46 protein-coding genes, 1 tRNA gene and 6 pseudogenes (2 of these 53 running past the window's edge) are annotated in these 57671 nt (G+C 62.0%); 28 read left to right on the plus strand and 25 right to left on the minus strand.

The features are described 5' to 3' along the window. Positions 1 to 293: the 3' end of a PHB depolymerase family esterase gene (locus tag ACF66B_RS19065; protein WP_111430706.1), read on the plus strand. It extends 883 nt beyond the left edge of the window; 293 of the gene's 1176 nt are visible here — the last part of the coding sequence; its start codon lies off the left edge, out of view; its stop codon occupies positions 291 to 293. Between the two features lie 60 nt (positions 294 to 353). On the opposite strand, the gene ACF66B_RS19070 is transcribed toward ACF66B_RS19065, so the two are convergent. Beyond that, on the minus strand, positions 354 to 836 hold the full coding sequence (locus ACF66B_RS19070; RefSeq protein ID WP_111430707.1) for an SRPBCC family protein: 483 nt from the start codon (positions 834 to 836) through the stop codon (positions 354 to 356). A 154-nt stretch (positions 837 to 990) separates the two neighbouring features. Here ACF66B_RS19070 and ACF66B_RS19075 point away from each other — a divergent pair, with 154 nt between their 5' ends. The 7 genes from ACF66B_RS19075 (at position 991) to ACF66B_RS19105 (ending at position 9169) form a co-directional block, all read left to right on the plus strand. After that, on the plus strand, positions 991 to 1404 hold the full coding sequence (locus ACF66B_RS19075; RefSeq protein ID WP_162683335.1) for a hypothetical protein: 414 nt from the start codon (positions 991 to 993) through the stop codon (positions 1402 to 1404). A gap of 610 nt (positions 1405 to 2014) precedes the next feature. Then, positions 2015 to 2779, plus strand: a complete 765-nt coding sequence (gene fabI, locus ACF66B_RS19080; RefSeq protein ID WP_111430708.1) for an enoyl-ACP reductase FabI — start codon at positions 2015 to 2017, stop codon at positions 2777 to 2779. A gap of 11 nt (positions 2780 to 2790) precedes the next feature. Continuing rightward, positions 2791 to 5211 carry a DUF3141 domain-containing protein gene (locus ACF66B_RS19085; protein ID WP_111430709.1) on the plus strand — a complete coding sequence of 807 codons (2421 nt, stop codon included), beginning with the start codon at positions 2791 to 2793 and terminating at the stop codon, positions 5209 to 5211. After that, positions 5208 to 6617, plus strand: coding sequence for a bifunctional enoyl-CoA hydratase/phosphate acetyltransferase (locus ACF66B_RS19090; RefSeq protein WP_111430710.1), 1410 nt, complete (start codon positions 5208 to 5210; stop codon positions 6615 to 6617). Before ACF66B_RS19085 ends, ACF66B_RS19090 begins: the two co-directional genes overlap by 4 nt. Next, on the plus strand, positions 6614 to 7807 hold the full coding sequence (locus tag ACF66B_RS19095; protein WP_111430711.1) for an acetate/propionate family kinase: 1194 nt from the start codon (positions 6614 to 6616) through the stop codon (positions 7805 to 7807). The genes ACF66B_RS19090 and ACF66B_RS19095 overlap by 4 nt, the downstream gene beginning before the upstream one ends. A 22-nt stretch (positions 7808 to 7829) precedes the next feature. After that, complete coding sequence (locus ACF66B_RS19100; protein ID WP_111430712.1) at positions 7830 to 8483, plus strand: 3-oxoacid CoA-transferase subunit A; 654 nt, start codon at positions 7830 to 7832, stop codon at positions 8481 to 8483. A 32-nt stretch (positions 8484 to 8515) separates the two neighbouring features. After that, positions 8516 to 9169 (plus strand): 3-oxoacid CoA-transferase subunit B, encoded by a 654-nt coding sequence (locus tag ACF66B_RS19105; protein WP_111430735.1) that lies wholly within the window; start codon positions 8516 to 8518, stop codon positions 9167 to 9169. 43 nt (positions 9170 to 9212) lie between these two features. On the opposite strand, the gene ACF66B_RS19110 is transcribed toward ACF66B_RS19105, so the two are convergent. Beyond that, entirely contained in the window at positions 9213 to 9578 is a 366-nt protein-coding gene (locus ACF66B_RS19110; RefSeq protein ID WP_111430713.1) for a hypothetical protein, read from the minus strand. Next, positions 9575 to 9796 carry a rod-binding protein gene (locus ACF66B_RS19115; protein ID WP_392665062.1) on the minus strand — a complete coding sequence of 74 codons (222 nt, stop codon included), beginning with the start codon at positions 9794 to 9796 and terminating at the stop codon, positions 9575 to 9577. Before ACF66B_RS19115 ends, ACF66B_RS19110 begins: the two co-directional genes overlap by 4 nt. 205 nt (positions 9797 to 10001) lie before the next feature. On the opposite strand from ACF66B_RS19115, the gene ACF66B_RS19120 reads away from it, so the two are divergent. Beyond that, on the plus strand, positions 10002 to 11813 hold the full coding sequence (locus tag ACF66B_RS19120) for a flagellar hook-length control protein FliK (RefSeq protein WP_111430715.1): 1812 nt from the start codon (positions 10002 to 10004) through the stop codon (positions 11811 to 11813). A 28-nt stretch (positions 11814 to 11841) separates the two neighbouring features. Continuing rightward, on the plus strand, positions 11842 to 12561 hold the full coding sequence (locus ACF66B_RS19125) for a flagellar hook capping FlgD N-terminal domain-containing protein (RefSeq protein ID WP_162683336.1): 720 nt from the start codon (positions 11842 to 11844) through the stop codon (positions 12559 to 12561). A 9-nt stretch (positions 12562 to 12570) separates the two neighbouring features. Here ACF66B_RS19125 and ACF66B_RS19130 read toward each other — a convergent pair whose 3' ends face one another. Together ACF66B_RS19130 and ACF66B_RS19135 are read right to left on the minus strand one after the other, a co-directional pair. Continuing rightward, positions 12571 to 13239, minus strand: coding sequence for a DnaJ domain-containing protein (locus ACF66B_RS19130; RefSeq protein WP_111430717.1), 669 nt, complete (start codon positions 13237 to 13239; stop codon positions 12571 to 12573). After that, positions 13236 to 13961: a VWA domain-containing protein gene (locus ACF66B_RS19135; protein WP_392665065.1), complete on the minus strand. Its 726-nt coding sequence runs from the start codon at positions 13959 to 13961 to the stop codon at positions 13236 to 13238. Before ACF66B_RS19135 ends, ACF66B_RS19130 begins: the two co-directional genes overlap by 4 nt. A gap of 156 nt (positions 13962 to 14117) precedes the next feature. On the opposite strand from ACF66B_RS19135, the gene ACF66B_RS19140 reads away from it, so the two are divergent. From ACF66B_RS19140 to ACF66B_RS19165, 6 genes are all read left to right on the plus strand, one after another. Next, positions 14118 to 14192 (plus strand) — tRNA-Asn (locus ACF66B_RS19140). Between the two features lie 104 nt (positions 14193 to 14296). After that, positions 14297 to 16468 (plus strand): site-specific integrase, encoded by a 2172-nt coding sequence (locus tag ACF66B_RS19145; RefSeq protein ID WP_111430718.1) that lies wholly within the window; start codon positions 14297 to 14299, stop codon positions 16466 to 16468. 587 nt (positions 16469 to 17055) lie between these two features. Next, positions 17056 to 18281, plus strand: a protein-coding gene (locus tag ACF66B_RS19150) for an IS3 family transposase (RefSeq protein ID WP_111432149.1) whose coding sequence is annotated in 2 segments (ribosomal slippage) — positions 17056 to 17398 and positions 17398 to 18281 — 1227 coding nt in all. Because the reading frame shifts where the segments join, the coding sequence is not laid out codon by codon here. Between the two features lie 52 nt (positions 18282 to 18333). Further along, positions 18334 to 20271 (plus strand): ATP-binding protein, encoded by a 1938-nt coding sequence (locus ACF66B_RS19155; protein WP_392665068.1) that lies wholly within the window; start codon positions 18334 to 18336, stop codon positions 20269 to 20271. Between the two features lie 27 nt (positions 20272 to 20298). Beyond that, positions 20299 to 21183 (plus strand): DUF2971 domain-containing protein, encoded by an 885-nt coding sequence (locus ACF66B_RS19160; RefSeq protein ID WP_392665070.1) that lies wholly within the window; start codon positions 20299 to 20301, stop codon positions 21181 to 21183. 40 nt (positions 21184 to 21223) lie between these two features. Further along, positions 21224 to 22575, plus strand: a protein-coding gene (locus ACF66B_RS19165) for an IS3 family transposase (protein ID WP_392665073.1) whose coding sequence is annotated in 2 segments (ribosomal slippage) — positions 21224 to 21560 and positions 21560 to 22575 — 1353 coding nt in all. Because the reading frame shifts where the segments join, the coding sequence is not laid out codon by codon here. A gap of 75 nt (positions 22576 to 22650) precedes the next feature. Here the strand turns inward: ACF66B_RS19165 and ACF66B_RS19170 are convergent. Next, positions 22651 to 23052: pseudogene (locus ACF66B_RS19170) on the minus strand (transposase); the annotation flags it as partial. A 395-nt stretch (positions 23053 to 23447) separates the two neighbouring features. On the opposite strand from ACF66B_RS19170, the pseudogene ACF66B_RS19175 reads away from it, so the two are divergent. After that, a pseudogene (locus ACF66B_RS19175) lies at positions 23448 to 23723 on the plus strand (transposase); the annotation flags it as partial. A 281-nt stretch (positions 23724 to 24004) separates the two neighbouring features. Here ACF66B_RS19175 and ACF66B_RS19180 read toward each other — a convergent pair. Next, positions 24005 to 25051, minus strand: coding sequence for an IS110 family transposase (locus ACF66B_RS19180; protein ID WP_111432071.1), 1047 nt, complete (start codon positions 25049 to 25051; stop codon positions 24005 to 24007). Between ACF66B_RS19180 and ACF66B_RS19185 the strand changes: the two genes are divergently transcribed. Further along, the gene (locus ACF66B_RS19185) at positions 24980 to 26206 is read left to right on the plus strand and encodes a transposase (protein WP_392665110.1); all 1227 of its coding nucleotides are present in this window, start codon (positions 24980 to 24982) and stop codon (positions 26204 to 26206) included. The genes ACF66B_RS19180 and ACF66B_RS19185 overlap by 72 nt on opposite strands. 292 nt (positions 26207 to 26498) lie before the next feature. On the opposite strand, the gene ACF66B_RS19190 is transcribed toward ACF66B_RS19185, so the two are convergent. Then, complete coding sequence (locus ACF66B_RS19190) at positions 26499 to 27419, minus strand: LysR substrate-binding domain-containing protein (RefSeq protein WP_111432069.1); 921 nt, start codon at positions 27417 to 27419, stop codon at positions 26499 to 26501. Between the two features lie 106 nt (positions 27420 to 27525). Between ACF66B_RS19190 and leuC the strand changes: the two genes are divergently transcribed. The 5 genes and pseudogenes from leuC to ACF66B_RS19215 form a co-directional block, all read left to right on the plus strand. Continuing rightward, a complete protein-coding gene (gene leuC, locus ACF66B_RS19195; protein ID WP_111432068.1) occupies positions 27526 to 28956 on the plus strand; it encodes a 3-isopropylmalate dehydratase large subunit in 1431 nt (476 codons plus the stop codon). Between the two features lies 1 nt (position 28957). Then, entirely contained in the window at positions 28958 to 29575 is a 618-nt protein-coding gene (gene leuD / locus ACF66B_RS19200; RefSeq protein WP_111432067.1) for a 3-isopropylmalate dehydratase small subunit, read from the plus strand. Next, positions 29572 to 30465 (plus strand): alpha/beta fold hydrolase, encoded by an 894-nt coding sequence (locus ACF66B_RS19205; RefSeq protein WP_111432066.1) that lies wholly within the window; start codon positions 29572 to 29574, stop codon positions 30463 to 30465. The genes leuD and ACF66B_RS19205 overlap by 4 nt, the downstream gene beginning before the upstream one ends. Before the next feature lie 157 nt (positions 30466 to 30622). Continuing rightward, positions 30623 to 32176, plus strand: a complete 1554-nt coding sequence (locus ACF66B_RS19210) for a DASS family sodium-coupled anion symporter (RefSeq protein WP_111432065.1) — start codon at positions 30623 to 30625, stop codon at positions 32174 to 32176. Between the two features lie 160 nt (positions 32177 to 32336). After that, positions 32337 to 32975: pseudogene (locus tag ACF66B_RS19215) on the plus strand (tryptophan--tRNA ligase); the annotation flags it as partial. 149 nt (positions 32976 to 33124) lie between these two features. Here the strand turns inward: ACF66B_RS19215 and ACF66B_RS19220 are convergent. The 6 genes from ACF66B_RS19220 to ACF66B_RS19245 form a co-directional block, all read right to left on the minus strand. After that, positions 33125 to 33661, minus strand: coding sequence for a hypothetical protein (locus ACF66B_RS19220; protein WP_111432064.1), 537 nt, complete (start codon positions 33659 to 33661; stop codon positions 33125 to 33127). Continuing rightward, positions 33658 to 34068: a hypothetical protein gene (locus ACF66B_RS19225; RefSeq protein ID WP_111432063.1), complete on the minus strand. Its 411-nt coding sequence runs from the start codon at positions 34066 to 34068 to the stop codon at positions 33658 to 33660. The genes ACF66B_RS19220 and ACF66B_RS19225 overlap by 4 nt, the downstream gene beginning before the upstream one ends. A gap of 229 nt (positions 34069 to 34297) precedes the next feature. Continuing rightward, entirely contained in the window at positions 34298 to 34708 is a 411-nt protein-coding gene (locus ACF66B_RS19230) for a hypothetical protein (protein ID WP_162683470.1), read from the minus strand. A gap of 206 nt (positions 34709 to 34914) precedes the next feature. After that, entirely contained in the window at positions 34915 to 35253 is a 339-nt protein-coding gene (locus ACF66B_RS19235; RefSeq protein WP_162683469.1) for a hypothetical protein, read from the minus strand. 150 nt (positions 35254 to 35403) lie between these two features. Beyond that, positions 35404 to 35682 (minus strand): hypothetical protein, encoded by a 279-nt coding sequence (locus ACF66B_RS19240; RefSeq protein ID WP_111432061.1) that lies wholly within the window; start codon positions 35680 to 35682, stop codon positions 35404 to 35406. 463 nt (positions 35683 to 36145) lie between these two features. Then, positions 36146 to 36382 carry a response regulator transcription factor gene (locus tag ACF66B_RS19245; RefSeq protein ID WP_392665079.1) on the minus strand — a complete coding sequence of 79 codons (237 nt, stop codon included), beginning with the start codon at positions 36380 to 36382 and terminating at the stop codon, positions 36146 to 36148. A 202-nt stretch (positions 36383 to 36584) separates the two neighbouring features. Here ACF66B_RS19245 and ACF66B_RS19250 point away from each other — a divergent pair. Next, positions 36585 to 37936, plus strand: a protein-coding gene (locus tag ACF66B_RS19250; RefSeq protein ID WP_392665082.1) for an IS3 family transposase whose coding sequence is annotated in 2 segments (ribosomal slippage) — positions 36585 to 36921 and positions 36921 to 37936 — 1353 coding nt in all. Because the reading frame shifts where the segments join, the coding sequence is not laid out codon by codon here. Here the strand turns inward: ACF66B_RS19250 and ACF66B_RS19255 are convergent. From ACF66B_RS19255 to ACF66B_RS19285, 7 genes and pseudogenes are all read right to left on the minus strand, one after another. Then, positions 37881 to 39494 carry a hypothetical protein gene (locus ACF66B_RS19255; protein ID WP_392665084.1) on the minus strand — a complete coding sequence of 538 codons (1614 nt, stop codon included), beginning with the start codon at positions 39492 to 39494 and terminating at the stop codon, positions 37881 to 37883. The two genes, ACF66B_RS19250 and ACF66B_RS19255, sit on opposite strands and share 56 nt — an antisense overlap. Next, entirely contained in the window at positions 39488 to 41419 is a 1932-nt protein-coding gene (locus tag ACF66B_RS19260; RefSeq protein ID WP_162683465.1) for a site-specific integrase, read from the minus strand. Before ACF66B_RS19260 ends, ACF66B_RS19255 begins: the two co-directional genes overlap by 7 nt. Positions 41420 to 41422: 3 nt before the next feature. Next, positions 41423 to 42187, minus strand: a complete 765-nt coding sequence (locus ACF66B_RS19265) for a hypothetical protein (RefSeq protein ID WP_111432049.1) — start codon at positions 42185 to 42187, stop codon at positions 41423 to 41425. Positions 42188 to 42276: 89 nt separating this feature from the next. Beyond that, on the minus strand, positions 42277 to 44571 hold the full coding sequence (locus ACF66B_RS19270; RefSeq protein WP_111432048.1) for a hypothetical protein: 2295 nt from the start codon (positions 44569 to 44571) through the stop codon (positions 42277 to 42279). Between the two features lie 198 nt (positions 44572 to 44769). Further along, on the minus strand, positions 44770 to 46710 hold the full coding sequence (locus ACF66B_RS19275; protein WP_111432047.1) for a hypothetical protein: 1941 nt from the start codon (positions 46708 to 46710) through the stop codon (positions 44770 to 44772). 376 nt (positions 46711 to 47086) lie between these two features. Then, positions 47087 to 47966, minus strand: a pseudogene (locus tag ACF66B_RS19280) (IS5 family transposase). Positions 47967 to 48696: 730 nt separating this feature from the next. Further along, on the minus strand, positions 48697 to 49050 hold the full coding sequence (locus ACF66B_RS19285) for a hypothetical protein (protein ID WP_162683464.1): 354 nt from the start codon (positions 49048 to 49050) through the stop codon (positions 48697 to 48699). Positions 49051 to 49328: 278 nt separating this feature from the next. Here ACF66B_RS19285 and ACF66B_RS19290 point away from each other — a divergent pair, with 278 nt between their 5' ends. Next, complete coding sequence (locus tag ACF66B_RS19290; RefSeq protein WP_162683463.1) at positions 49329 to 49607, plus strand: hypothetical protein; 279 nt, start codon at positions 49329 to 49331, stop codon at positions 49605 to 49607. A gap of 13 nt (positions 49608 to 49620) precedes the next feature. Here the strand turns inward: ACF66B_RS19290 and ACF66B_RS19295 are convergent. After that, positions 49621 to 49785: pseudogene (locus ACF66B_RS19295) on the minus strand (thermonuclease family protein); the annotation flags it as partial. Positions 49786 to 50104: 319 nt separating this feature from the next. Here ACF66B_RS19295 and ACF66B_RS19300 point away from each other — a divergent pair. Continuing rightward, positions 50105 to 51574 carry an NCS1 family transporter gene (locus ACF66B_RS19300; protein ID WP_111432046.1) on the plus strand — a complete coding sequence of 490 codons (1470 nt, stop codon included), beginning with the start codon at positions 50105 to 50107 and terminating at the stop codon, positions 51572 to 51574. A 144-nt stretch (positions 51575 to 51718) separates the two neighbouring features. Continuing rightward, positions 51719 to 51890, plus strand: a pseudogene (locus ACF66B_RS19305) (IS256 family transposase); the annotation flags it as partial. 1291 nt (positions 51891 to 53181) lie between these two features. On the opposite strand, the gene ACF66B_RS19310 reads toward ACF66B_RS19305, so the two are convergent. From ACF66B_RS19310 to ACF66B_RS19320, 3 genes are all read right to left on the minus strand, one after another. Then, a complete protein-coding gene (locus tag ACF66B_RS19310) occupies positions 53182 to 55083 on the minus strand; it encodes a TRAP transporter fused permease subunit (protein WP_111432045.1) in 1902 nt (633 codons plus the stop codon). A 76-nt stretch (positions 55084 to 55159) separates the two neighbouring features. Beyond that, the gene (locus tag ACF66B_RS19315; RefSeq protein WP_111432044.1) at positions 55160 to 56155 is read right to left on the minus strand and encodes a TAXI family TRAP transporter solute-binding subunit; all 996 of its coding nucleotides are present in this window, start codon (positions 56153 to 56155) and stop codon (positions 55160 to 55162) included. Between the two features lie 210 nt (positions 56156 to 56365). Then, a complete protein-coding gene (locus tag ACF66B_RS19320) occupies positions 56366 to 57298 on the minus strand; it encodes a dihydrodipicolinate synthase family protein (protein WP_111432043.1) in 933 nt (310 codons plus the stop codon). A 181-nt stretch (positions 57299 to 57479) separates the two neighbouring features. On the opposite strand from ACF66B_RS19320, the gene ACF66B_RS19325 reads away from it, so the two are divergent. Beyond that, positions 57480 to 57671, plus strand: partial view of a LacI family DNA-binding transcriptional regulator gene (locus tag ACF66B_RS19325; RefSeq protein WP_111432042.1) — the 5' portion only. The gene runs 831 nt beyond the window's last position; only the first 192 of its 1023 coding nucleotides appear in the window; its start codon is at positions 57480 to 57482; its stop codon lies beyond the right edge, outside the window.

Genomic DNA, 57671 nt, shown 5'->3' on the forward strand with positions numbered 1-57671 from the left:
GGATGGTTCACCCGGCCAATGCGGAGCGCATCGTGCGCGCGGCGCGGGCGCGGCTTCCTCAGGGGGAGATCCGAGAGGAAGAGGGGTATGCCCCGGGCGGGCGGGCCTTTCGGCGGTTGCTCATCGAGGGGGGCGGCGGTGTTCCCGAGGTCGAAAGCTGGATGATTGACGGGGCTGGACATGCCTGGTCCGGCGGGAGGCCGGGCGGCAGCTTCACCGACCCCGAAGGACCGGATGCATCGAAGGAGATGATGCGGTTCTTTCTCCGCGAGCCGGTATCCCGCGCGGCGTGAGTCACGTGTGACAGGGTCTGTGCGGCCTCTTGCGGCAGGTTCGCGCCGCAGGCAGCGCCTTCAGGCAATTTCCTTTGCAAGAGCTTCGAGCTGATCGGCGCATTGACCCCATCCGCTGTGGAAGCCCATGGCTTCATGGCGGGCGCGGTCTTCGGCACTCCAGTGCCTCACGCGTGCGGTATAGCGTGTGCCCTCCCCTTCATCATCGAGAGTGAGGACAAGGGTCATGAAAGGCTTCTCGCTTGGCCGCCATCCTGCCCTGTAGGCATCCGTCGATACGAGGCGGCGTTCTGGCTCGAGATCAAGGATCACGCCCTCGTTCGGGAATTCCTCGCCGTCCGGGCTGCGCATCGTAACGTTGAAGGCGCCGCCGGGCCGGAGATCGATTTCGGCTGCGGGTGTCGTCCAGGGCAGCGGCGTGAACCAGCGGCAGAGCAACTCCGGCTGGGTCCAGGCGCGCCATATCGCCGGGCGGGGCGCGGCAAGCAGCCGGTCGAGCACAAGTTCATGTTCGGCAGCGGTGTCGAGGTGTGGGCTGTCCATGTCTGGCTGTCTTTCTGGTCTTGGGCCGGCGTTCGCTCCGGTGTTCGGGTCTAAGGACAGGAGTTCCGGAGCGGCATGCCTGTCCGGTTGGGGCGGTCTCACCCGATATTAGACCAAACCCGCTTCAGATTGAATCGCAGTCTGCAATTGGATCGTGGCCGAATTCAAGGATCCGGACCGACTCCTGGGTCCGGGCCGGTTCCGCGCGAACCGCATTCGCTCTGCCTCGATGACCGACGCCTGTGACCAGTTTGTCAATGATATCTCCCGAAGGCCGGGGGTCATACCGCACCCTGACATTCAATCCCAGGCTGAGAAGGCATCGGAATTGCTGGAGTATCATCGGATGCCTTCTGATTACATCAAACAGGCGATGAGGGCCCTTGATTGCGAAATCCGGGTTTACGAGCTGCATGCGGATCCGGGAGCTTTGCCGGGAAATTGGTTCGCTGAATCGTTTCGGCCTCATCCGTTCATCGGCGAGAAGCACCCTTGCGAACAATGTCATGTGATCTCAAAACGGGTATTTACTGCAAGCTCAGACCTGGATGGCTTGCTGTGCCGGTGAGCGGGGAATTGGGCGCGTCTTGTTTCCCGTGCGCTGGCGTTGCGCGGTGAGCTGCGGCTGGCGGTCCACACTGCGAACTCCGGGGCGGTTGCTTGCCAGAGAAGCTCTGGTTTCGCGGGGCTGCCAGAGGCGCCGTTCGATGCGGAAGGCCGTCCGTTCGGAAAAATTCGGATCGGGCTGACGGGCAAACGTGCCGGGGCATTTTCCCGTTGCCGCACGCTGCACCGCGTTATGCCGTAACTTTTCGGTAATATTACAGAAATATCGAGGGGATAGGCGCGGCGCTCGCCGGCGCGACCTTGTCTAGCCCGGCCGAAGGGCGGGGTGTGACGCCGATGGTCACGGTTTCGTCTTCCGGGCCTGATAGGACAGGATGAGGCGAGGCATGAGCGCAGCAAGATCCCCGCATAGGCCTTATGGCTCGGGTGCGTTTCTTTTTGCGATGCAGGGAAGAATGCTGCAAAAGCAAACCATTCAGCTGCGATCTAAAGTTTCCATGATTGCCGAAAACTATTTCCATATCTGGCCTTCCCCCCTCCTCAAAAGTCGTTAAAGTTGCTGCAATGCAACATAGATCCGAAGTGTTTGCGCTGCAGAATCGGAGACCTGAATGTTTTCACTGGCGGGCCAGAAGGCTCTCATTGTGGGTATCGCGAACGATCAGTCCATTGCCTACGGCTGTGCGCGCGCAATGCGACAGATGGGGGCGGATATCGCAGTCACCTATCTCAACGAAAAGGCGGAACGGTTCGTGAGGCCGATTGCCGAAGAACTCGAGGCAGAGATCTTCATGCCGCTCGATGTCAGCAGGCCTGGCGAGCTGGAAGCTCTCTATGCCGAGATCGGCTCGAAATGGGGTCGGCTCGACACACTGCTCCATTCCATTGCCTTCTGCCCGAAGGAGGATCTTCACGGCCGGGTCGTTGATTGTTCGTCCGAGGGGTTCGGCCTCGCGATGGACATCTCGGTGCATTCCTTCCTGCGCATGATACGGCTCGCCGAGCCGCTGATGCACGAGGGTGGCACCTGCATGACCGTCTCCTTCTACGGCTCGGAGAAGGTGGTCGAGCATTACAACGTGATGGGGCCGGTCAAGGCCGCGCTCGAATCCGTCGTGCGTTATGCCGCGGCCGAAATGGGCCCGAAGGGCATCTCGGTTCACGCGCTGTCACCGGGGCCCCTCAAGACCCGGGCAGCTTCGGGGATCGCCGAGTTCGACGATCTCCTGAACGCGGCCGCGGCGCGTGCGCCCACCCACATGCTGGCGACCATCGATGACGTGGGTGCCTATGCGGCATTTCTCGCCAGCAGAGAGGCATTCAACGTGACGGGTGGAGTTCATCCCATCGACGGCGGCTACAGCATCGTAGGCTGAAGGATATCGACATGAGAAACTCGCTTCCGCGCTACCAGAAGGCTCAGGACTTCACCCGCTCCGCATTCGGCCAGATCTCCAGCTCCCCCGGCGAAAGGCTGGAAAAGTTCGCCACGGAATACAAGGACCTGAATTCCGCCGGCGAACTCATGATGCGATCCATATCGAAGCATACCTCGAGCATCGCCCGTACCCATTCCGAGCGCACCCAGGCAACACTGGAGAGCCTTGCGGAATGTGCGCGGAAGATGACGGATGCCGAGCGCGCGGGGGGTGACCTCCTGAACGACTGGATGGCCTACCTCCGCGATCGTGGCCAGCGGATGCTGCTGGCGACTGATGTGCTGCGCGAGCGCGGCGACATCTTTCTTGAACACGAGGCGGCGGGATGCCCGCCGGTCCTTGTCTACGACTGCGAGGTGGTGATCGACGGGGCGGATGTCACGCCGCCCTGCAACTATCAGCTGCTCCGCATCGTTCCGCCCGAAGGCGTTTCCGTCACCGAGACGAAGCGGCCCTACATCATTGTTGATCCGCGTGCCGGCCATGGCTCCGGCATCGGTGGCTTCAAGCCCGACAGTCAGGTCGGTGTGGCATTGCGCGCGGGTCATCCGGTCTATTTCGTGAGCTTCAAGCGGGCGCCCGAGCCGGGTCAGCGGCTTGCGGATGTGACCCATGCCGAAGCCGAATTTGTACGCGCGGTGACGCGACGCCATCCCGACAGCCCGCGCCCCGTGATCATCGGCAACTGCCAGGGCGGCTGGGCGGTGTTGGTGCTGGCCGCAACCCACCCGGAGATCACCGGTCCCATCGTGCTGAGCGGTGCGCCGGTCGCGACCTGGTCGGGCGAGGTCGGCACCAACCCGATGCGCTACAACGGCGGCGTGCTCGGCGGCACCTGGCAGCCGATGTTCTGGTCCGACATGGGGGCAGGGGTGTTCGACGGCGCCCATCTCGTCTCGAATTTCGAGATGCTCAACCCGAGCCGGAACTATTTCCGCAAATACTACGACATGTTCGCAACGGTCGACACCGGCCGGAAACGCTTTCTCGAGTTCGAGAAGTGGTGGGGCGGATATTTCCTGCTCAACGAGGCGGAGATCCACTGGATCGTCGAGCAGCTCTTCGTCGGCAACAAGCTTACCCGCAACGAGGCTTATCTCGAGACCGGGCGGCCGATCGATCTCAAGAAGGTCCGCGCGCCCGTGATCGTCTTCGCGAGCCATGGCGACAACATCACGCCGCCGCAGCAGGCGCTCAACTGGATTGTCGACACCTATGCAAGCGTCGAGGAGATCCGGATCCGCGGCCAGCGCATCATCTACGTGCTGCACGATCAGATCGGCCATCTCGGGATCTTCGTTTCCTCGCAGATTGCCAGGAAGGAGCACACGGAGGTTGCCTCGACCCTGAAGACCATCGAGGCGCTGGCGCCGGGCCTCTACGAGATGCGGATCGAGACCGTCGAGGGCGGCAAGGGAACCGATTTCCATTATACCGTCAGCTTCGTCGAGCGGAAGTTCGAGGACATCAACGCGATCGATGACGGTCGGGCCGACGAGGACGCCTTCGGCGCGGTGGCGCGGCACTCCGAGATGCAGGCCGAGCTCTACGATACATTCGTGCGGCCGGTGGTGCAGTCCGTCGTCACGGAACCGATGGCGGAGCTCTCGCGCGAACTGCACCCGTTGCGGCTTCAGCGCACCCTCATGTCGAGCCGCAATCCCGTGATGAACGTGGTTCAGGGTCTCGCGCAGGCAACCGCCGAAGCGCGTGCGCCGGCGGAACCCGACAATCCGTTCGTGCAGGCCGAGCTGGTGGGGGCTGATCTCTTCACGCAGGCGATGGACATGTATCGCGACATCCGCGATGCGACATACGAGATGATGTTCTACTCGATCTGGAACACGCCCTGGGCGCGTTACTACGGCAAACGCAAGGCGTTGCGGCGGACCCTGCGATCGGAGGAGTCGCTCAAGTTCCTGCCGGAAGTGCAGTCGGCGCTTGCGCATATCTCGAGCGGCGGCTTCGCGGAGGCGGTGATCCGCATGCTGATCCTGCTGACGGAATCGCGCGGCAATGTGCGCCGGGACCGGCTCGAACGCTCGGCCAAGGTTCTGACAAAGGACGAGCCCTTCGCGTCGCTCAGCATGGAGGAGCGCGCGCGCATCATCCACGAGCAGACACTCATCGTGACCTTCGAACCGGAAGCCGCTCTCGAGACACTGCCGAACCTTCTGCCGGATGTCGCATCGCGCGAGCTTGCGGTTCGGGTCGTGCAATTCGTGCCGGGGCCGATCGACGAAATGGCGCCGCACACCTTCGAGGTGCTTCAGCGGTTCCATGAGGTTCTGGGCATCCCACTGGCGCGAGAGGATGTGACGGAGGATCCGCTCGGGGCTGACACTGAAATAGGGACGGCAGCGCAATGATCCGCGAGAACAAGACGTACGACGAGCTTCGGGTTGGCGACAGCGTGGACCTTCATCGGGTCTGCACGCTCGACGATCTCTATGTGTTTGCGAATGCCTCGGGCAATCACAATCCGATGCATCTGCCGGGCATGGATGACGATGGCAGCCATCGCACCGAGCCCGTGGCGCCGAGCCTTTGGGTCGGCTCGCTGATCTCGGCCGTGCTCGGCAACGTCCTTCCGGGGGCGGGAACGCTCTATCGCTCGCAGACCTTCGACTTTGTCGGGCGCGCCCATGCCGGTGAGGATCTGGTCGCAAAGGTGACGCTGAAAGAGAAGCGGCCGGACGGAACGGTGGTTTTTGCGACCGAGGTGAAGCGCGCCGAAGACGGCATGCCCATCGTGACGGGCGAGGCGATCGTGGTCGCGCCGGTGCAGAAGGTGGTCTTCGACGATCATGAGTTGCCGGGGCTGGTCGTGCAGCGCCACCGGCATTTCGATGCGCTGATCCGCAGGGCCGGGCCCCTGCCGCCGATGCCGACAGCGGTCGTCTGCCCGGAAGAGCCGAATTCCCTCGGGGGTGCGGTTCTGGCGGCGAAGCGAACGCTCATCACGCCGATTCTGATCGGCAAGCGCGCAAAGATCCTTGCCGCCGCCGCTGAAATCGGCGCGGACATTTCCGGCTACGAGTTGATCGACGTCGACGAGGATGCGAAAGCGGCGCATGCCGGTGTCGATCTCGTCATCGCGGGCCGGGCCAAGGCGCTGATGAAGGGGCATCTTCATACCGATCACCTCCTGCATGCCGCGCTCCGCAAGCCGGACGGGCTTAGGGCAGGGCGGCGCTTCACGCATGTCTTCGTCGTCGATGTGCCCGGGCTTGCGCATCCGCTGCTCGTGACGGACGCGGCGATCAACATTGCGCCCGACCTGCCCACCAAGGTCGATATCGTGCAGAACGCCATCGACCTCGCGATCTCTCTTGGCATTGCCGTTCCGAAGGTCGGCGTGCTGTCAGCCGTCGAGACGGTCAATCCGGCAATCGCCTCGTCTGTCGATGCGGCACTGCTCTCGAAGATGGCGGATCGCGGCCAGATTCACGGAGGGCTTGTCGAGGGGCCGCTTGCCATGGACAATGCGGTCGATCTCGGGGCCGCCCGCACGAAGGGCATCAAGTCCGAGGTCGCGGGACGTGCGGAGGTTCTGGTCGTGCCTGATCTGGATGCGGGCAACATGCTTGCCAAGCAGCTCACGTATATCGCCAAGGCCGAAGCTGCCGGCGTGGTTCTGGGTGCGTCGGTGCCGATCATCCTGACCTCGCGCGCCGATGACGACATGGCGCGGCTGGCGTCCTGCGCGGTGGCGGCGATCCATCAGGCGCGGCTCTCGGGAGTGGAAATCCCGCAGGAGATTGCCGCCGAATGACCACGCCGATCGTTCTGACCCTCAACGCCGGATCTTCCTCGCTGAAGTTCGGTGTCTACGATATTAGCGAAGCCCCGAGCCAGCTCGCCGTCGGTCTGGTCGAGCGTATCGGTGGCCAGCCGCAGCTCAAGGCGGATCTCGGCGGGCTCGATGGCAAGGTCCGACAGGAATTGGCGCCGGAGGAGGCCCGGGACCACAAGAGCGCGCTCGGCACGGCCCTCGCCCTGCTCCGCAAGCGGTTCCCGCACCTGCATGCGGCGGCGGTCGGGCATCGCGTCGTTCATGGCGGCCCGAAGTATACGCTTCCGGTTCACGTGACGCCGCAGGTGCTTGACGAACTGCGGGCGTTCTCACCCTTCGCGCCGATTCACCAGCCGCACAACATTTCCGGCATAGAAGCGGCGCTCGAGGCTTTCCCGGACGCCTTGCAGGTCGCCTGTTTCGACACGGCCTTCCACCGGCATCAGCCGAAGGTGAACGACGAGTTCGCCCTGCCACGGGAGTATTACGACAAGGGCGTGCGCCGGTACGGCTTTCATGGGCTGAGCTACGAATATGTCGCCGGCGAGCTGAAGCGCTTCGCACCACTGCTCTACGAGGGCCGTGTTGTCATCGCCCATCTCGGCAATGGCGCGTCGATGTGCGGGATGCTCGGCGGCCGCTCCGTGGCCTCGACCATGGGCTTCACTGCACTTGACGGGCTGCCGATGGGGACGCGCACCGGCCAGATCGACCCGGGCGTGATCTTCTACATGGTGCAGCAGGAAGGGAAAACGATCGACGAGGTGCGCGACCTCTTCTACACCCAGTCCGGCCTGCTCGGAATTTCCGGACTTTCCAATGATATGCGCACACTGGAGGCCGCCGGTACGCCGGAGGCGAAGGAAGCGATCGACTATTTCGTCTTCCGGGCCCGGCGCGAGCTCGGCGGCCTTGCGGCCGCACTTGGCGGGCTCGATGCGCTCGTCTTCTGCGGCGGAATCGGGGAAAACTCGCGCTATATCCGGCAGCGCATCTGCGAGGGGCTCGACTGGATCGGCATCGAGCTGGACCGGGAGCGGAACGAGGGGAACGAGCGGCGGATCAACGGCTCCTTCAGCCGGACCCATGTCCTGGTCGTTCCGACGAACGAGGAGCTTGTCATTGCGCGCGCAGCGAAGGCGCTTCTCGCAGAAGAGACGCAGGCGTGAGGGAAGAAGGGGGACGGACCAGATGAAGAAGGCGATTAGCCCGGCTGCGGCCGCAGAGTTGATCCCGGAAGGCGCGACGCTGCTTATTGGCGGTTTCATGGCCGTCGGTTCGCCGATCAGGATGATCGATGCGCTGGTCGCGCGCAAAATCGGCAACCTGACGGTGGTCGCGAATGACACGGCGATGCCCGGGAAGGGCATCGGCAAGCTGATATCCGCAGGGCTCGTGCGTCGGGTCGTTGCGTCGCACATCGGCCTCAATCCGGAAACCCAGGCGAAGATGATATCGGGCGAGGTCGAGGTGGAGCTGGTGCCGCAGGGGACACTTGTCGAGCGGATCCGGGCAGGGGGTGTCGGCCTCGGCGGCATTCTGACGGCCACGGGCATCGGCACGCTGGTGGCAGAGGGCAAGCAGATCGTCGAGGTGGACGGCAGGCCCTACATTCTGGAAAAGCCGATCCGCGGCGATTTCGCGCTCGTGAATGCACAGCAGGCCGATTATCTGGGCAATCTCGAGTATTCGCTCACCGCGCATAACTTCAACCCGATCATGGCGCTTGCCGCCGATACGGTGATTGCGGAGCCGCATCACATCGTCCCGATCGGGGTCATTCCGCCCGATGGGGTCAAGACGCCGGGCGTTGTGGTGGATTACCTTCTGGAGAGGGCCGCGTGATGGCGATGATCGAAGAAATGCCGAAAGCCGTCATGAGCCCGAAGGAAGTCATCGCGCGGCGCGTGGCGCGCGAGATCCGGGAGGGTCAGCTCGTCAATCTCGGCATAGGTCTTCCGAGCATGGTGGCGAATTTCCTGCCGCCCACGGTCCATGTCTTCTTCCAGGCGGAGAACGGTGTGATCGGGCTTGGCGCGCGCCCGCCCGAGGGCATGGAAGATCCCAACCTGACCGATGCCGGTGGCGGTTTCGTCACGGCAGTGCCGGGAGCCGCATCGATCGACAGCGCGATGAGCTTCGGCCTCATCCGAGGCGGGCATCTCGACATGACGGTCCTCGGCGGGCTCCAGGTCGATGAGCGCGGCTATCTCGCCAACTGGATGGTGCCGGGCAAGATGGTGCCGGGCATGGGAGGGGCGATGGATCTCGTGGCGGGCGCGAAGAGCGTGATTGTCGCGATGGTGCACAGTGCCAAGGGCACGGCGAAGATCGTGCCGGAATGCACGCTGCCTCTGACGGCCGTGCGGCGGATCACGCTGATCGTGACCGAACTGGCGGTGATCGAGCCGACAGACGAGGGGCTTCTGTTGCGGGAGCGCGGACCGGGCGTCTCGATCGAGGAGATCCTCGCGGCCACTGGGGCGAAGCTCATCGTTCCTGAAAACGTTCCGGAGATGGAACTGATGTGAGATGCGCGCCCCGGCTGGCTGGCAGCCGGAGCGCCTATTCAGGTCAGGCGCGCGTGTCGCGTGTGGCCTTCGGCGTCGCGTTGACGTTGACCTGGCTGCCATCGGCCCTGTAGGTCATCAGCCGGTCGGCCTGCTCGTTGATGCGCTGCATGTGTGATTGGGCGGAGCGCACGCCTTCCATGCTGGCGAGGATGAGCCGGCCGTTACGCTCCGCACGGGCCTTCAGGGCCATGATGAAGGCTTCTGGAAGAGAAACACCCGATTCCAGCAGCTCGGTCATGGCAGCTTCCCGCCGCTTCACGAGCGCTTCGAGCTTGTCGAGCGGGCCCGAAAGCAGAAGCTGCCGTTCCTCGTCAAGCATCTTGAGAACCATCGAATAGCGGGTCGAGGCGAGGGCTTCGGAGATCATTTCTGCGCGGTCCTTTCCTTGAGGGACTCGAATATGTGCTCGGCAAGGCCTATGCCGCCGTTCTCTGCCAGCACACGCGCGTATTCCTGGGTGAGAAGGCCTGAGAAGGCATCTTCGCCCGCGCCGCCGCCGACTTCCTCGGACGTCTTGTTGATGCCGGTGTATTTGAGCATTTCTGAGAGAAAGACCGCTTCGAATTCGACCGCGGCCTTGCGCATTGCGTCTTCGTCTGCCGTCTGCGGCGCAAGCGGGCGCGGCGTGGCGGCCGGGCCCGTTGGCGTTACGGTGGGCAGGGCAAGCGGATCCATGAGTCGGTTCTCCGGCGCTTTCACTTAAATTGCGATCCGTTTTGCCGTGTTGCGGTAAACAAATCGTAAGGGATTTACGAAAGAACAGCGCCTGTTCCCTTGTGATGGAGTTCCGATGACCCCGACGGATCTCTCGGCCTTGGGGCGTCCGGCACGGCCGTCCGCGGCCAAGGATGCCACTTCGGTCGGCAGGAGCGGTGAAAAGGCCGCTCGCAATCCCGATGCCGCGGCATTTGTGCTGGATGATCCCGCCGCTGCGGCGCAGGTGTCTAAGGAGCCGCGCGATGGTACGCGGCCTGTCCCGACGATGACCGGAAAGGCCGGATCGGAGGCAAAGATCCGTGCCGATGCCATCGCACCCGCCTCCGAGACGGCTTCCGGGCCCGGCGGCGGCCTTCCCGCAAGCGACGTGGCCAAAGACGCCGCGATCGGAATGGTTCCGGACGGCCAGGACGAACTCCCGGCCGGAGCCGTGTCAGCTTCCGTGGCCGTCATCGCGGACGATGTGATCGCACCTTTGCAGCAGCAAGGTGCAATCGCGGACGGTGTGGTCGCACCGTTGCAGCGCGATGGCGCCGGCGAGGAGCTGGCCGACATGCCGGACGGGGAGGGCGTCACATCGGATGTCGGGGAGGTCGCGGAGCCTGTTCGAAGCAAGGCAATTGCTTCGGACGTAGGAGCGGTCAAGGACTTGGAGGGATCGGGGAAGATGTGGACAGATCTGTCCGGTCCGAGCCGCGCGTCCGAGCTGGGCCATGGTTCTTCCGCCTTGAAAAAGCCGGCCAAGACGGCCGAAGCAGATCATCGCGTGCAGATGCCTGTTGCCGAGCAAACGATTGATGTCGATGCGGTCGCGGATGTCATGGCTGCTGCGTTGAAGGACGTGGAGGTTTCCGCGACACCTGGAATGACCGTTGCCCACGATCCGGATATTTCCACCGACGCTTCGGACCATGACGCGGCGGGGGAAGATGCCGCCGCAGCAGCAGCGGCGGGGGCCACCCTGACGGCACCGGGCCTGGTTCAGGCTCCCGAGCTGAAGCCAAATGACTCCGCCGCTTCGGATGAGCCCGACCTTTCGGCGCCGGCCGTTCCGGTGGCGCGGAAGGCCGGGGGGCGCGAGGCGCCTGCGCCAATGCCGGAGCAGACCCCGAAACCCGCCGCCGATGCGATGCCGACGCTGGCCGGGCGGGCCGATCAGCCGTCGAACAATGCGGTGCCCGCGTCGTCCAAGGCAATGCCCGCATCTCCTGCCTCGATCCATGGCGAAACGGAGGGCGTTTCAATCGACCGGCGGGATGGCAGCATCCCGGACGCCATTCCTTCGGACTCGTCCGCTTCCTCGAGGCCGGTGTCACCACAGGCGCCGCAGGCGACCGATGCGCGGCCCTTCGAGGCGCTTGTGCAGGTTGATGCCTCGCGCGGGCCCGGAGCCTGGCGGCTTGATGCCGCTTCGGGGTCGGGGCAGCCGGCAGAGGCTCGCGGGGCCGTTCACACTGCAGTGCCGATGCGCTCCATGCCTGTTGCAGAGCAGATGGGTGTTGCCATCGGTTCGGCTCGGGACGGATCCGTTGAGTTGCGGCTCGACCCCCCGGAGCTTGGCCGGGTCCAGATTCACATGCACACCGCCGATGACAAGGTGCGTGCCGTCGTGATGGCGGAACGGCCGGAGACCCAGGATCTTCTGCGTCGTCATGCCGAGTTGCTCACCCGGGACCTGAGCGCGGCCGGCTTCGACAGGGTCTCCCTTGACTTCAGCGGCGGCGCGCAGACCGGCGGACGGCAGGATCGCGATGGCGCTGTCGTGGCAGCTGCGGCTACGGGCGACGAAACGGCGTCGACCTCTGCCGGACTGCCTGAGCTCGAGGCGCCCGCTGCGCCGCGCCGCAGTTCTACCGGCCTCGCAAACCTCGATATCCGCCTTTGATCCAGCCCCTCAGCAACAGGATCCCCACATGGACGTGACTTCGACCAATCCCGCGACCACCGGGACAACCCCAAAATCAACCACGAATTCGAACACCGCGAGCGCGGATTCCTCGAGCGCCAAGTCGAAGAGCGGCAGCGAGGGAACGACGGCTGGCGCACTTTCCGGAGATTTCAATACCTTCCTGCGGCTTCTGACCTCTCAGATGCAGAACCAGGATCCGCTGGAGCCGACGAGCAACACGGAGTTCGTATCGCAGCTTGCGAGCTTCTCCGCGGTCGAGCAGCAGACACGGACAAACGATACGCTGTCCAAGATGTTCGAGCAGATGACGCTCGGGCAGGGCGGTGACGTGGGAAGCTGGATCGGCAAGGAGGTTCTCGTCGCGGGCGGACAGACCCGGTATTCGGGTGATCCGGTCGAGATTGGCTTCGAGCAGGTTGAGGGCGCCGAAAAGGCGACGTTGCTGGTGCGCGATGAAAACGGGACGCTCGTTGCGCGCATCCCCGCGAGCGTGACTGAGACTTCGGTAACCTGGGACGGCAAGAACCAGAAGGGCGCGGAGTTGCCTGCCGGCCTCTACAGTTTCCAGCTGGAGAGCCTTTCGGGCAGCGATACCACGCTCGGCACCCAGGACGGGACGGTCTTCTCGAAAGTCTCCGAAGTCCGTCTGGGTGAGGAGGCCACGCAACTGGTGGTCGCCGGAGGAAAATCCCTCGATGTGGCCGAGGTCACGGCGATCCGTTAGGTCATCGTTCTAAGGGCGATGTCCGTCCCGGGCCGGATCAAGGCGTGCCTTGGCGGCATTGATGAGTGCGGCGAGCGCCGCGCTGCCTCCGGTGTCCGGGTGCACTTTGCGGATGAGCCGGTGATGCGCGGCCCTGATCTCCTCGAAGGAAGCGCCCGGGGAAAGCCCCAGCACGCGGTATGCTTCCTCCGCGCTCATCTCTCCGCTGGTTTCGGTTGACTCGTCGTCTGCCGCGCCCCCCAGTCCATGGCGTTCGAGCCAGGCATCGAGAAGTGCCTGGCTCTCGGCATCACCCTCATTCCCGATCGCTTGAGCAAGCGCGCGGAGATCCGTCGGCGAAAGCTGCGAGAGAATTTGCCCGGCCAGCGGGCCGCGGCGGATCACGCCGTCCATTCGGCCACTGTCGTGGTCGAGGCGCATCGACAACCATGCGCTTTCGACTTCAGAGAACTGCGGCGCGCGTGCGCGGCGGCGCTTGGCGGCAGGGGCGCTGCGCCAGATCGAGAGGGCGGCAAAGGCGAGCGGCAGGGCAAGCGGAAACTGGCGGGCGAGTGCGAGACCCGCGGCTACGGCAAAGACGAGCAGTGCGGCGGTGCGTTGCGGCGGCAGGCGTGTCGCCGCAAGCAGGAGGAGGGCTGCGGCCACCGCCCCCCCGCTCCAGAGAATGAGAGGTGTCATGGCCGGAGATCCGCGAGGAGTTCGCGCGCTTCCCGGGTTCCCGTTGCTTCCAGCGCGGTGCGCCCTCCTGCCGCATAGGTGCCGATCGCTTCGAGAAGCGCCCGCAGCCGGGCGGCGGCCCGCGGGTCGAAGCGCAGGAAGACACCGCCCGTGATCCGCGCGATTTCACGATAGGCGGCTTCGGCTGTCTGGTCCTGCCCTTCAAGGAACATGAATGCCCGTGTGTTCCGCAGGGCGAGCTCCCCGGCGGTCGCGCAGAGCCGGTCGATATCCTCTTCCATCGTGTCGCCGACATAGACGAGGGCTGCGAGCGGGCTGCGGCGGGCCTCTGCCGCAGCATGCTGGAGGATACGGTCGATCTGGGTGAGGCCGCCCCGGCAGCTGATGCGTCCCATGAGCGCCTCGAGCCGGTTCGGGTTCCGAACCCATCCCGAGGCACGCGCCTCGTCCCTGCCTCTGAAATAGGAGAGCTTCACGTCGAGCCCTCCTGCCTTCGCAGCAGCCTCGAAGAGGCCTGCCTGCAGATGGCAGGCCAGGTCCCAGGTGGGTTGACGGCTCATGGTGGCATCGAGCGCGAATACAAGCCGGCCGCGTGCCGTGCCCGATGGTGCGATGGTCTCCGCCTGCCGCAAGAAGGCTGCGACGTCCTTGCCGACGGGGTGCCGGGTGGGAGCAATCTGTGCCGCTCCGGTAGCGGCTGGGGAGGAGTTCCGTCGGCTCATGGGCACATCCCTTTCACGAGGAGTCTGACACTGGTCCGGGAAAAGGCAAGGCCGGCGATTTCGTCGGTTGGATGACGTTCCGGAAAGAAACTCTGAAAATCGCTCTGGACGCCCGGAAACGGCTTTGCTATAGGCTCGCTCCCGTAAGGGGCACATTCCGGCGTAGCTCAGTGGTAGAGCAGTTGACTGTTAATCAATTGGTCGTAGGTTCGAACCCTACCGCCGGAGCCAAATTCCTCTAAGCTTCTGTTTTCGAACGATTTCCGTCCCAGGAATCGGGGTTTTTCCGATTCTGGCACTTTTCCTGTCACTCCGCTTGGCACAGGCGGACGGGAATGATGCGATTGAATCGGCGAAAAAGAAACCAGACACACCTCGAATACCGCCCCACCGGTTTTCACTGGCGCCGGCGCTGGCCACGCGCGGTCCTCGAAAATTTCAGCGAACCACCCCCCTCCGGATCTTTCCTGCTCTTCCCGTTGCGCACCCATGTCCCGTGCGACGCGAAGACGATCGCCCAGAGGCTGACCCTCCTGAGCGACCTCGTCTTCCAGGCCTTGACGGAGAGGGCGATGCCGATCGCACCGCAGACCATGGACACCCTGCTCGTGGGACTCTGCCGCTTCCAGATCGAAGCGGCAGACCTCGCGCGCGAACTGGCGCCCGAGAGAACACTCGATGCCGCCCGCTACGAACAGGCCTGTGCCATGGCGTCCCTCGACACCGTCAGGACCGCGATCCTGTGCCGGAACCGCGACATCGCGCGTGCGCCTCTTCGTGAGGTCGCCACCCGCCTTGGTGTGGTCCTCGACGAAGAGGACACGGATTGGCCGCGCCTGGCGATGCGCGGCCTTCAGGTCCTGCTCGAAGCTGGCGAGGAAAACCTTCGCCGGGACCAGGGCCAGTTCCAGGGAGAGCCTCGCTATCTGGAAGCGGCGCTGTCAGGCGCTCTCCGGCCCGCGATCCAGGGACCGCGGGATATGGCGATCTCCGCTCGCCAGCGGCAGCTGATCGCGCCTCTGCCATTCCCCGACCCAAGTCGTCAGGCCGAGGTCCATGCAATTCCGGCGATGGAGAGCGCAGGAACACAGGCGTCACCGACGCCGGCAAGGGGCGCGTCCGACTTAGAACAGGACATGACCGATGCCAACTTCCCCGCGCCGGCGGCAGACGTCGAGGCTGAAAGTCTCCCCGTACCCAAGCCTCTCATCAGGCCCGGGACTCAGACGATGGAGCCCAAAATTGCCGACAAAACAGCTTGCCCTACAATCATGGCTGGATCGGAGCAGTATATCGCCCTGAGATCGCAGGGCTACAGGTCCTTCAAGGCGCAGGAACAGGCGAACGCCGATGCAGGCCAAAGCTGGGCGAAAAGCTCCGCGCATAACGTACGCTCCACAGCGCGCCTGATGAGCCGCATTCATGGAGACAGGCCTTTCGATACCCTGACAGATGCGGAGATCAAGCGGAGCTGGGAGCTCATAGTCCGACTTCCCAAAGGCTATCAGGCGGCGACCAGCAAGCTTTCGCCGCAGGAGGCCGCAGACCAAGCAGACTCCAAAGACCTGCATAATGCCACGATCACGCGCGCACGCATGGCAAAGAATGGGGACAGCCCCGGCAAGATCGAATCCCGCATTCTCCTGGAGCGCACGAAACGGATGCGCGCGGGCACGGTCTATCGGCACATGCAGGATTTTCAGCGCATCTGTGTCTTCCTGGTAAAGAAGGACCACCTTGCGTCGAATATCATGGCCGAACACATTTGGGAATCGGCCGAACTGGACCGGCGCCAGATCCTCGAAGAAGACAACGAACGCCTGACCTGGTGCGGGCATCTCGATCCGTTGTTCCGCACGCCGGTCTTCCGGTCCGATCTCAAGGATCCCGGGGATCCGCTGTTCTGGGGGCCGCTGATCGCGGTCCACATGGGGCTCCGCAGCGAGGAAATCCTTCAGCTCTATCTTGCGGACATCCAGGTGTTCGATGATGTGCCCTGCATCGTGCTGCGTCAGGGACCGGGCCAGAGCCTGAAGAGCAGGGCCTCGCGGAGGATCGTTCCGATCCACGAGAACCTCCTGGCGCTCGGCATCATGAAGCTGGTGGCCTTGCGCCAGTCCCAGGACGAGCCGCGTCTCTTCCCCTGGATCGAACGGAGCCAGGCCAAGAAAACCTATACAGAAAACTTCTCTAAGCAGTTCACCCACTATCGCCAGAAGAACGGCATCTACGATGCGAACAGGGATTTCCACAGTTTCCGCACCACCTTCAATCATCTGCTGATCGAGGCGGAATGCCCGGATACCCAGCGGCGTTACCTGATGGGGCATGTCGAGCGCGATATCGGGATCACGAACTACAATCCGGACGGGTTCTCCAAGAAGCTGCTTCTGAAACGGGTGAATGCGGTCGAAATCGATGTTTCGATGATCCGCCAACCCTTCGGCGAGGCGGATCAGACAAACGTCTGCGCCCTCTCGGGTCATCTCCTGAGAGCCGTGAAATAGATGCCTGGACTTTGGCGAGGGACCGCGAGGGGGGTGTAGGAGGCCGCGCGCGGAGCCTCTGGCGAAGCAGATATGACTGCTTCTGTAAGAAGAAAACCAATGGCCGGGAAACAGCGCGATATGGCCGAAATCTGAACGGATCCGGATCTTCTCCTCGGCCGAATGATGCTTCCGCGTGCGCCGGCGGATGTCCTTCACAACGGCTTCGGCCGTCGGCTTTGCTGTTCCGGGTTTCTGTCTCATCTCCACTCCTTGGCGGTTACGATGAGCCGGAAACCCTCCGTTATGAAATCAACTCAGATGTCCCACGAGCGCTGACGTCAGACAGGAATGAACTGTCGGCGAGCCGTGCGAGATATTTCTCGGACGGTGTCATGCCAGCCGCTTTGATTATTGCAGGCCGAAGTTGCAAAGGTAGGTCGCTAATGCCTCCTTGCTTCTGTTCCACAACACCTCCCAAACATGCAGATTTTGCATATTTTGAGTTTGGGCAGCATAATACACGCGATAGGGGAGCGCCAAAGCCCCTATTGAACTGGCCCCTGTTTCGACCGGACAGTCAGGCATAGCCATGGAGGCTTAGGCATATGCCTGGGCACGTACTTATGTCTGAATTTGAGATCATCACTGATGGAGGCCGGCGGCAGCGCCGGTCTGCAGAGGAGAAGCTCCGGATTGTTGAAGAAACACTGGATGGACGCGACAGCATATCGGCGGTCGCCCGCCGCCATGGCGTGGCCCCCAATCTCCTGTATCGTTGGCGGAAGCTGATGCTGGAGGGAGGGAGTGTCGCGGTGACCGGCGACGATGACGTGACCAGCAACAAGACCGTTCGCGAGATGGAGACGCGCATCCGGGAGCTGGAGCGGCAACTCGGGCGCAAGACGCTTGAGGCCGAGATCCTCAAGGAAGCCCTCGAAAAATCGAGGTCAAAAAAACCGACCTTGCATGCGCTGTCCTTGCCGAAGGACGGTTCACGATGAAGGCGGTGGTCGAGACGCTGGGCGTGTCCCGCTCGAACCTGCATGAACGGATGACGGGAAGCGCGAAGCCGCGGAGCGCCTACCGAAAGGCAGGCGACGCGACGCTGCTGCCCCGGATCAAACGCCTGTTGGCGGAGCGCCCGACCTATGGCTATCGCCGCATCACCGCGGTTCTGAACCGGGAGCTGCGGGCGGAGGGACTTTCCCCCACCAACCACAAGCGCATCTACAGGATCATGAAGAACAACGCCTTGCTCCTGGAGCGCAGCGGCCTCCCTCGTCCCGAGCGCACCCATGACGGCAAGGTGATCATGCTGCGCTCGAACCTCAGATGGTGTTCCGATGGACTGGAATTCATCTGTTGGAACGGTGACATCATCCGGGCCGCCTTCCTTATCGACGCCCATGACCGCGAGGTGATTGCCTGGCGCGCGCTCACTGGAGCCGGGATCAGCGGATCGGATGTGCGCGACATGCTGCTCGAGGCCGTGGAGCGCCGGTTCGGGACACATCGCGCTCCCGAGATCATCGAGGTTCTCTCCGACAACGGCAGCGCCTACACCGCGAAGGAAACCCGCATCTTCGCCCGCAAACTCGGCCTCAAGCCATGTTTCACGCCGGTGGGCAGCCCCCAGTCGAACGGCATCTCGGAGGCCTTCGTGAAGACGCTGAAGCGCGACTATGTCCGCGTCACGCCACTACCTGACGCCGCAACCGCTCTCTCGTTGATTGGAAACTGGATCGAGGATTACAACGACAACCACCCGCACTCAGGCCTGAAGTGGCGCTCGCCTCGCGAGTTCATCAGGGCCAGAACCGAAACCGCCTGACTGTCCGGTGAAACAGGGGCAAGTCCACCTATGGACAATATGGGGGAACATAGTGAGCAGCTCTGAGCTTTACTTCGATGATCGCTTCCTGGATCGGCATGCCGGGCCGATCATCACTGATACGTCCGTGGCACTCGTGGAGCTGGTAGCGAACTCTTGGGACGCTTGGGCGACGCATGTGGACATAGTCTGGCCTGAAGGCGGTGTGGATGCACCATTTAGCATTTCAGACAACGGCAAAGGAATGACTCCGGTGCAGTTCGAAATGCGCTGGAAGACGTTTGATTACAACCGACTGCGTGGTGGCGGAAAGGTTGCCGACCCACCCCCGGAGTTGACAGATCTGCCCGTTCGAGCGGTGTATGGACGCAATGGGAGGGGCCGTCACGCGGCGTTCCGGTTTGGGAAGGCTTATCGAGTTAAGACATGGTGCGAGGGACACTCCGCTGAGTATGAAGTTCGCAGGGGTGTGTCTCAGCCATTTTCGGTTAAGCTTTTACGTGAAGATACCGCTGTTGAGGATCACGGGACAACGATTACGGCAATAGAGCCAGCCAAAGTGATCATGACACCTGAGGAAGCGCGGGAGGTTATCGGCACTCGCTTTCTGGCGGACCCCAACTTTTCGGTCTGCATTAACGGGGCCAAGGTTACCTTTGACGACATCCCGGAATCTCATCGTAAGACGATAGAGATAGTTGTCGAAGGGTTCGGTGTTGCCGGGCTCACGGTCATTGATGGGCAAAAGGCAGATAGGACGACCCGCCAGCATGGTATCGCTTGGCGGGTAGGAAACCGGATTGTCGGTGTTCCAGGGTGGGGCGACTTTGATCGAGGCCGAATTTTGGATGGTCGGAGCAGTGAAGCCAAACGATTTCTTTTTATCGTGCGCGCGGACTTCCTGGCCGACGACGTGTTGTCTGATTGGTCTGGATTCCGGCTCGATAGCAGTGGTTGGACTGCAACTCGCTCGGCTGTCTATGACGCTATTCGAGAATACCTAAACACACTGAACGCTGACCGGCGCCGAGATACCAAGGCGACTATCAAAGAAAGTTTGGGATCAACAGTTTCAGGGCTTCCACCAGCCAGCCGTGACCTATGGAATGAGTTCGTAGATCGTGTCGTGGACACCTGTCCCTCCATGACACCCGACACCGTCGAGCAGATTGCCGGCATACTCGCTAACCTTGAGTTGGCAAATTCGAAGTATGCGCTGATTGAGAAGCTTGATGAAATGAAACCTGGAGACCTTGACCAGCTGAATGCCATTTTAGAGGACTGGACCGTCCGGACCGCAAAGCTGGCCCTGGATGAGATTGCTCAGAGACTACGCCTGATCGAAGAGCTCAACCAAAAGCTAAAGGACGCGACCATGGACGAGGTCGCTGACCTACAGCCGCTATTTGAGCGCAGTCTGTGGGTATTTGGTCCAGAATTCGAAAGCTTGGAGTTCACCAGCAACAGAGGAATGACGGAAGTCATCCGAAAGATCTGTGGCGTTGAGCAGCGCGGAAGTCGTCTTCGTCCAGACTTTGTCATGCTACCTAACGGAACAGTTGGTTTCTACAGCCGGGACGCCCACGATCCGGAGCATGACGTTGATGGAATTTCCCATCTCGTAATTGCCGAGATTAAGCGGCCAGACGTCCCGATATCCTCGACCGAGAAGCAGCAACCTTGGCGCTACGTGAAAGAGCTACGAGAAAAAGGACTTCTGACAGAGGCATCAAAGACAACCTGTTATGTCCTCGGATCCAGAGTCGATCCCACCGAGACTGGTGATGAAACAAAATGGGATGGTCGTGTCACAATTCGAGCGATGACATACTCAACATTCATAAAGCGAGCGGAAAAGCGAATGCTTGGCTTGCGAGATAAGCTCAGGGAGGCACCATTTCTCCAGGAACGCGGCATCGACGTCGAAGCCTACATGAAGCCCCAGTTTCCAAGGCAATCATCGCTCGACCTAAGAGGTTCTGCGGCTTAGGAATAGGTTGAAGGTGTCGGATCGAAGATGGTTCCTCGAAAGCTCTACAAATACAGGGCGTTTAGCAATTTAACGCTCGATATGTTAGTATCCGATAGTCTGTTCTTCGCGGACCCAACCACATTTAATGACCCTCTCGATACCAACCCCACGCTGGAAGCTGACCTCCCAGTCGAGAAGTTGGAGCGGATCGTTACAACATTCGTCGAGAGGCGCGTCACGGCTGAGATGGAGGCTGCGGCCAAGACCATACGCTACCAGGGACCGAAGACCCTAAGCCGCATTAAGACGCTTAGCCAGAAGAAGGCTGCAGACACGATAACCGACATCGCATACCACGCCACGAATCCCGACTATGAATTTCCTAATCCGCACAAGGCTCTCCTTAAATCTTGGATCGAAAGAGAGCTTCTTAGGCAGTACGAAAAGGGTCTCGTGTCGCTCGCGCAGCGGGCCGCCTGTCCGCTGATGTGGAGCCACTATGGTGATCAACATCGAGGCCTATGTCTCGGCTATTCGGTCCAAGAGGACGATGCAAAAAGTCTGCACAAGGTTGCCTACGGCGGGAGCAGGCTTGTCAAGATCAGCTTGGTCGAGCGGATGCTTGATGGAGATGAAGAAGCTCGTCGGCTTGTCGACGATGCCGTGCTTCTCCGAAAAGCAAAGAGTTGGAGCTATGAGCGCGAATGGCGGCTCATTGGTCCGCGGGGCTTACAAGATGCTCCGATTGAACTTGAGGAAGTGATCTTCGGACTGCGATGCGAGGCGTCAGTACGGTACGCAATCATGAGTGCTCTCGAAGGGCGAGCGCAACCGGTTCGGTTTTTTGAGATCAGGTCGGAACCCGCGACTTTCCGCCTGAATAAGCTGTCTGACGTCAGCGCTCGTGGGACATCTGAGTTGATTTCATAACGGAGGGTTTCCGGCTCATCGTAACCGCCAAGGAGTGGAGATGAGACAGAAACCCGGAACAGCAAAGCCGACGGCCGAAGCCGTTGTGAAGGACATCCGCCGGCGCACGCGGAAGCATCATTCGGCCGAGGAGAAGATCCGGATCGTGCTCGAGGGCCTGCGGGGCGAGGAGAGCATTGCCGAACTCTGCCGGCGCGAGGGGATTGCGACGAGCCTCTATTACAGCTGGTCGAAGGAGTTCCTCGAGGCGGGCAAGAAGCGACTGGCCGGCGACACGGCGCGGCAGGCCAGCAGCCCAGAGGTCAAGGACCTGCGCGCCGAGGCCGCCGCGCTCAAGGAAGCCGTCGCGGACCTCACCCTGGAGAACCGCCTGCTCAAAAAAAGCATGCTCGGGGATGGGGGAGACGAGGAATGAGGTATCCCGCATCGGAGAAACTGGAAATCATCCGGCTGGTGGAGCAGTCGCACCTGCCGGCCAAGCGGACCCTCGACATGATCGGGGTCCCGCGCACAACATTCTACCGCTGGTACGATCGCTACCTGGCCCTCGGCGCGGTGGGGCTGGAGGATCGGCCCTCGCGCCCGTCTCGGGTCTGGAACCGCATCCCGGATAAGGTGCGTCGGCAGATCGTCGACCTGGCGCTCGATCAACCCGAGCTCTCGCCACGGGAACTGGCGGTCAGGTTTACGGACAGCCGGCGCTACTTCGTCTCGGAGGCCGGCGTTTACAGGGTTCTGAAGGCGCATGATCTGATCACCAGCCCGGCCTTCACGGTGATCAAGGCGGCAGACGAGTTCCAGGAGAAGACCACTCGACCGAACCAGCTCTGGCAGACCGACTTCACCTACCTGAAGGTCATCGGCTGGGGCTGGTTCTACCTCTCGACCATCCTCGACGACTACAGCCGCTACGTCATTGCCTGGCGGCTCTGCACGACGATGAAGGCATCGGACGTGACCGCGACGCTGGAAGATGCCCTGGTGGCCTCGGGTTGCGAGCAGGCCAGGGTTGCCCATCGACCCAGGCCGCTGAGCGACAATGGCAGCAGCTACATCTCCGGGGAACTGGCCGACTGGCTTGCCGCCGAGGGCATGGATCATGTCCGTGGAGCGCCCCGACACCCTCAGACCCAGGGCAAGATCGAGCGCTGGCACCAGACCCTGAAGAACCGCATCCTCTTGGAGAACTACTTCCTGCCGGGAGCCCTGGAACAGGCGATCGACGCCTTCATCGACCACTACAATCACCACCGCTACCACGAGAGCCTCGGCAACATCACCCCCGCCGACGTCTACTTCGGCAGATCGGAAACCATCCTCAAACGACGAAAGGAGATCAAGGCCAGGACCTTCGAGACGCGCCGCTTGCTGCACCGCAAGTCAGCGGCCTAAACTGAAGCACCAACGAGCCAGGCCCTCCATTCGAGATCAGGCGCTCGTGTCCCAAATCATCTGACAACGGACAATCTTCTTGTTGAGATTGGAGACATGCTCGGGCTGACACGCGTGCCCCAGAGCGCCTCGGTGATGTCCTCGACCCGTCGCACCGAAACGCCCGCCAGATACATCTCGATCAGCGCTTCCTCGACGCTGCTTTCTCGGCGCTGGTAGCGCTCGATAATGGCGGTCTCGAATGTCTGCCGGCGGAGCTTCGGCACCTTGAGATGCACCTCGCCCGCCTTGGTCTCAAGCCGGCGTTCGTAGCTGCCGGCGCGGGTGTCTTTCGCTGCGTTCGTAGCGCCCGGCGCCGCAGAGCCTGTCCGCTTCCGCATCCAGCATGGCGTTCAACGCTTCTTCAACAGTCCCACGGACCATCTCTCCGAGGTGATCCCGGATGCGGGCCTCATCGATCTGTATGACCTCTCCCATCGCTCCCGGCTTTCCGCCTTTGCCCATCTCATGCTCCTTTCAGCATGGCTGAAACGAGCCGCCTCTCAAAGCAAATGTGCGAAAGAACCTGTACGTTATCTTTCTCGCCGAGTTTGCGCTTGGTTAATGCCATCTGAACGGCGCTGAAGTTGTCGGCACATGCAGTCTTGCGGTTCTCTTCAAACCGTCGAACCGACGCCACGGACAGCTACGAGGTTTGTTCCGCTTATGCGTCTGAGTTTTCGTGGGAGGGGGCCAGGGCCCAAAGCGGATATGTCTGTCTCGCGGAATTATATCCCCAAAGCTCAAACTGGGCGAATTCTGTTGAAAAAGTCGATATTGAAGTATCGCCGAAGTCCTGATTCAATCCTATCAAGAACAGGGAGATCGAGTGGATGATGGGATCGAGGCAAACCGCGCAGGGGGCTCTGTTCTATAAGTTCTCGATCGAGGATCATGTGCCTGCTGACCACTTGGTCCGCAAACTCGACCGCTTCCTCGACCTCTCGGAGATCCGGAGTTTCCTCGCGCCGTTCTACAGCCATCGGGGCCGCCCCTCGATCGATCCAGAGCTGATGATCCGGATGCTTCTGCTGGGCTACTGCTTCGGGATCCGTTCTGAACGCCGGCTGTGCGAAGAGGTGCATCTCAACCTCGCCTATCGATGGTTTCTTTAGGCGGGCATCGTTCGTCAATCCCTTTGTTGAGCGTTCCTTCGGGAATTGCGCGCGGAAGAGTTCAGGCTTCTTTTCGTGCTCGACGCCTCGGTGGTGTCGGCGGACAGGATGGGTTGGGAAGGATCGGATGGCCGAGCTCTGCCGCGCGATTCACATGACGCCGGGCCATGCTGCCGCAACCAGCGATACGGGCTCATCCGACCCTCGCACCCTCCCGGGCGCTGTTTCCCGCCGGAACGGCGGATCCGGGTCTCTGAATTACGTCATTGCTCTCCTCAGGCAGCCGCTGTCGTAGCGCAGACCGGGGTTGTGTCCGACCAGCGGAAGTCGGTCCCTTCGACCCACATGCGGTGCATCACGACCGCCAGCTTGCGCGCGAGTGCGACCTTCGCGGCCTTCAGGCTGCGGCGTTTGGCGATCCGCATTGCCCACGCCCGCAACGGTGACCATCGGCCATGGTGCATCAGGACATGCGCGGCCTGATAGAGCGCCGTGCGGACCATTTCATCCCCGCATCGGCTGATCCGGCCGTCGTAGTCTGTCTGTCCGGAGCTGTATCGGCGGGGCGTCAGACCGAAATGGGCGCCGACATCCCGGGACCGTTTGAACCGCTCGGGGGCATCGACACCGGTCCTGTAGGTCAGCGCCACGATCACTCCGACGCCGGGAACGCTCATCAGCCGACGGCAGACGGGATCTCGTCTGGCAAATTCTCGACAGAGCCGATCGAGCCGCTCGAACTCCTCGATCATTGCGCGGCGGGCCCGGAGCAGTGGCTCCACGATCAACGCAAGGTTCGCGCTGCCGTCGATCAGGTCCAAAACACGTGCCTCTAAGCCTTGGCGGGTCACGGTGCCGATCCTCAACCCAAACACTTTCAGCGATCCGCGGATGCAGTTTTCCAGATCCTGCGATTTGCTCACAAGGTGGGTGCGAGCGACCAGGAGCATCCGAATGCGTTGTGCCTCGTCACTCTTGACGAAGACTTGGCGGAACCAGCTAAGGCGCACAAGCTGGGCGATGCCGCGTGCGTCATTGCGGTCGGTCTTGTTCCGCATCGCACCCAGTCCGGCTTTCACGTGCCGGCACTCCATGCAGAGGGCCGGCAATCCAGCGGCGCGAAGTTCGGCGAAAAGCCAGGAAGCTGTTGGTCCCGATTCAAGACCGACCCGGGCGACTGGCCGCCCAAATCGCTTCAGGCACGCCACGATCGCGGATGGTTCGGCCTCGATCTTTCTCTCAAATGCCACATCCCCGTCTTCATCGACGATGCAGATGTTCACGGTTTTAAGGGATGCGTCGATCCCCACATAGTAGGCCATGGTTCTTCCTCCGAGTCTCCAGTTAGATGGAGTTACGATGGTCCGCGCGGACCCGCCCGCCTACTCCATCTCTGCCGCCTTGACCTGGCGGATCGAGTGCCTGACCACTCGACGTTCTCGAAGAACCGCCATGGCCGCTTTCGCGACAGCGATCTGTTCCGGCACCTGTTCGAATTGGTGCTATCGAGGTGCATCCGGGAGGGGCTGGTTGGCGGAGAGGCGTTCGGAGTCGATGCATCCATCATTCCCGCAGACGCCAAGCGACTGAACAAGGTCGAGGCGGAAGGCTGGACGCCCGAGCGGATTAGTCGCGCGACAGAGGAGTATTTCGAGACGCTGGATGACGCGGCCTTCGGCGCCGCCACGCCGGTCAAGCCAAAGGTCCTGTCGCCTGTCGATCCCGCTGCCCGGTTCACCGGTGCGAAGAAGGCCTACTCCATCTTCGCGTATTCAACCAACTATCTGGTAGATCTGGAGAATGCGATCATAGTCGACGTGGAGCCGACCGCGCCGATCCGGCAGGCGGAAGTCTCCGCCGCCCTCGATATGGTTGACCGGGTCCAGGAGATCTTTGGCATCTATCCGGAGAAATTCGTCGGGGACGGAGCCTATGGCAACGCAGAAACGCTTGGCTGGCTTGTGCATGAGAAGGGCATCGAGCCCCATGTCCCCGTTCTCGACAAATCAGTTCGCCAGGACGGAACCTTCTCGCGGCCAGACTTCAAGTTCGATCCTGAAAACGACAGATACCTCTGCCCCGGCGGCAACGAGCTCCTGTCCAGCCGCCGGGCTTTCCAGACGATCCGCACGGAGCCTGAAGACACGGAAACAGTGCGCTATCGCGCCGCAAAGCCGGACTGCGCAGTCTGCCAGCTCAAGGCGCAATGCTGTCCGAACACAGCGACACGACACATCACCAGATCCGTCCACGAGGGCGCGCGGGAACTCGCCAGGGAAATCGCAAAGACCGACGCTTTCGTGGCGACCCGGCACGCCCGAAGAAAGGTCGAGATGCTGTTTGCCCACCTCAAGAAGATCCTCGGACTGACGCGACTGCGCCTGAGGGGACCCAACGGCGCCCGGGACGAATTCACGCTGGCAGCAACCGCTCAGAACCTCCGCAAGATGGCGAAACGGCTCCCCATGGCAGCGTGAGGGGCACCGCTTCGCGAAAAAAAGATCACGCTTGTTACATCGCAACCCACTATTATTTCAACAGAATTGGCGGATTACAGACTTTCGTCGCGGTGCAAAATAATTCTAAATTGGGGCCGAAACTGATTTTCAGATGTCATCGGACGACCCAACTCCAACAAATTCGTCATTTCTTAAAACACGGTAATTCATGATTTGAGATTGTACGCGATCGAACGAGATTTTTTGAAAAATAGTTCAATTCTTGCTTCGAAATCGCCCACTCCGAATTCTTTAGTTGCGCTCACCTCTTTCACTTCTCGAGCTGAGAGCCAAGACCTTTGCTCGCACGCAGCCAGAAAGCTTCGACTATTTTGCTGCGACGCGTGCGGGGCCGAAAGAGCCGGATTTCCATTGGGACATCCCATTCGACACTGGCGGCTTGCACCAGTCGCCCATTTCCCAAGTCGTCTTTGCAAAGGCTTAACGGAGCCCATGTCAGCCCCTTTCCGTCGCGTGCCATCCGCAGCAACGCGCTCGCAAGGTGAGATCGAAAGACTGGCCGCAGGGCGGCACGGCGTTCGGAAATCACCTTTGCGGCGGCAAGGATACGCCCCATGCCCGACCGCTCGTCGTAGGCCAGGAATGGCAACGGATCCTCCGCCGGCCCGGGCAGCTGGAATCTGGGCCTGCCTTCTTCCGTGGGGACGCAGACCGGAACGAGGCGGTCCTCGCCAATCTGGATTGATCGAAAGGCACCCGGGTCCAGCAGATGATGCGCCGCGGGATGGTCATGGCATAAGAGCAGATCCGCGGTTCCGGCCAGCATGACCTGCTCGCAAGCCACCATGTTGTCGACAACCAGACTGACGGTTGCAAGATCCTGGTCATCGCTGAAATCGCGGAGCCAGTCTGGGAAGAAGGTCATCGACAGCGCATGCGTCGCGACGAACCGCAGCGTCCCGGCACCCGCTGCGCCGATTTCGCGCGCCTGATCGCGTCCGTAGTTCAGCCGGCGGACGACCTCTTCCGCCACGCTTCGAAATGCCTGACCGGCCTCGGTCAGGGTAATGCGGTGCGTATCCCGGTCGATGAGCTCGGCCCCGATCCAATCCTCGAGGCCGCGGATGCGGCGGCTGAAAGCCGGTTGGCTCGAATTCCGCATCTCGGCGGCACGGGAGAAGTTGCCCTCCTGAGCCAGTTTCAGAAAATCCTCGAGCCAGTTTGTGTCCATAGTCGCCGACCCGTCGTTCGGTGCATGATTTGATCGTTATAGCGCATTGGCTGATGCGCGCCCGGACAAGGTAGTCTGCCGGCCAGAAGAGCAGGAGTGTTTCGCCATGTCCCCCCGGACTCTCTACGAAAAGATCATCGACCAACACAAGGTTCTGTCGCTGGACGACAAGAGCGGACCCGGATCGACGGTTCTTCTCTACATCGATCGGACGGTCCTAAACGAATACACCAGCCCACAGGCTTTCGCAGGGCTGCGTGAGGCGGAACGGAAGGTCTGGCGCCCCGCGGCGGCTCTGGGTGTCGTCGATCATGTCAACTCGACCGCGCCGAACCGGGGAGGCCCGGTCGAAGATGTCAGCGCTCAGAAGCAGATCGAGTTCTTCGCGCAAAACGGTCGCGATTTCGGGATTGAGATGTTCGATATTCTCGATCCCCGTCAAGGCATCGAACATGTGGTGCTGCCGGAGCTTGGATGGGTTCTGCCGGGCAGCGTGATAGCCGCGGGCGACAGCCACACAACGACCTACGGAGCGTTCGGAGCGGTGGGCTTCGGCATCGGCACGTCGGATATCGAACACCTACTTGCGACCCAAACCCTGCCCTATGCCCGGCTCAGGACAATGCACGTGCGCGTGGAGGGACGGCTGCCGGTGGGTGTGACCGCGAAGGACCTGGTCATGGCGCTGATCCGCAAAGTCGGGGCGGATGGCGCTGTGGGCCATGCCCTGGAGTATTCGGGAGAAGCGATCGGTCAGCTCGATGTTGAGGGGCGCATGACCATCTGCAACATGTCCGTGGAATGCGGGGCGCGCGTGGCCCTCATGGCCCCGGACGAAAAGGTCTTCGACTATGTCGCGGGCAGGCCGCGCGGCCCTTCCCCCGAGATGCTCGAACGGGCTCGGCCGGTTTGGCAGGCGCTTGCCACCGATCCCGGCGCCATCTTCGATCGCGAGGTCTTCCTGGGCGCCACCCAAATCTCCCCGATGGTGACCTGGGGCACCAGCCCGGACCAGGCCGATACGATCGACGGCACCGTTCCCGAGCCCGCCACGCTTCCGGTCCACGCGCAGCGCGATGCGGCCAGGGCGCTCGAGTACATGGGGCTTACGCCAGGCCGCCGACTTCGGGATATCACGATCGATCGCGCCTTTATCGGCTCGTGCACGAATGCACGCCTGGGTGATCTGCGGGATGCGGCGCGGGTCCTCAAGGGTCGCCGCGTCGCGCACGGCGTTCGTGCCATGGTCTCGCCCGGATCGTCCACGGTCCGGCGGGAGGCCGAGGCCGAGGGGCTGGATCGCGTTTTCATCGATGCCGGGTTCGAATGGCGGCAATCGGGCTGCTCCATGTGTCTCGCCATGAACGACGACGTGCTGGCGCCGGGCGAGCGTTGCGCCTCCAGCACCAACCGCAATTTCGAAGGGCGGCAGGGCAGCGGAGGACGAACCCATCTGATGAGCCCGGCGATGGTGGCTGCCGCGGCCGTTGCCGGGCATCTGACAGATGTCCGGGACCTTGCCGAGGTGGAGGCCTGATATGGAACGTTTCGTCAAAGTAGCCGGGGCGGCCGCTCCCTTTCCGGCCGCGAATGTGGATACCGACGTGATCATGCCCAAGGCTTTCCTGAAGGGCATTGACCGTTCAGGACTGGCGCGGGGTCTTTTTCACGACCTGCGCTTCGATGCCGATGGGCAGGAGCGGCCCGACTTCATCCTCAACCGCGCGGCGATGCGCAGCGCCCGGTTCTTGCTGACCGGGCCGAACTTCGGTTGCGGATCCTCTCGGGAACACGCGGTCTGGGGGATGCAGCAATTCGGCATTCGCGGCCTAATCGGCACCACATTTGCCGGGATCTTTTCCGACAACGCCGCCAATAACGGCCTGCTTCTGGTGTCGTTGCCCGAAGAGGACCTCGAGCGCCTGTTCTCCGCCGTTGGCCCGGACGGGGCGGAGATCGACGTGGACCTGGAGAAACTGAAGATCCGGACAGCGGATCTCTCTTTACCCTTCACGATCGAGGAAACCCGACGCCGCGCGCTGATGGAGGGACTCGACCGGATCGGGACGACATTGGAGAAGAGCCGCGAGATCCGCGCCTTCGAAGCAACCTACTTTGCTGAAACCCCGTGGCTTGATCGGGGCCGTGCGGCATGAGCGGGCTTGAAGGTCATCCGGATATCCTCCCCGGGTTCGTCTGGCGTGACATCGATGCCGAGGGTGTGCGCATCCGAACCGCGACCGCCGGTGACGGCCCGCCCCTTCTGATGCTGCATGGACATCCGCAGACCCACCTGACTTGGCACAGGGTCGCTCCCGTTCTTGCGAAGCGCTTCACCGTCGTCCTGACCGACCTGCGCGGCTACGGCGACAGCGAGAAGCTTGAAGGCGGCAGAGGGCATGTGAACTATTCCAAGCGCGCGATGGCGGCCGACCAGGTCGCTGTGATGCGAAGCCTCGGTCATGCGCGCTTTCGCCTCATCGGTCATGACCGCGGGGCTCGAGTGGCGCACCGTCTGGCCCTGGATCACGCCAATGCCGTCGAAAAGCTCGTGCTGCTGGACATCGCCCCGACCGCGACGATGTATGCCAGAACCGACATGGAGTTTGCCCGCCGGTATTTCTGGTGGTTCTTCCTGATCCAGCCACATCCCCTGCCGGAACGTCTGATCGCGTCCGACCCGGAATTCTTTCTGGAGACCCACATCAAGGGGCAGATCAAGACGCCGGGGGCATCCGATGCGCGCGTCATGGCCGAGTATCGCCGTAGCTACGCCGATCCCGCAACCCGCCACGCGATCTGCGAAGACTATCGCGCCTCGGCCAGTATCGACCTGGAGCATGACGCGGCGGACGCCGAAGCCCGTGTCAGCGCACCACTGATGGCTCTCTGGGGCAGGCACGGCACCGTCGGTGCGCTCTACGATGTCGTGGAGACTTGGCGCGAGAAGGCGCTCGACGTGAGAGGCTCTGCTTTGGAGTGCGGTCACAGCCCACAGGAAGAAGTGCCCGAGGCACTGTTGGAAGCCCTCTTCGAGTTCCTCTGAATCGTTGTCGCTGTCCGGGTGAGCTGGTGCCGGTCCGCGCATGGATTCATCCGGAATGGGCATTGGTCCGCGCAATCACCTGAGCGCTAAACCTGATTGACGCCGGGAGGAAGACCGGCGGCAGCAACGACATAACACTCCGGGAGGACATGGCCCAATGGCCCAAACACACGACACTCCGCACCAAGATCAAAGCCTGACCTGGACGGCGGCCACGGAGCAGGATCAGGGCTCCCTGAGGCTCCTGCCGATGCTGATCGGTCTTGCGGCGTTCTTTCTGCTTCTGGCGCTGCCCGCGCCCGAGGGCCTGGAACCCGCCGCATGGAGACTCGTCGCGGTTGCGGCGCTCATGGTCATCTGGTGGATCACCGAGGCGATCCCCATCGCCGCAACCTCGATGCTGCCGCTTGCGCTCTTTCCGTTGACGGGGGTCAGCTCAATGAAGGTCGCAGCCGCGCCCTACGCCAGTTCGACGATCTTCCTGTTCATGGGCGGTTTCATGTTGGCCGGCGCCATGGAACGCTGGAACCTGCACCGCCGTATCGCCCTTTCCATCGTGTCGCGAACGGGCGCATGCCCTCACCACATCGTCGGCGGTTTCATGGTCGCGACCGCGTTTCTGTCCATGTGGGTCTCCAACACCGCGACAACGGTGATGATGCTGCCCATCGCCATGTCGGTGATCGGGCTGATGCGGGACGACAGTCGGCAGGGCGAGAGCGGTGCCTTTGCTCTGTCCCTGATGCTCGGCATCGCCTATGCCGCCTCGATTGGAGGCATCGCCACCTTGATCGGCACACCGCCAAACGCCCTTCTCGCCGGCGCAATGCGGGAAACCTATGGATACGATCTCGGCTTCGGGCGCTGGATGCTTATCGGCGTCCCAATCGCTGTCGTCATGCTGGGTCTGTCCTGGCTGTTCCTGACCCGCGTTTCGATCAGGCTGCCGCGCAATGAAGTAAAGGGCGCGCGCGAGATGATACAGACGCAATTTCGCGGCCTGGGCCCGATGACGCGAGCTGAAACTGCGGTCGGCCTCGTTTTTTTGGCGGCTGCTCTGCTCTGGATCTTCCGGACATGGCTTCAGAACTTCGTTCCGGGCCTCGACGACGCCGCCATCGCGATCGGTGCAGCCCTGTTGCTCTTCCTTCTCCCGGCGGGGATCGGACGAGAAAACTCTGGTTCGAGCATTGCGCTCCTGGACTGGACGACGGCTCTGAAACTCCCTTGGGGTGTTCTCTTGCTGTTCGGAGGCGGGCTGAGCCTCGCGGCTGCCGTGGCGCAAACAGGCCTCGACACCTGGATCGGCGGCTTGATCGGTAGCATTGCGAGCGAGCTTCCAATCCTTCTGCTGGTGCTGATCGTTTCGGCGATGATTCTTCTCCTCACGGAAGTCACCTCCAACACGGCAACGGCCGCGACGTTTCTGCCACTCTTGGCAGCTCTTTCGCAGACAATCGGGCAGAACCCTCTCATGCTGGCCGTTCCAGCCGCGATTTCCGCCTCCATGGCGTTCATGCTGCCAGTGGCGACCCCACCGAACGCCCTCGTGTTCTCCTCGGGGCGCGTAACAATTCCGCAGATGGTCCGCCATGGCGGCCTCCACAATATTGCGGCTTTGATGGTTCTCAGCAGCCTGGGCTATCTGCTTCTGACAACTCTCTTTGGTGTGCAGCCGGGCGCGCTTCCCGTGTGGGCTGCGGGACGGTAAGTTCTTGTTATAGAGAGCTGATCCGACACCCATGATTAGTTGGTCGGCGGCTGACCCCGCTCCAGTATTACTCGATCAATGCCACGACACGATGTATTGCCAGCAAGATCTGTGAATAGTCCAACCACCCTTCTTATGCAGTTTGGCGGTGAAGGGTGGCTACCCGGCGGCGCAGGCGGCGGACATCACGGCCTTCAAGGCAACGATCGTGCCGGTCGGCGAGGATCAGGCACCGCTGATCGAGCAGACGAACGAGATCGTGCGGCGCATCAACGCAACCGCAGGCCGCGCCGTGTTGCCCGAGGCGCGGGCGATCATTCCGAAGGCGGGTCGGTTGCCCGGTATCGACGGCAAGGCCAAGATGTCGAAATCCGGTGGCAACGCCATTGCGCTGTCCGCGTCGTCTCAAGAAATCCGAAATGCTGTCAGGGCAATGTTCACCGATCCCAACCATCTGCGTGTCGAAGACCCAGGCTGCGTCGACGGCAATGTCGTCTTCACCTATCTCGACGCCTTCGATCCCGACCAGGACGTGCTTGCCGAGTTGAAGGCGAAGTATCAGCGCGGAGGGCTCGGCGATGGCAAGATCAAGGCGCGTCTGGAAGCTATCCTCCAGGACCTCATTGCCCCAATTCGCGAGCGCAGGGCACACCTCAGCAAAGACCGGAGATACGTTCTTGACGTGATCGAAGAGGGTACGGCACGGGCGCGCGAGCGCACCGAGAAGACAAAGCGCGAGGTGGTTCGTGCCTTGGGTCTGTTCCAGCTCCAGGTGAACAGTAGCAGGCGATCCGGTTGAAGGTCGGTTTCGTCCGCATTGTTGACCTTCGACCCTTGCCCGAGTTCACGAATGCGGCGATCGGCGGCTTCGACGGGCCGCCTTGCAGCATCCTGAGCCGAGGATGAAAGTCGGCTCAGAGCCGTTCGTTCCGACAACATAAATGACCCTTATCCGAGCTCTATCCCCTCCTTTCGAAGCTCCACCTTCACCCGGATCGTGACATGCACTGACACGATCTGCACCGGCGGCAGCGCATCGATATCTATCGACAGGGCATCGTGCTCGATTGTCGACCACCGGTGGCAGGACCGCGTTGGAAGTCCGATGCCAAAATGAACGATCCACGGAGAGTCGATCGAATTGATGCGGGACGCCGGTGGTGAAAGAGAAAAGCGCGGGCCAAGCAGGTATCCCCGACGTGCAAGAGCCGCGATGGCGTCCCCTCCCGGTGTGGCGCGCGCGACACCCAGCGAAGCGATCAGCCAGCGATATCGCTCGACTACCTCGTCTATGGCCTTGCCGCGGATGCAAACCTCCTCGTCGCGCCGCCGGACGGCCTCGACAATCTGTAGCGCCTTGCGCCGGGCGATCTCGAATGCCGCCGCAGACGACTTGCTCGTGGGATGAGACTTGGCGGGGGACAACGAGTTCGTCCCGCGCCGTGCCCGCCCGGGGTAAGGCCCGCCTGCCGGCGTTTGGGTCATGCAAGTCCCCCTGCCGGCACGCGCCGGATCTTTGCTGTCTTGAGAGCCTGCAGGGCCTCAATCGCGCGGTCCAGGGCATTGGCGCAGATCTGGGCGCCGACGACATGCGGCGCGTTCGGGTCGCATTCAACAATGAGATCGCCCTCGCGATAGACCGCCGGCTGGCTGCCGCCCACATAGTTGGCGATCAGGTCCCGCAATGGACGCAGCTCGTCGAAATGGTCGAGCGCGTCCGCCCCTTGCGCCACTGATGTCGCGACGGATCTGGCCAGCTTTGCTGCCTCGGCTCCACCCAAGGCATCCGCGGTGGCAATCAGGATTTCGCCATGATTCCGGAGCCAGCCTTTGAACGCCGCTGCCACGCGCGCCGCCTGGATTTCACCAGGCGTGATGTCATGATGATGCATGTTATCTCCCATGCAGATGATGCGCTGTGGCGCATTCTGCGCCGGACCGGCTGGGCCGGGACTTCTGTCAATTCCAGGTCAGGCGTGTCGGTGGGCAGAGGCCGCCGTCATGGGTCTGACGCACGGCTCTCTCTCATCCCCGGCGATGGGGATGCGAGAGAGCCAGGTTCATCGGACCCTGAGACCAGTCATTTTCCGGTCCCTTTTCAGAAACGCGGGAGACCGGCGCTCAGTCGTGCAGCCGCGCAAGATCCTTCCTGACAGCGGCAACGATGGCAGAGGCCCGGGCCAGGTCGCGCGCCTCCTGGATGAACAGCCGCAACTGAACAACCGACGCGCGGACGGACCGTATCCACTCTCCGTCGCCGGTCAGGCAGCGCCGGGTATAGAAGTCGCCACCTTCATCCCAACACTCTTCGACGCGCTCCTCGGCCTTTGCGGCCGCTGCAAGCGCGGCGGAAAGCTCTGCGAGATCGTCGAGGATGGGGCCGTCGAACAGGGTGTCCCGTATCGGGTCGCGCGATGGCGTGGCCTTATGGATCATTGCCAGAAGGTCCTCGTTGAGACCATCCGGGCGAGACCGCACGGCATCATGGATCTCGCAGATATTCTCGAGGGCAGATTTGATCGCTTTGATCATGGGATCGGCGTGTTTCTCATTCAACATGTCTCTGACGTTCCATTGGTTTCAAAGAATTGACAGATCCAGCGCTCCTGACGCCGCGACGGGGTCGCACCGCCCGCGCTGTTCGCAAACATGCGAGCGCGCCGGGGGACCGCGGGATTTCGGTCGTGCGGGCAGCCTGCGGAAATTCTCCCAACGCATGGAAAACGAAATGACCGGGATCATGACGATGGGCGCCTCGAGGCCTGTGCGAGGGCCATAAGCGTATCCTGATCGTAGAGGAGGGAACTCAGATGCCGGGTGATACGACGCGCACTCTCGTCGACATCACAGGCGCCGTTCGAGAGCGCGGCGATGATCCGATCCAATTGCCATTTGTGGGGTTGTGGTTGCCTGCTGCGGATGCTCTTGGCAAAAGCTCGTGCGGCGCGAACACTGGCGGGATTGCCCAGCCCCAGGCAGAGCTTAAGCATCGTGCTGCATGTCTTGCCGGCCGTTGCACGCGCTTTTCGGACCATCGCGTCCCGAATTGCAGTGCGCGCAGCTGTCGTCGTCTTCATGGGCTGCCCCCTTTGTTGAGCCCGCCGCCCCGTGATGGGGTGGCTTCAGGCGTCAAGGAGGGGGCTGGGAGACCCAGGCTCCGCTGGCGCGGTGATGCGCCAGCGGAAGGGATGAGGGGCGGGACTTCCCCGCCCAGGCCGACTATGGCGTCAGATTCCAGACTCGCCGGACGCGTCGTCGTTTGACGCGGCCTCCGCGGCTGTATCAGGGGGATCCCCAGGCCCTGGTTGATTGAGCAGGTCCAGGCGGATCGTGTGATACGAGCCCCGGTGTTGCCGCCAAGTCTCGACGAGGCCATGGAGGAGCGCACTCTCGCGGTCCGGGTGGATTCCACTCTCCACCAACTCGTCGTACGCATCGAGGAGGCCGCTCGGCAGCTCGAGGGAGATGGAAACAAGCCGCTTTGGCTCTTCGACAGGATCGCTCATTGCGATACCCTTTCCTGAAACAACAGCGTTGCGTGCTCTCGAAAGGGAAAATTGGCCTGTCGGAAAATCACGAAGGAAACTCGGTGGATTTCCGTTCGCTTCGGTTAACGGATCTTTGCGGGCGGATGTTCCGGGCTAACCGGTCTGGTCGCCAGATGACCGTCCGCCCCCGGGCTGTTCGACCAGATCAACCGGCGACATTGCCTGCAACGCATCGAACCAGCTGGTTCGCTCTTCAAGTCGATCCTTCAGGCGGGTATTTTCTGACTTCACGCGGGCAAGCGCGTTCTGGAGTTTTGCAGAAATACGTCGAGGCCGAGTTTGCAAACGGGTGCTTTGAGGAAGAGGAGAGCCAAGATGGCAGTCTTTCAGACTCTCGCATCCTCGCTGCATGATGCCTCAGAAGTGGATCTCAAGGGGGTTGCCGGGATCACAGTTTCGTCGCGCATCTGCCTGGATCCATTCACGGCGAAATCAGCCCGAGTGTGATGGCCACAGCCACCGCCTGCTCCCGGGTCGCACAGCCAAGCTTGCGCCGCGCCGAGATCATGTGTGCGCGAACCGTCGGCTCGGAAATGCCAAGCCGCTCCGCGATCCGGGCGTTGAGATGGCCATTGGCCAGCAAACACAGCACGTCGCGTTCGCGCGCCGTCAGCCTGGGCCGGCGGTCAACAAAGACCTGGGGGTCCTTCCGCTCCATGGGCATAGCTTCGGAAGCGACATGCGGTGCCAGCAGGATCAGAGACCGGAAGGCATCGCTGTGAATGAATGCTTCGTCGCCCCGACCGGCTCCAGCGACCAGAACGCGAACAAGAGACTGTCTGACGTCAGCGCTCGTGGGACATCTGAGTTGATTTCATAACGGAGGGTTTCCGGCTCATCGTAACCGCCAAGGAGTGGAGATGAGACAGAAACCCGGAACAGCAAAGCCGACGGCCGAAGCCGTTGTGAAGGACATCCGCCGGCGCACGCGGAAGCATCATTCGGCCGAGGAGAAGATCCGGATCGTGCTCGAGGGCCTGCGGGGCGAGGAGAGCATTGCCGAACTCTGCCGGCGCGAGGGGATTGCGACGAGCCTCTATTACAGCTGGTCGAAGGAGTTCCTCGAGGCGGGCAAGAAGCGACTGGCCGGCGACACGGCGCGGCAGGCCAGCAGCCCAGAGGTCAAGGACCTGCGCGCCGAGGCCGCCGCGCTCAAGGAAGCCGTCGCGGACCTCACCCTGGAGAACCGCCTGCTCAAAAAAAGCATGCTCGGGGATGGGGGAGACGAGGAATGAGGTATCCCGCATCGGAGAAACTGGAAATCATCCGGCTGGTGGAGCAGTCGCACCTGCCGGCCAAGCGGACCCTCGACATGATCGGGGTCCCGCGCACAACATTCTACCGCTGGTACGATCGCTACTTGGCCCTCGGCGCGGTGGGGCTGGAGGATCGGCCCTCGCGCCCGTCTCGGGTCTGGAACCGCATCCCGGATAAGGTGCGTCGGCAGATCGTCGACCTGGCGCTCGATCAACCCGAGCTCTCGCCACGGGAACTGGCGGTCAGGTTTACGGACAGCCGGCGCTACTTCGTCTCGGAGGCCAGCGTTTACAGGGTTCTGAAGGCGCATGATCTGATCACCAGCCCGGCCTTCACGGTGATCAAGGCGGCAGGCGAGTTCCAGGAGAAGACCACTCGACCGAACCAGCTCTGGCAGACCGACTTCACCTACCTGAAGGTCATCGGCTGGGGCTGGTTCTACCTCTCGACCATCCTCGACGACTACAGCCGCTACGTCATTGCCTGGCGGCTCTGCACGACGATGAAGGCATCGGACGTGACCGCGACGCTGGAAGATGCCCTGGTGGCCTCGGGTTGCGAGCAGGCCAGGGTTGCCCATCGACCCAGGCTGCTGAGCGACAATGGCAGCAGCTACATCTCCGGGGAACTGGCCGACTGGCTTGCCGCCGAGGGCATGGATCATGTCCGTGGAGCGCCCCGACACCCTCAGACCCAGGGCAAGATCGAGCGCTGGCACCAGACCCTGAAGAACCGCATCCTCTTGGAGAACTACTTCCTGCCGGGAGCCCTGGAACAGGCGATCGACGCCTTCATCGACCACTACAATCACCACCGCTACCACGAGAGCCTCGGCAACATCACCCCCGCCGACGTCTACTTCGGCAGATCGGAAACCATCCTCAAACGACGAAAGGAGATCAAGGCCAGGACCTTCGAGACGCGCCGCTTGCTGCACCGCAAGTCAGCGGCCTAAACTGAAGCACCAACGAGCCAGGCCCTCCATTCGAGATCAGGCGCTCGTGTCCCAAATCATCTGACGACGGACATTCCATTAGGCCATGGGATCCTTTTGTTTCAGGATTGACAACCCCGTCTTTTCCTGGAGACCAGTGAGGTTGTGCAGCGTCGCTGTGATGTCTGAAATCTACTTCAGACATCAGTTCTTCGAACATATCATCGCGTTCCCGCGCAGCGGCGGCCAATGCCGCAGCGCGGGCCTGCTGACCAATATACTTCGCGGCCGCTTGCGTTGATTGATGGTCATTGAGCAGCATGGCACCGCGGGTCGCCTTCTCGCCGAGTGCGAAGAGGATATCGTAGGCGATGGTACGCGCAATATGCGCGCCGGTGCCGAATTCTTTCGACCAGACCTGTGAGACGTAGTTCGGAGCCACCTCTGATCCGTTCGGGTGGGCGAAGAGGGGCCACATCATTTGTTCAGCCCGTTCACGCAATGCATCGAGATATTTCGGATCATCATCCTGCAAGAGAACAGCGTCCACAAATTGCTGTGCAGAAGGGTGAATCGAGCCGGGGTATTCCTCGCGCCCCCTGCGGTGCCGGTTCTTTCTGAGCTTGTAGTTTCGAAGCCGATATCGGCCGTCATCCCAGACAATGTCCCGGCCGAATTTCAGTTCGTGCCATTCACGTCGCAAGGGTGTCGTGAGCGGGATGGCAAGGGCCATGGCCCGGTTCCGCTGTTGACACCGTTGCGCCGGATTTGGTCGGTTCGCGGCGTCGGCAAGGACGGCTTCGGCCCGTGGGCGGATAGCGCGCACGTCGATTGCGGCAAGGGCCGCATATTTACTCGAGATCTCGGCGTCGACCTTCTCTCCAAGCTTTTGCAGGAGCTTCCTGACCTCCAAGCACAACGAGTCCGCGTAGTCGCCAGATAGTCGCATATAGTTTTGGATGTCAGAGAAGGTTGCGAGGATCGTGGCGGACGCCAGCCGCTTTCCCCGGTTGGAGATACGCGTGGTCTCGTATTCATGGAATGCTTGCAGACCCGCGAGCGTGAGTTCCGCCGGAAACCCGATGTCGTGCATGTACCAGGCGTATTGGGCGAGTTTCTGGATCATGCGTTTGAAAATGTCGTCCGCGAGACTGATTTCCCCGTCGTCGCGTCGCGCTCTGATGTCCGTGAGCCGTTCCTGCCAGCGGACTGGCAGGTCGGCAAAGGCCAGGGAAATGTCGCGAGCATACTGGCGACGCGGAATGCGCGACGTGCCATTAAAGTCGCGGCAGGCCCTGAGGCTGTCCGCCGCACCGCGAAGGGCGAGCAGCTGCGGAGCTTCGGGCCCCTCGGTCGCCGCCATCGCGCGCGTGGCATCATCGAGCCCATCCAACCCGTCGTTCAGGCGAGCCCAGATCCGGCAATCGACCTCCTTGAGGTTCTCGATACCATTGCTGCGCACGAAAACAACAAGTCCATCGAGAGCGCGGAGCTCCGCGATCGGAAGCTGCAGCAGGACCGAATTGGCCGCGAACGGCCGCCAGTGGGGCCGTGCGAGGATCTCGTGCCGTCCTAACATGCGAGGATCTCCGCGAGCATGTCCTGAGTCTCCTCGAGTTTCTGGCGGCGGTCGAGCCAGGCATAGTGCTTGTCGAGCACCCCAACCGAGCAACCGAGATACGCGGCCGCGCGGCTCCGATTGTCCCAGGACCGGGCAAGCATCAGCGAGGCGAAACCATGCCGAAAGTTATGCGGAAACATCTCCAGCCCGATCTCCGCGCTGCAGTTTCTAAACCATTTGTAGAGCATCGAACCGAGGAGGGCTCGGGGTGACTGTTCCGCGGGAAACAGGAAGGGCGACCGCGGTCGTTCGTTCTCCTCACACCATTCCGGATTGGCGAAATCGAACATCGGACGAATCGTTTTCAGATACCAGTCGAGCACCTCGTAGCCGCAATACTTGTCGTCGCGGATCGGGATCGGCGGCATCTCGACATACTCGCCCTTCATGTCCTTCTTCGGAATGCAAAGTTCGAACCATCGTTCATCCCCCGACTGGCGCCGAAACAGGTTCTGGCCGGTCCCGCCGGACATGGCTGCCAACGCGCTTCCCTTGCGAATGCCGGCGCCGCGAATCTCGAGTGCGGCGAAGGCCGCGCACGTACCTAATCCGCGCACCCTACGCCGGTCATCAAGCGTGAGCGTCTTGTCGGTCGCGAGGATGTCCATCGCCCTATCCTGGTAGAGCGTATGCTGACAGAGGAAGAGGCGTGTCTTCTCGCGGTCCTTGATCAGCCGCTGGCAGAACGCCTGGTTCTTCGGCGCCATCTTCCGACCCGTCTCGCGGCCATCCTGCAGAAACGGGTTTGACTTGAGGCTCTTCGACCATTTGCCTGTGTCGATCCCATTTACCTCGCCGATCCGCGCGATCGTCCCGACGTATTGGGCGGCGGTACGCGCGCTAAACCCTGCTCCGGTTTCGTCCAGATCGATCCAGTGCGTGACAACCGCGCGCCGGATCTCGCACTCGAAGAGGGGCTCGAGAGAAGTCAGCCCCTCCAGATCCACCATGCCGGTATCGGCGGCAGCGCGCGCCAGCGCTACGAAGGCGGCGGTGTAGGACTCTGCCGTATTCTCGTTGAACGCCGCAGTCGTCGTTTGCGATATATCGTCGTACATTCCGTTCGCATACCGTGCCGTGTTTATCAGGGCGTCGATTGCCGCACGCACCGTGTCCGGCACCGGCGTCGCTTTGCCGGGGACCCACATCTCGCCTTGGAAATCCTCGTGCAGATGTTCGCGGACCCGTTCGAGGCTGCTGAGCGAGGCGAGGGACTTCAGCGCGCGAACGGAACGCTCGCGTTCGTGCAGCGGCAGGGCGTCGAGCAGCAGGGGTACCCGGGCAGGCGAAAGGTCGGACGGCTCAAAGCCGTGCGCACGGGCCCGATCAACAAGGGCGCGTATGGAACCAAGCGTCGCCGGGTGAACGGGTCCGTGGTCCTCGGACAATTCCGTCAGCAGGTCGAGAAGCGGTGTCCAGCCGTCGATCTGCGCCCGAAGGGCTTTTCGGGCATCTATTGCGCCGATCGTTGTGCGGATCCGACGCCAGCAGACTTCCCGCCACTTCCTGTAGGCCGCGCGACTTTTCCAGAACTCCCGATCCGCACCCGGGAGCGGACCGCCGCGGATTTTCCTGGGATGGGGGAAATGTACGCAGAACCATTGCTCGAGGTCTCCCTCGAATGTCGAAAGCGGGGCGGCGAAGAAATCCTCGATGCGCCGGAGGCGCTTCTTCTCGCTCTCGTCCACGGTCTGGTCGAGGACGGTCTGCATTGTGATACCTGTGGTGGTGCCGTCCATGGCAACCGGCGCGTGGGCGGCACTTGAAAAAAGCCCCATGGATACTCTCCTACGGATTACTCGATTGACTGGGAAATTGGTTGGTTTGCGTGCGCCGGAAGCGATTCTGTGCGTCGGGGGCGAATTCTCCGGCGATTTAACCACGCCTTATCTGTCCGACAGTTTCGCCTCCGCCGGCTTGGTGTGCACGGAGTCGCCTCTGCGGGATCGCGGGGCGGATCCGGTGCGGTCAGCCTCCGCCGCGATGGACGATACGGACTGGACATGCGTAGCCTGCGAGAACAGGCCGCCCGTGACATTGGCTGCGCAGGACACAGGTTCTTCGCTGTCCGTTTGCACGTCCGGGTCGCTGGAAATCTTGAGGCGGCGCGACACATCCGCGACGATGAACCGACGATTTCCGCCAGACAGGATGTGCGCCGGCAGAGCGGACTTGTTCTCGAGGAGCGTCGCGATGTCTGCCGGGTCGGTATCCAGCTCCATGCTCAGGTCTGATGCGGGAAGGGCGTGCCCCGGGAGGGATGCAAAGTCCTGGAAGAGGTTGCGCGGGCTCGAGACCATCTGATCGACCTGCGCGCGGAGGAAGAGATGACGCTTTGAACCGAACACATAGAGCGGCGGAATTCCCTTTCTGCCCTTTCGACAATCCCTCAGAAGTGTCTCGGCGCCGATGCCCATGCGCTCAGCCACGGTTCCAAGCCGCACCAGCCCTTCCCCGAGCGCCTCCTCTTCCTGCGGACATTCGGGCTGCAAACCGAGAAGGCCGCCGTAGATTCGCGCCGGCGGATACTTGTCGCGCAGCGGAAGGATGCCGAGATCTGCAAGGAAGCCGGCGATCTCGTTGCGCGAGAATGTCGCCCAGCGTGCGAGTTCAGCACGGGTGGCCGGCTGGTCGGCATGAAGGATTGGCATGGTTCAACTCCTGATTTCGCAGGAGATGGGTCCACCTGGCATCGGCCGGAAATGCTGGCGCAGTTGAAGTTCGTTTGCCGGACGGATGGCTATTTCGACAGGTCGATGCGGCCTTCGCGCCAGTCACGGATCCGGTTCAGATGAAGCTGCGCCGATTGCGGTGTCATCTTGTCCTGGCGGCTCTCGACGTCGTCCAATACGCGTTCATCGAACAGTGCGCGCGCGTCCGGGGCATCGCACCTCTCCCAGATGCCGAGATCGCGGGCGCACCGCCAGACGAAATGCATCGCCTCGAGAAGCGGCTTGTCGCAGCCCGCAGCAGCAGTCTCAACCGGCGCCGGGAGCGGGTACACGGCGTTCTTCAGGCGCGTGCCCCGCGGCGGCATCGGTCCGAGCATGATCGGGGGAAGCAGTTCTGTTGCGGCGATGATCTCGTTCGCACCAAGATCGTCGAATCGGGCGATCTTGCGCGCCCAGGTCAGGCGAAGATCGGGACGCAGCCCGCGTTCATGCAGCCAGGCCCATTCGCGGTCTACCTGCCAGGGTTCGAGACCAGCCGGCACGGCAACCCTGGCCAGTTCCTCCACCGGATTGTCGCTTCGCGCGATGCCCGCTGAGACGACGGCCGCCTGCAACTGGCGCCAGCCATCCGACCAGCGCATGTCCAGCCGCTCCGCCAGCCGCGCGAGTTCGGTTCGATACGGTGCCATTTCCTCGGGATGGTCCTGAACGGATTCCGTGAGCTGGCGGCGTATAAGGTCTGCATTCAGAGGTCCATGAAAGCGTGTTCGATCCCGCGAACAGGCGTGGAGCTTGCGCACGGCGACGAGAAGGGCTTTTGTCCCGAGCTTCGTGAAACCGGCTTGAGCGGCATGCTGTTCGAGCATCTGCTCCAAGGACGTCGGCAGCAACGGGTTTCCACGGCGCCTCAGGTCATCCATCTGGCCAATCGGCTCGGGCCGCAAGAGGTTCGGGGCGAAGGGACGAAGTCTGTCGAGCGCAAGACAGCCCTGCCTGATTTTCTGCGCGTCGGCCCGGCGGCCTGCCTCACGTGCGTCGCCGCACCATTGCAGTACAGTCTTTCGCGTGAATTCGCCCGGCGTCAGCGGTTGCGATGCGGATCGCGCGTACCGCCTGAGTGTGGTGATCCCCTTCAACTGTTGTGTCGTCAGCCCTTGTTTCTTCGCCAGGTCGCGGAGGTCGTCCCATGGATCTGTGTGCCCGGCAAATGCGAGAAAGGCCTTGAGCATGCCGCGAAGGTTTCGGCGCGATGATGGCAGAAGGTCGGGAAACAGGACATCGAGATCTGCCACAGCGATGCTTTCGAGGGCTTCATTCATGTCGCCGGAATTCTGCTGGAGGATCTGGCGGAGGACCCCTCGCAAGGTGGTCATGTGTTTCCGGGGCCTCGATCGGGCCGATTGATAGAATTCCAGAATCGTCTCGATGCCGTACGGCAGTGGCGAAGGCGCACTTGCGGAGCGCTTGGCCTTGCCTTCGTCCTTCACGACCTTCTTGCGCGGCTGGTCCGGCCGCAGGATCGACTTGACGCCCAGATCGTCGAGAACCCGGACGGAATCGACTGTGCGAAGGGCGCGCACGAGCGCGCGCAGATAGAGACCGGCCGAAGCCGGCGAGATCCGAGTAGCGGCTTCGGTGTGGAACTTCCTCGCGACATCCGCGGTGAACCCACCTGGTGGCATTGCCTCACCAGCCTGAAGGATCTCGAGATCCAAAGAAATCTCGTAGGCACGCCGCACGTGGGCAAGGTTCAGCTTCGGGTCGCATGCACATGCCTCAGTGAAATATTCCGGAAGTTCGATCCGGATCCGGTCGCCGCCCAGGTAGCGTGGGAAGGGGCCGATCTGTTCGGGGGGCAGCAGTCCGCGTGTCCGGACCACCGGAACTGCCCGAAGACGGTCGAGGTTGGCCACGGTTCTGCGGAGCTGATTTCGTGCCATGCCGCGAAGATCGCGGTCTGCGTCGAGCGCCAATTGCCGCGTGACATCCTTCGGCGACTGGCCAGGGAAGTGACGTCTGAAGACGCATTTTTCGATCGGTCCGATTCCCTCCAGACTCGCGATCTGGCAGAGCAGGATAAAGGGATCCGCCGGCCACAATTCGGCAAGGATGCAGAGACGTTTCATCGCCGAGCGCCATCGACGATAGAAGCCGCGCGTTCCGAAATGCACGAGAAGATTTGCGTCTGGCTCTTGCGGAAACATCGCGTCGAATTCAGCCTCGGACGCCGGAACCGGGCCAGTGTAAAACCCCGCCCCGAGCAGCTTCTCCGCCAGGTCCAGGTGGGCCAGCGCGGACTGCGCGCCGCGCAGCGGAACCGCACCGCTGCGGACGGCGTCTTTGAGATCACTGAAACTGCGCAAATTCGATAAGTATCCTGTCATGCATCAGAATCTGGGAATGCGAGGTGACCTGCCCCCCTTGGGTCCCTCGTTCATAACGAGAGTCTGCGGGTTTGAGATTGGTAGTCTGGGCTGTCTTTCTGGGCAAGTGCGCCGGGCGCGGAGCGCGCGCCTGGGCGTTTGCCGTGAAGGCGCGCCTATCGAACTGCATGATCTCGTCTACAAGCCATCCTCGACCATCTTGGACAGGGTCTCCTCGACCAGTTCCTGGTCTTCGAGGCGCCTCCCGCCGTCCATGAATTGTTCGAGGGTTACCATGCTTTCTGTGGTCTCCAGGAGAAAGATGTTGAGCAGGAGAGGGAGGCTCTCGATGATGCGCTGCGGCTCCCATCCGGGCTCTATGCGCTTGGATAAGACAAAGAGCCGTGCCTCGCGCTCGACGTCCTCGTCATTGGCGCCCTCTTCGCCGGCATCCACGGGCTGAATGATCGTTTGTAGCCCCACCGCCCGCATCAGGCTGGCCGTGGATTCTGCCGTTGACTGAGATCTCACATCAAGTTCGACGACCAGGAAGCGCGAGCGTCCGTAATCGCGGATGCCGGCCTTCATGTCCCATGGCTTTTTACTCCCCGCCGAGCGGATGGAGACGCCGCCTGTGTCGAGCTCTGATATTTCGAACCCCAGGCGCTGATCGTGGGCCAGCAGGTATCTTTCCAGCAGGCTGTTCACGAAATCCTGCGAAGCGGAAGTCACGATGGCCCAGCTTCCATCCTCGCGCTGACCTTCAAGGAGGGCAGCCGGTGCAACGCGCACGTCTCCACAGGATATGAAGAGACGTGGCTGACCCAGGACGATCCCGGTATAGACGGTCTCCACCGCATCAGCGTCGTCCACCGGCAGGCCGCCGACCTGTGTAATCCCCGGTGACTGGAAGCATTCGTCCGGAAGCTCTTGTGGCGCCAGGGTCTCCGCCGGTCCGTTTGTGGGCAGGGCGCGCCCCAGGACCGCGCTGCCATCGCGCAGTTCGTAGCCGAAGCCGATGCGCCAGTCTTCGAGCGCAGGAGACCCCGGCCGGGTCGGCGTGCTTTCATGACCTGTTCGCAGGCGGGCCCTCAGGTCGTCCTCGAACCGGTCAGGATCGCCATCGTAGCTATCTGCCCAGGCGATGATGTCCGTGAGCTGCGCGGTTGAGATTTCTTCGCCTGGGAAGACGCGGATCTGGGCCTCTCCCGTCGCGCGATTGAGGCGCTGCCAGACCGGCAGGCGCCCGCCCGTGGCGCACTCTCCCTGGGAGAGGCCAAGCTTCACGTCCCGTGGTCGCCCGCTTTCGGGGTCGAAGACATTCAGCGACGTGAAGTCGGACTCGGCACCCCGTGCGAGGTCGTAGATGTCGAAGTCGTAGACGCTGGTGATCAGGAGGAGGCCCGCGCACTCGCGTCCCGCGGGTCGGGTCCAGACCTCGTGAACCGGATTTCTGAGGCCGCGCCCGCCGTGATTGTATCCGGTGAGCTGCCCCCAGTCCGGATGGGTTTTCGCCGCGCCTGCCGGAAGATCCGAGATCTTCACCATTCCGGTTGTCTGATAGGGCGGCAGGATGTCGTGCCCCGGGGTGGCCGCCGCGCTGCTGCATGCATTCCGGAAATCGCCCAGGAGTGCCTTCATGCCCGACAGGGGTATACGCCAGCTCTCCGGGGATTTCGTGCGTGAGGCCGATTGCAGCTGACTACCCGCTCCGAGGGCCTCGAGTACCTCGGCACCCTTTCCGCCCATGTCGCTGGTGAGCCATCCAGTTCCGGGCACGGGAAGGAAGTGCGTGTAACCGATGACCTCGTCTCTGTCGACGCGCAAGAAGTCGAGTGTGGCGCGATCCACCTTCCACTCGTCCCATGGCAGATGGACGACATCTCGACTGACGACCAGAGATGCAGGACCGCGTCCACTGAGCGACGGGCAGACGATGCTTAGGGTGGAGCCTTCGCGGAACGTCCATGTCAGGGCAACGTCTCCGATCTCCGGCTTGGTGTTGAGAGACCAGAACTTTTCCGTTGGATTGGCAATGCTGCCTTCGGGCGCCACGAGCGTCGGCTGAGCCGCCGCCTGCTGTGACAGAAGGAAGATCGAGACGAGGAACGAAAGGGAATGACGGAAGATGAAATGCATCGCTGAAATCCGGCAGAGTCGTTAATTCTCTGGCGAATGATGGCACGATGCCGACGGCCCTGTCATCTTCTTCGACGCGCGGCGACGACGTTGCTCTCAGGCGGAGGCAGGCCCCTTGCGCGGCCAGCGCTCGATGAAGCGCCCGAGGAAGTGATCCGGGCGGTGATCCATGGTTCTCTCGTTCACCACAAACACATTTCGGACGCACTGATCGTTGGTTCGCTGTCGGATTGCGCGAGACCACGCGCGCCCTCGCTTCGATCTCGTCCCATGAGGCGTCTGTCTCCATGACGGCATCGTCGCATCATTTGTCTTGGCCACGGGCTCTGTTGCATAAATCGGCTGACGGCCAAATCTCCCCTTTCCCCGGACGGACTTATCCCGCAGCTTCCGTGATTGGTATGCCAAGCGCGGTGTAGCCGTTCAGGACGGCGATACGGACCTGTAGCTCCGCGACCTGACGATCAAAGTCTCGGGCCATGAGCCGCTGACCCAGTAATTTCATACAATTCATCTTCGTCTCGACGCGGCTCCGGCGATGGTATCCGCTCCATCTTCGCCAGAGCGCACGGCCAAGGTATTTCGCTGCGCGCAGGGCTTCGTTCCGAGCCGTGGCTCCGGCGGTGACGGCCTTCCAGGGCTTGGCGTTTTTGCCGGGAGGAATGACGGCATGAGCGCCGCGATCGGCAATGGCTTCGTGGTACTTGCGCGTGGCGTAGGCGCCATCTGCCGCGACGCTGTGGATTTCTCGGTCCTCCGGGATTTGATCGAGAAGTTCGGGTAGGATGGGCGCATTGCCGATGTGACTCCTGGTGATCTCGACAGCCCGGATCTCAAGCGTTTCCTCGTCGATCCCGAGGTGGATCTTGCGCAAGACCCGCCATTTTGGGCCACCATGCTTGCGGGCGTACCACTCGCCTTCGCCCTTGATGCCCGTGCTGTCGATGAGCAGGTGCAACGGGCCCTTCGACCCACGGTAAAGGATGTCGACGGCCAAGGTTCTGACGCCGAGACAGCGTGCTGAAGTCGGGCACCGACCAGTCGAGGCCGACCAGCCGCAGCAGGCTCTCAATAAAACCGGTCGTCTGCCGAAGCGCCATGCCGAACAGCAGCTTCATTGAAAGGCACGTCTGGATGGCGGCATCGCTGTAGGTCTGCTGGCGGCCACGCCTGCCTGACGGCTCGGCATCCCAGCTCATCTCCGGACCGAACCAGATCGTCAGCGAGCCCCGGCGCTTCAGCGCTTCATTGTAGATCGGCCAGTTCCTGGTCCTGTAGGTCGGGGGCGTGGGTCAACTCATGCATCGCAGCTACCACGCTGGATTCACGAGATGAATCCTTCACGCGATTTGTGCAACAGAGCCTCCAGAACCTGCGATCTCGTTGTGCCGCAGCCCGCGTTGCCGCGCGACATGACCGTCCGGAAATGCCGCGCCGAGGCCGAAAAGACTCGTGCGCGCCTTGGGGAAAGCGGCAGCGCAAGCCATCGACGAGCAGTGCGACTGTCTCGAGCTGCCCGACGGCTGTCCCGTGCCCGAGCCGGATGCGCCACCGGATCAGCCGCCGCTGCCATGACGGGCGCCGGCCCTGGGAACGGGCTGCCCGTGACCGCCCTTCGCGCACCTGAACGCGCCCCGAACAGCAGGGTCGCGGTGATCCGACAATCCTCGCCTCGCGGCGCTATTGCGCCAGGGCACAAGTTACGGCACATGTGATGGCACATCGCGGAGTCGGACGGGAATCGATCCGGAAAAGTGTCGAGATTTCAGTGCGTTGAGCCTGCGCCTTCGGTCCCTACCGCCGGAGCCAATTTCTCAAAGACTTAGCTGTGTTGACGCGGAGGCTCTGGAGGCCTTGTCACCGGCTTTGTTACCTCCAAGCAGCGGATGTGCGCCGTATCTCGGCGAGGCGCGCCGATCCTGAGTTGCGTGTGATCCCCGGTCCGTAGCCCTTGGCAGGGCTCCTCAGGAGACTGTCGCAAGAGCCTCATTGCAGTAGCACGCAATCTGCATCTAGGTATCCCACGATACCCCTTACAATCCGGCGAGAATTCACTTCATCAAAACTAATCATTGCCATCCTATACCCGCCAAACACACTGAATATTGAAATTTCTGCATCTCCGGCGAACGGGTCAACGTATGAAATATTGATAGAAAAATCTTTGTATTTTTCTTGTATTGCTATTATTTCTCCCTCGACTGATATGCCCGCCGAAACGATCTCGGCGGTGGCGGGGCTGCCCCCCAAGCCACTTTCCCACTTTACGCTGTCTACCATGCCAACACGGTCTGTTATTGGCAAACAAATCCCCGCACGCGGCGGTTCTGCTAGCGTCATGTTGGCTACAACTTCCCAAGGCAACGCCCGCCAGCAAGCAATATCGGGTCACCATCACGTGTTTATCTTCACAGTTTCTCTTTGCTGTCCCGCCGGGCGCAATAGCGACTGACCCCCGCGCCCGGTGCCAACCTGCTCAATTGCACGTCGTGGTGTTGCCGAAGGTGTGGCAGGTTACGGTCCGGGGCTGCATCGTGTAAGCGTTCTGCTGGGCGTTCTCGGCAGCTGCCAGACGTCTGGCTTCTGCGCGCCCCTTGGCGGAACGTGCCTCCTCCGCGATGCAGGACGTCATCTCAGACGTGCCTGGAGTGAAGCCATACCCGACGCAAATACCCTCGAAATGGGCACGCTGCGTCTCTGGCGACGCCGAAGAAAACCATGCGGGGCTGCCTGCTCGGCCGACGACGCTTTATCCGTTGACCCCGGTGCTACACCCGGCGCAGAGCGCCGCAGCCGCAGCGGCCAACCCGACGGAAAGTTTCATGACGTTCTCCTGCGATATTGCCCGGCAATGGGCATTGGCAAAGCGTCCGCAATTGGGATTGCGAAACCGTTGACGGGAAACCGCACTCAGCGAAACCGAGCCGCACGCCACCCGGCCGCTGCGGCTTCCGACTCATCACAGAACCACCGCTCGCCCGTCGCCTCATTGATCTTCGTGCGCGAATACCATGGCGACCACGGAGTGTGGTAAATCCGCTCGCCGGTCTTGCTGATGTTGCCCTTGATCGGGCAGCGCATCCGGCTCTCAATGTCTTGCAGGCGCATACTCGGGTGGAAGCGATCATGCAGCCGGTGCGGGGCAGCAGGGGGCGGATTTGTCTACCTCGGCAGGGCAGAAGCAATCCTGAATCGGCAAAAGGAGATCAAAGCCAAGACCATCGAGAAGCGCCTCTTGCTGCATCGCCAAACCGCGGCATAAACTGAAACCCGATCGAGCCAGACCCTCCGTTCCCAGTCAGGCCTTCGTGTCCCAAATCATCTGACAACGGACACAGGAGCGCTGATGGCGGACATCGCCCGGAAACGGGCCGGCCCCCAGAAGGATTTGCCAATGACCGTCACCTTGCCGGATGGCGCGGTATCCCGCGACCACAATCCGCTGATCGAGGAATCGATCCTCCCTACCGCCTTCGACCAGCGTCCGATCGGGGCCTGGGGCTACGCCTGGATCTGGGTTGGCATAGCCGTGATCATTGCCACCTATTCACTCGGTGCGACCGGCGCTCAGGGTGGCATTCCGCTCGGCCAGATCGCCCTGACAATTCTTGCGGCAAACCTCGTCCTCGGCGTCTTCATGCTTCTGACCGCCGATATCGGCACCGAGCACGGCCTTCCCTTCGCCGTCTATCTTCGCGCGCCGTTCGGCACTCGCGGAACGCACCTGCCATCGCTCTCGCGCGGCCTCGTCGCGGCAATGTGGTTCGGTATCCAGACCTATCTTGGCGCGATCGCACTCAACGGCATCGGGTCCTATTTCTTCAGCTTTGACAACTGGGTGGTCTGGTATGTGCTCTTTGCCGCTCTACAGATCATCAATACGGCTGCGGGGATCAAGGCGGTGGAAAAACTCGCGGCCCTCGCGGCGCCGGCCATCATCGCGATCTCGGTCTGGATGTATTTCTCCCTCGACGGCATCGCCGAGATGAAGGGCATCAATATCTGGACCTTCCAGGCCGACGGCCAGATGTCGCTTCTTGTGCTCTTCGTCGCCAATCTCGGCTTCTGGTCAACCATGGCTATCGACATCCCGAACCTGACCCGCTTCGTGCGGACCGAACCTGGCGCCCGCGGCTTCTTTGCCCGCAACCGGCGGGTCTTCGCGGGCCAGCTCATCGCGCTCCCGGTGACCCAGGCGGTCATCGCCGGGCTCGGCGCCGTCTCCTGGATTGCCACCGGCAACTGGAACCCGATCGAGGTCATCCAGGGCGACGCCCAGGGTATCGCGCTCATCGCACTCCTGGTCCTGGTCGTGCTGGCGCAGTGGTCCACCAACAACTCCGCGAACCTGATCCCGGCCGCCCTCACCTTCGTCAATGCCGCACCGCGTCTCCTCGACTACCGGCTGGGCGTTGCGCTTGCCGGGATTGTCGGCACCCTTTGCTTTCCCTGGGCAATCCTCGACAACCTGTTCACTTCCCTGGGTTACTACGGCGCCTTCCTCTCGGCGATCGGCGGTATCATGGTGGCGGACTATTACCTCATTCGCCGCCGCCGGCTCAACGCCCCCGACCTCTACCGCCCCGAGGGTCAGTTCCGCTACATGGCTGGCTTCAATCCGGCAGGCCTCGTCGCCTGGCTCATCGCGGGTGGCCTCGCAGCCATGTGGCCAGAGTACGCTGTGCTGATCGGCTTTCCCGTCGGCCTCATCCTTTACACAGCACTGATGCGAGCAATCGTCCTTCCACGTCATCGCCAAGCCGAGATCGACAGCGGTTTTGCCGACCGTTTCCTCGCGACCTCTCGTGGCGCGAGCTGGAGCGACATCGCCGGGAGCCATTTGGCGTCGCGCGAAGACCTGTGACGTGCTATGCCAGAAACCACGTGATGTGGTGGTCTGAGACGTCGGCGGACCGTGGCAGGTAATCACGCCTGCCCGACCCTCCCGAAGGAGCGATAAGCCATGGACGACAATACCACGATCACCCCGCGGTAGCAGTCTGGAACCCTGGATGACACGTTGACCGAGATCGCACGTGTAGTCGCTCGACGCATGCTGGCTGCGGCGTTGCTGGCCGCAGCCAATGCCTTCGCCGCGCAGCATGCCGAGGAGATTCCTGCCCAACGGGCGTCAGCGGGTCGTGCGGCACGGATACGGACCTGAGCGGGGCTTCCAGACCCATTGCCGGCAACAGTTTTTATAAGGCAATACGGCGGTAGTTTCTCTGTTCGGATGACACTTCTCGACAATTATTTAGAGACGTGCTTGCGAAGACCTCGAACGGAGAACGCAGTCATATGTTGCAGTACAGATCGCACGAAGTGCGCCGCGCCGAGGACGCGACAGTCCGATTACAGGGATGGGCAGCGTATTGGCGAACTCTCCGGCTGGATCGCAAGAATTATGGTTCGGTTACGCGGACCAATTGGGACGGGCAGGAGGTAGCCGTCGGATATTTTCGGGACTTGTGCTCAGAAAGTCGAACCTCGCGAGTTCAGACTTCTTAGTTGCGAGGATTTCATGTATTTTTGGGACGAATGTATTTCCCTGATTGTATTTGATGCGGACTGCGAATGCCTGTTTCGGTTCGGCTCTTGCCTCTTGCATTGGCGGTTTTCCTCGCGCTTGCGCCGGGGGTCTCGGCGCAGGTGGTGGGCAACCGGAGCGAGGCGAGCGGCTGCGCCGTCTCGGTGGGCGGGGGTGCTGCGGACAGCGCGTCAACCTTGTCTGCGGAATGCCCTGGGAAGAGGTGACGCGTCTCGCCACGGGGCCCACGTCGAATGACCCGGATCGGCGCGCTGAAGCCCTTCGCTTTTTGCGCGCGCGCCTGCCGGAAGACACCCGGTTCCGCGTCGAGGCGATCGAAAGCTTCTTCGAAAACCTGGGGCGCCGCGCTCTGGGTCCTTGGCACCCGGGAGAGCGGAACGACGCAGCTGGAGGAGGCCGCGACAGCCTACCGCGCGGCGCTGGAGGAACGGACCCGCGAATGCCAAAGGCCATGTTGAGCGTATCGAGATAGTCGGGCGGTACTGGCACTGCCCGGTAGATAATCCTTGGCTTCCCGGAATCGTCCGCGCCTTTCTTCAGCGAGCGCAGCGTGACCGTGCCGCCCAAAAGATCGATGCGGGCGGGGGTGATCTCAAGCAGTTCGGAGGGCAGGCAGCCGGTATGATGCAGGGTCTCTCACAAGGTGCGGTCGCGGGCGGGCCGGATCCGCGCCGCGGCGAGAAATCCCGCGCGCTCGGTGGCGTTGAGATAGAGCCGGTTGCCCCGGCGGTCATGGAGGCACGTCTCCGCCATGGGCGACTGTCTGCGCGGAAAGTGTTAAACGCCGAAGCGGAATCCATGGGTCGGAGCGAGCGTTCCACCGGCGTTTGACGCATGAGGATTTAGCACTTCAGCCCAGTGTGTTAAACGCGTGCCGTCGCCGACGGCACGGAGTTCCTGCGGGAAGCTTTCCAGTCCACTGTCTAATTCGCCGGCTTCGCAAAGAGCGGTGAGCTGACATGGCCCCGTGACAGGAGCGCGATGCCGATTACAAGTGCCCAGCCGAGGAGGAGTGCAGCTATCCAGGCTATCGAACCAGATGGCGAGATGACTGCAAGCAGACCAGCCGCTCCGATCGGGATCCGCGATGTCCACGACAACGGTCGTCCACACCATCCGCCGAAGGCGATCGCCCAGAGAGCCGTGGAGATCAGCAGGCCGAAGGCGCTGACGAGAACAGCCGCGGCACCGCCCTGGGCCAGGACGCCCGGATCAAAGACGAAACCGAAGGGCACGAAGAAGGCCACGAGACTGAGGCCAAAGGCTGAGAGGCTGGTCTTGCCGACTGAAGCTTTTCCGACCGCGGCTGCCGCAAAGGAGGCCAGCGCAACCGGTGGCGTCACCATCGAGAGCACGCAGTAATAGAAGATGAAGAAGTGCGCGGCGAGCGGCGTGATGCCCAGGTCCTGCAGGGCTGGAGCGAAGAGCACCGCGCCGATGATGTAGGCGGCGACCGTCGGCAGGCCCATGCCCATGATGATGCAACCCAGCATGGCGAGTGCGAGAGACGCATAGATCGATCCCTCTGAGAGCGCCATCAGCGAACTCGCGAACTTCAGGGCGAGATTTGACTGCACCGCCACGGCGATGACGAGGCCGATGGCAGCGATCGGAACCGCGACCTCGGCGGCTTGCTTGGGCGCTTCGCGCAGCGCTTCAATGACTTCCTTTTTGCCAATCCATGTTGTGCGTCGGAAGAAAGGCACGATGAAGCACGAGAGAGACGCCGCCACAGCAGCAAAGGCAGCGGAATAGCCCGAGATGAGAAGAAAGATCAGCAGGACCGGCGGCAGAATCAGGTGCAGTCGAGGAAGAATTGGTGCGGTGTCCGCCACTTCCTCGGCAGTCATCGCCCGCACACCTTCACGCCGGGCCATAAGATCGACCACCAGGAGCAAGGCCAGGTAAAAGGCCACGGCAGGGATCAGACCGGCCAGAGCTAGCTTGACGTATGGTATATTCAGCATCTCGGCCATGATGAAGGCAGCAACCCCCATCACCGGTGGCATGAGCTGACCGCCCGTCGAAGCAATTGCCTCGATGCCGGCGGCGCGATGGGCCGGAATACCGGTGCGTTTCATCAGCGGGATGGTGAAGACGCCGGTCGAGACCACGTTGGCCACAGCGCTGCCAGAAATCGAGCCCATCAGCGAGGAGCCGATGATCGCGGCCTTTGCGGTGCCGCCGGTAGCCCGGCCCGCCGCTCTGATCGCGAGGTCGATGAAGAACTGTCCGCCTCCGACCGCGGCGTAGAAGGCGCCGAAGAGGATGAAGTAGAAGATGAAGTTGACCGAGGTGGATGTCGTGATGCCGAGCACGCCCGATGTGGTCATGCTGGCAATCTCGACCGCAGTCGGCAGATCGAAGCCGCGGAAGCTCAACCAGCCCGGAAGCAGATTGCCCCAGAAGGCATAGCCCATGAATGCAAGAAGCACCCAGACCAGGATCCAGCCCACAGCGCGCCGCGAGCCTTCGAGCAGCAGGAAGACAAGCGCAATGCCGGCGACGACGTCGATCGAGAAGATGGGCGAGACGTTCTCCATTCGCGTCGTCAGCCGCTCGTAGCCGATGAGGTAGTAGGCTAGGATTGCGAGCGAGGCTGCGATCAGCGCGCGATCAATCGCGACCCTGATCCGTGGGGACAGGCCCGGAGCCGAAAGCGGCTTGTAGAGAAAGAGCAGAACCAGGGCGGCGACCAGATGGACTGGGCGCTCGAACAGCGGCTGCTGGGGGTAGCGTAGGATCCAGAGCTGGAAGGCGATCAGCAGAAGCCCGACGACAAATGCGATCGACAGGCCCGGACTGCGCAGGACGCGGGCAATCATTGGATTCTCCATAGAGCTTTTGATGCTGGGGGAAGGAACCAGGCCCGGCGGTGTTTGTTGCCGCCGGGCCGTCGGATCACATCAGTCCCGCCTCACGAAAATAGCGCTCTGCGCCGGGATGCAGCGGAATGCCGGTCTTCTGGATCAGCATCGAGGTCTTGGGGTCGAACTGGGCCCAGGCGGCGTTCGAGGCCTTCAGCTGGTCAGCGTTCTCGATGAGCGCCTTGGTGATCTGATACGCGGTCTCTTCGTCCAGAGATGAGTTGGCGATCAGGACCGTGCCAAGGTTTGCGCCGACAGTCGGCTTGTCCTGACCCTCGAACCACGGCCCGTATGTTCCGATGGTCAGGCCCTGCTGAGACAGGAAGTCCTGGCTCACCTGCGGCAGATCGAGGAACTCGACGTCGGAGGTCAAGCTCACCTCGGAGATGGTCGGATGTCCCTTGATCATCGTGTCGATGTAGAGGTCGGCGTTTCCATTGCGGATCTGGTCGGCGATCTGTGCGCTGTCGACCTGAACGACATCCCCACCATCGGATCTGATCTGGTCCACACTCGTGCCGAGCGACTCGAAGATCATGTCTGCCACCGGCACGGCGCTGGAACCGACCGGCTTCATCAGCACGCGCACGGGTTTGCCCGACTGCAGGATCGCAGCAAGGTCATCGGTCCCTTGATCCTCAAGGAAGGCCTCGCGCGCCATGACCCCGACGTAGACATCATTGAGGCCACCGACGAGCGCCTGGATGTCGGGTGCCGCCATTCCCTGATAGACGTCGTTCCCCTGCTGTGCCCAGATTGCGCTGGCGACATTGGAGAGCGCGATCTCCGCCTTGCCGCCCTGAACCACCATCGGATTCGCGATGCCGCCACCGCGGGCAATCACTTCGACTGAATTGTTGCCAAGGATCGGCTCTATGATCTGCTCGAGCGTAGCCGCGAAGACATACCAAGAACTACCTTCGCTCATGGCACCGATGCGGACCTCTTGAGCAGTCGCAGTCGTACCGATGATGGCGACCGCAGCCGCCAAGGCAGAGATGCGCAGGCGGGCTTGCAATGTATGTAGCATGACGGGTCCTCCCCAGGGTTCTTGAGACAGCTGCGCTGAAACGCAAGCATTTTTTATGCTCTTTCGCGACGAGATGCTGTTTGGTCTCGCCGGTGTCGTCCTGTCGGGAAGTCAGGCGGGCATGGCAGATGGCCGCATTGCCCGACTTCCAGATGCTGGCGACACAATGGCCAGGACGCGCAGATTAGCGCACCCCGGCGTAGTATTGAATCAGGCGTCGACCGTCTCACGGATCACGGTCAGGCCTGATGCCTTGACGGCGGCGCGGATCTCTTCGTCGGCACCATCGCCCAGCGGTTTCAGCGGTTCACGAACATTGACATTGTCGACAAGACCGCGGGCACGCAGGGCATGCTTGAGCGCCACCGAACCTTCCATGTGCGAGCCGCGGTGGTAGACGGCGCGGGTGATCGGCAGGAGCTGCTCATGATACTTTCGAGCAAGCGGATAGTCCTGCGCTTTGCCAGCGGCGAGATATTCGAGCAGAAGTTCGGGCGCCATGTTGCCGTAGCCGACCAGCAAGCCGTCGACATCGAACATGGTCGGCAGCAACCACTCGTCATGGCAGGACATCACTGCGATCTCGGGGAACTGGTTCTTGATCTCCGGGATCTCGTTGTACCAACGCTTCATGTCGCGCACGCCGTTCTTGGTCGCGGTGACACCCTCGATCGCACAGATGTCGAGCTGGGTCTGCAGGTCGTAGCTCGCCTTGGTCGCATTCGGGTACTGGAACAGGATACACTCGAGACCGGACTGGGCGATCGCCTCGTAGCGGGTCTGCGGCGCGCCTTTCTGGTAGCCGAAGCGCAACCAGCCATGGTTCGGATAGACGAGCGCGGCGGTGGCGCCGGCATCATACTTCTCCTTGGCCTCCTCATAGGCGACCTTGGTACCCTCGCCGGTGATGCCGGCGACGACCGGCAGGGGAGTGGCGTCCTTGTAGACGCGAATGAGTTCGAGCTGCTCGTCGTGGGTGAGGAAGGTGCCCTCGCCGGCATGCCCAAGGATGACGAGGCTCTTCACGCCGTCGATGGAGGCGAGCCATTTCGCAAGACGGGCGTTCGCCTCAAAATCGACGTCACCATTGTCCTTGAAGAGCGTCACGGGAGCGGGGTTCAGTCCCTTCCAGTCAATTGCCATTTTTCTTTTTCCTTATCTTGCGGATCGTTATCGGGATCGTTCCTATGGTTGTCCGCGCAAACTCACCTGTGTTATAAGGATCGTTGTCGGGAACGTTCCCATATCTACGCAAGAATCGATGTTACGTCAAGCTTGGATGCGTGGGATCCCTCAGTTGCCGCCCTCTGAAAGGAAATGCGCAATGCTGCAGGACAAGGAGCCATCGGGCCGGGTCACAATCCACGACGTCGCCGCAGCGGCAGGCGTGTCCAAGTCCACCGTGTCGCGAATTCTGGACGAGCGGTTGCCACGCTCGGAGAGCGAAACAGCCAGACGAGTGCGGAAGGTGGCGGCGGACTTGGGCTATATGCGCGACGGAGCTGCCGCGAGCCTC

Origin of the sequence: Amaricoccus sp. B4 (assembly GCF_043226085.1) — a bacterium.
GTDB lineage: Bacteria > Pseudomonadota > Alphaproteobacteria > Rhodobacterales > Rhodobacteraceae > Amaricoccus.

What these genes read in the sequence shown, in the direction of transcription:
- ACF66B_RS19095 (WP_111430711.1), top strand. Translation starts at nt 6,614, where the DNA reads ATGACCACGCCGATCGTTCTGACCCTCAACGCCGGATCTTCCTCGCTG.
- ACF66B_RS19115 (WP_392665062.1), bottom strand. Translation starts at nt 9,796, where the DNA reads ATGCGCAAGGCCGCGGTCGAATTCGAAGCGGTCTTTCTCTCAGAAATG.
- ACF66B_RS19275 (WP_111432047.1), bottom strand. Translation starts at nt 46,710, where the DNA reads ATGCATTTCATCTTCCGTCATTCCCTTTCGTTCCTCGTCTCGATCTTC.
- ACF66B_RS19145 (WP_111430718.1), top strand. Translation starts at nt 14,297, where the DNA reads ATGATGCGATTGAATCGGCGAAAAAGAAACCAGACACACCTCGAATAC.
- leuD (WP_111432067.1), top strand. Translation starts at nt 28,958, where the DNA reads ATGGAACGTTTCGTCAAAGTAGCCGGGGCGGCCGCTCCCTTTCCGGCC.
- ACF66B_RS19105 (WP_111430735.1), top strand. Translation starts at nt 8,516, where the DNA reads ATGAGCCCGAAGGAAGTCATCGCGCGGCGCGTGGCGCGCGAGATCCGG.
- ACF66B_RS19210 (WP_111432065.1), top strand. Translation starts at nt 30,623, where the DNA reads ATGGCCCAAACACACGACACTCCGCACCAAGATCAAAGCCTGACCTGG.
- ACF66B_RS19220 (WP_111432064.1), bottom strand. Translation starts at nt 33,661, where the DNA reads ATGACCCAAACGCCGGCAGGCGGGCCTTACCCCGGGCGGGCACGGCGC.
- ACF66B_RS19100 (WP_111430712.1), top strand. Translation starts at nt 7,830, where the DNA reads ATGAAGAAGGCGATTAGCCCGGCTGCGGCCGCAGAGTTGATCCCGGAA.
- ACF66B_RS19180 (WP_111432071.1), bottom strand. Translation starts at nt 25,051, where the DNA reads ATGGCCTACTATGTGGGGATCGACGCATCCCTTAAAACCGTGAACATC.
- ACF66B_RS19310 (WP_111432045.1), bottom strand. Translation starts at nt 55,083, where the DNA reads ATGATTGCCCGCGTCCTGCGCAGTCCGGGCCTGTCGATCGCATTTGTC.
- ACF66B_RS19085 (WP_111430709.1), top strand. Translation starts at nt 2,791, where the DNA reads ATGAGAAACTCGCTTCCGCGCTACCAGAAGGCTCAGGACTTCACCCGC.
- ACF66B_RS19130 (WP_111430717.1), bottom strand. Translation starts at nt 13,239, where the DNA reads ATGACACCTCTCATTCTCTGGAGCGGGGGGGCGGTGGCCGCAGCCCTC.
- ACF66B_RS19300 (WP_111432046.1), top strand. Translation starts at nt 50,105, where the DNA reads ATGACCGTCACCTTGCCGGATGGCGCGGTATCCCGCGACCACAATCCG.
- leuC (WP_111432068.1), top strand. Translation starts at nt 27,526, where the DNA reads ATGTCCCCCCGGACTCTCTACGAAAAGATCATCGACCAACACAAGGTT.
- ACF66B_RS19315 (WP_111432044.1), bottom strand. Translation starts at nt 56,155, where the DNA reads ATGCTACATACATTGCAAGCCCGCCTGCGCATCTCTGCCTTGGCGGCT.
- ACF66B_RS19070 (WP_111430707.1), bottom strand. Translation starts at nt 836, where the DNA reads ATGGACAGCCCACACCTCGACACCGCTGCCGAACATGAACTTGTGCTC.
- ACF66B_RS19290 (WP_162683463.1), top strand. Translation starts at nt 49,329, where the DNA reads ATGCAGGACGTCATCTCAGACGTGCCTGGAGTGAAGCCATACCCGACG.
- ACF66B_RS19110 (WP_111430713.1), bottom strand. Translation starts at nt 9,578, where the DNA reads ATGATCTCCGAAGCCCTCGCCTCGACCCGCTATTCGATGGTTCTCAAG.
- ACF66B_RS19285 (WP_162683464.1), bottom strand. Translation starts at nt 49,050, where the DNA reads ATGACGCTAGCAGAACCGCCGCGTGCGGGGATTTGTTTGCCAATAACA.
- ACF66B_RS19235 (WP_162683469.1), bottom strand. Translation starts at nt 35,253, where the DNA reads ATGAAGACGACGACAGCTGCGCGCACTGCAATTCGGGACGCGATGGTC.
- ACF66B_RS19320 (WP_111432043.1), bottom strand. Translation starts at nt 57,298, where the DNA reads ATGGCAATTGACTGGAAGGGACTGAACCCCGCTCCCGTGACGCTCTTC.
- ACF66B_RS19240 (WP_111432061.1), bottom strand. Translation starts at nt 35,682, where the DNA reads ATGAGCGATCCTGTCGAAGAGCCAAAGCGGCTTGTTTCCATCTCCCTC.
- ACF66B_RS19245 (WP_392665079.1), bottom strand. Translation starts at nt 36,382, where the DNA reads ATGGAGCGGAAGGACCCCCAGGTCTTTGTTGACCGCCGGCCCAGGCTG.
- ACF66B_RS19205 (WP_111432066.1), top strand. Translation starts at nt 29,572, where the DNA reads ATGAGCGGGCTTGAAGGTCATCCGGATATCCTCCCCGGGTTCGTCTGG.
- ACF66B_RS19225 (WP_111432063.1), bottom strand. Translation starts at nt 34,068, where the DNA reads ATGCATCATCATGACATCACGCCTGGTGAAATCCAGGCGGCGCGCGTG.
- ACF66B_RS19230 (WP_162683470.1), bottom strand. Translation starts at nt 34,708, where the DNA reads ATGATCAAAGCGATCAAATCTGCCCTCGAGAATATCTGCGAGATCCAT.
- ACF66B_RS19265 (WP_111432049.1), bottom strand. Translation starts at nt 42,187, where the DNA reads ATGCCAATCCTTCATGCCGACCAGCCGGCCACCCGTGCTGAACTCGCA.
- ACF66B_RS19190 (WP_111432069.1), bottom strand. Translation starts at nt 27,419, where the DNA reads ATGGACACAAACTGGCTCGAGGATTTTCTGAAACTGGCTCAGGAGGGC.
- ACF66B_RS19160 (WP_392665070.1), top strand. Translation starts at nt 20,299, where the DNA reads ATGGTTCCTCGAAAGCTCTACAAATACAGGGCGTTTAGCAATTTAACG.
- ACF66B_RS19120 (WP_111430715.1), top strand. Translation starts at nt 10,002, where the DNA reads ATGACCCCGACGGATCTCTCGGCCTTGGGGCGTCCGGCACGGCCGTCC.
- ACF66B_RS19255 (WP_392665084.1), bottom strand. Translation starts at nt 39,494, where the DNA reads ATGTTAGGACGGCACGAGATCCTCGCACGGCCCCACTGGCGGCCGTTC.
- fabI (WP_111430708.1), top strand. Translation starts at nt 2,015, where the DNA reads ATGTTTTCACTGGCGGGCCAGAAGGCTCTCATTGTGGGTATCGCGAAC.
- ACF66B_RS19090 (WP_111430710.1), top strand. Translation starts at nt 5,208, where the DNA reads ATGATCCGCGAGAACAAGACGTACGACGAGCTTCGGGTTGGCGACAGC.
- ACF66B_RS19135 (WP_392665065.1), bottom strand. Translation starts at nt 13,961, where the DNA reads ATGAGCCGACGGAACTCCTCCCCAGCCGCTACCGGAGCGGCACAGATT.
- ACF66B_RS19125 (WP_162683336.1), top strand. Translation starts at nt 11,842, where the DNA reads ATGGACGTGACTTCGACCAATCCCGCGACCACCGGGACAACCCCAAAA.